60 protein-coding genes (2 of these 60 running past the window's edge) are annotated in these 53,468 nt (G+C 70.4%); 37 read left to right on the top strand and 23 right to left on the bottom strand.

Annotated elements, in window-relative coordinates:
• The 3 genes in view from G537_RS0135005 to G537_RS0134995 are tightly spaced (at most 2 nt apart) and all read right to left on the bottom strand, a layout consistent with a single transcriptional unit that may run on beyond the window.
• Nucleotides 1–495, bottom strand: the 5' portion of a protein-coding gene (locus tag G537_RS0135005) for an MlaD family protein (RefSeq protein ID WP_026873998.1). The gene continues 483 nt to the left of window position 1, outside the view; only the first 495 of its 978 coding nucleotides appear in the window; its start codon is at nt 493–495; its stop codon lies beyond the left edge, outside the window.
• 1 nt (nt 496) lies between these two features.
• Nucleotides 497–1,330 carry an ABC transporter ATP-binding protein gene (locus tag G537_RS41635; protein WP_051249506.1) on the bottom strand — a complete coding sequence of 278 codons (834 nt, stop codon included), beginning with the start codon at nt 1,328–1,330 and terminating at the stop codon, nt 497–499.
• Nucleotides 1,331–1,332: 2 nt separating this feature from the next.
• On the bottom strand, nt 1,333–2,478 hold the full coding sequence (locus G537_RS0134995; protein ID WP_026873997.1) for an ABC transporter permease: 1,146 nt from the start codon (nt 2,476–2,478) through the stop codon (nt 1,333–1,335).
• Between the two features lie 102 nt (nt 2,479–2,580).
• Between G537_RS0134995 and G537_RS0134990 the strand changes: the two genes are divergently transcribed.
• A complete protein-coding gene (locus tag G537_RS0134990; RefSeq protein WP_026873996.1) occupies nt 2,581–3,096 on the top strand; it encodes an adenine phosphoribosyltransferase in 516 nt (171 codons plus the stop codon).
• Nucleotides 3,097–3,119: 23 nt separating this feature from the next.
• Here the strand turns inward: G537_RS0134990 and G537_RS0134985 are convergent, their stop codons facing one another.
• Nucleotides 3,120–3,437 carry a hypothetical protein gene (locus tag G537_RS0134985; protein WP_026873995.1) on the bottom strand — a complete coding sequence of 106 codons (318 nt, stop codon included), beginning with the start codon at nt 3,435–3,437 and terminating at the stop codon, nt 3,120–3,122.
• A 250-nt stretch (nt 3,438–3,687) separates the two neighbouring features.
• Between G537_RS0134985 and hemP the strand changes: the two genes are divergently transcribed.
• The 10 genes from hemP (at nt 3,688) to G537_RS0134940 (ending at nt 10,447) form a co-directional block, all read left to right on the top strand.
• Complete coding sequence (gene hemP, locus G537_RS43340) at nt 3,688–3,858, top strand: hemin uptake protein HemP (RefSeq protein WP_245579215.1); 171 nt, start codon at nt 3,688–3,690, stop codon at nt 3,856–3,858.
• 193 nt (nt 3,859–4,051) lie between these two features.
• A complete protein-coding gene (locus G537_RS44850) occupies nt 4,052–4,558 on the top strand; it encodes a ChuX/HutX family heme-like substrate-binding protein (protein WP_211230621.1) in 507 nt (168 codons plus the stop codon).
• 12 nt (nt 4,559–4,570) lie between these two features.
• Complete coding sequence (locus G537_RS44845) at nt 4,571–5,113, top strand: ChuX/HutX family heme-like substrate-binding protein (protein WP_211230620.1); 543 nt, start codon at nt 4,571–4,573, stop codon at nt 5,111–5,113.
• Nucleotides 5,113–5,994, top strand: coding sequence for a heme/hemin ABC transporter substrate-binding protein (locus G537_RS41625; protein WP_064742263.1), 882 nt, complete (start codon nt 5,113–5,115; stop codon nt 5,992–5,994). Before G537_RS44845 ends, G537_RS41625 begins: the two co-directional genes overlap by 1 nt.
• 47 nt (nt 5,995–6,041) lie before the next feature.
• Complete coding sequence (locus G537_RS41620; RefSeq protein WP_211230619.1) at nt 6,042–7,199, top strand: FecCD family ABC transporter permease; 1,158 nt, start codon at nt 6,042–6,044, stop codon at nt 7,197–7,199.
• Nucleotides 7,196–7,969 (top strand): heme ABC transporter ATP-binding protein, encoded by a 774-nt coding sequence (locus G537_RS0134960; protein WP_026873993.1) that lies wholly within the window; start codon nt 7,196–7,198, stop codon nt 7,967–7,969. Before G537_RS41620 ends, G537_RS0134960 begins: the two co-directional genes overlap by 4 nt.
• A 7-nt stretch (nt 7,970–7,976) precedes the next feature.
• On the top strand, nt 7,977–8,411 hold the full coding sequence (locus tag G537_RS0134955; protein ID WP_026873992.1) for a hypothetical protein: 435 nt from the start codon (nt 7,977–7,979) through the stop codon (nt 8,409–8,411).
• 10 nt (nt 8,412–8,421) lie between these two features.
• Nucleotides 8,422–9,090: a MotA/TolQ/ExbB proton channel family protein gene (locus G537_RS0134950; RefSeq protein ID WP_034854030.1), complete on the top strand. Its 669-nt coding sequence runs from the start codon at nt 8,422–8,424 to the stop codon at nt 9,088–9,090.
• Nucleotides 9,090–9,575 (top strand): ExbD/TolR family protein, encoded by a 486-nt coding sequence (locus G537_RS0134945; protein WP_026873990.1) that lies wholly within the window; start codon nt 9,090–9,092, stop codon nt 9,573–9,575. Before G537_RS0134950 ends, G537_RS0134945 begins: the two co-directional genes overlap by 1 nt.
• Nucleotides 9,572–10,447: an energy transducer TonB family protein gene (locus G537_RS0134940; RefSeq protein ID WP_026873989.1), complete on the top strand. Its 876-nt coding sequence runs from the start codon at nt 9,572–9,574 to the stop codon at nt 10,445–10,447. The genes G537_RS0134945 and G537_RS0134940 overlap by 4 nt, the downstream gene beginning before the upstream one ends.
• Here G537_RS0134940 and G537_RS0134935 read toward each other — a convergent pair.
• From G537_RS0134935 to G537_RS0134925, 3 genes are read right to left on the bottom strand one after another with little or no spacing between them, the layout of a single operon-like run.
• The gene (locus G537_RS0134935; RefSeq protein ID WP_026873988.1) at nt 10,444–10,710 is read right to left on the bottom strand and encodes a CDGSH iron-sulfur domain-containing protein; all 267 of its coding nucleotides are present in this window, start codon (nt 10,708–10,710) and stop codon (nt 10,444–10,446) included. The genes G537_RS0134940 and G537_RS0134935 overlap by 4 nt on opposite strands.
• Nucleotides 10,707–11,339 (bottom strand): molybdenum cofactor guanylyltransferase MobA, encoded by a 633-nt coding sequence (gene mobA / locus G537_RS0134930; RefSeq protein ID WP_026873987.1) that lies wholly within the window; start codon nt 11,337–11,339, stop codon nt 10,707–10,709. The genes G537_RS0134935 and mobA overlap by 4 nt, the downstream gene beginning before the upstream one ends.
• Nucleotides 11,336–12,064: a hypothetical protein gene (locus G537_RS0134925; RefSeq protein ID WP_155888922.1), complete on the bottom strand. Its 729-nt coding sequence runs from the start codon at nt 12,062–12,064 to the stop codon at nt 11,336–11,338. Before G537_RS0134925 ends, mobA begins: the two co-directional genes overlap by 4 nt.
• A gap of 96 nt (nt 12,065–12,160) precedes the next feature.
• Here G537_RS0134925 and moaA point away from each other — a divergent pair, with 96 nt between their 5' ends.
• Nucleotides 12,161–13,210 (top strand): GTP 3',8-cyclase MoaA, encoded by a 1,050-nt coding sequence (gene moaA, locus G537_RS0134920; protein WP_051249504.1) that lies wholly within the window; start codon nt 12,161–12,163, stop codon nt 13,208–13,210.
• Here the strand turns inward: moaA and G537_RS45530 are convergent, their stop codons facing one another.
• Entirely contained in the window at nt 13,211–13,339 is a 129-nt protein-coding gene (locus G537_RS45530) for a hypothetical protein (RefSeq protein ID WP_281171524.1), read from the bottom strand.
• Nucleotides 13,340–13,472: 133 nt separating this feature from the next.
• On the opposite strand from G537_RS45530, the gene G537_RS0134910 reads away from it, so the two are divergent.
• The 3 genes from G537_RS0134910 (at nt 13,473) to G537_RS0134900 (ending at nt 15,835) form a co-directional block, all read left to right on the top strand.
• Nucleotides 13,473–14,261 (top strand): NAD kinase, encoded by a 789-nt coding sequence (locus G537_RS0134910; protein ID WP_211230618.1) that lies wholly within the window; start codon nt 13,473–13,475, stop codon nt 14,259–14,261.
• A 117-nt stretch (nt 14,262–14,378) separates the two neighbouring features.
• Nucleotides 14,379–15,395 carry an SPFH domain-containing protein gene (locus G537_RS41615; RefSeq protein WP_051249503.1) on the top strand — a complete coding sequence of 339 codons (1,017 nt, stop codon included), beginning with the start codon at nt 14,379–14,381 and terminating at the stop codon, nt 15,393–15,395.
• Nucleotides 15,392–15,835 carry an NfeD family protein gene (locus G537_RS0134900; protein ID WP_026873983.1) on the top strand — a complete coding sequence of 148 codons (444 nt, stop codon included), beginning with the start codon at nt 15,392–15,394 and terminating at the stop codon, nt 15,833–15,835. The genes G537_RS41615 and G537_RS0134900 overlap by 4 nt, the downstream gene beginning before the upstream one ends.
• 3 nt (nt 15,836–15,838) lie before the next feature.
• On the opposite strand, the gene G537_RS41610 is transcribed toward G537_RS0134900, so the two are convergent.
• Nucleotides 15,839–16,783, bottom strand: coding sequence for an alpha/beta hydrolase (locus tag G537_RS41610; protein WP_051249502.1), 945 nt, complete (start codon nt 16,781–16,783; stop codon nt 15,839–15,841).
• Nucleotides 16,784–16,833: 50 nt separating this feature from the next.
• Nucleotides 16,834–17,931 carry an EF-P lysine aminoacylase EpmA gene (gene epmA, locus G537_RS0134890; protein ID WP_051249501.1) on the bottom strand — a complete coding sequence of 366 codons (1,098 nt, stop codon included), beginning with the start codon at nt 17,929–17,931 and terminating at the stop codon, nt 16,834–16,836.
• 178 nt (nt 17,932–18,109) lie between these two features.
• Here epmA and efp point away from each other — a divergent pair, with 178 nt between their 5' ends.
• From efp to G537_RS0134860, 6 genes are all read left to right on the top strand, one after another.
• The gene (gene efp, locus G537_RS0134885) at nt 18,110–18,676 is read left to right on the top strand and encodes an elongation factor P (protein ID WP_026873981.1); all 567 of its coding nucleotides are present in this window, start codon (nt 18,110–18,112) and stop codon (nt 18,674–18,676) included.
• Nucleotides 18,677–18,685: 9 nt separating this feature from the next.
• Entirely contained in the window at nt 18,686–19,513 is an 828-nt protein-coding gene (locus tag G537_RS0134880) for an inositol monophosphatase family protein (protein ID WP_026873980.1), read from the top strand.
• A gap of 189 nt (nt 19,514–19,702) precedes the next feature.
• Nucleotides 19,703–20,401 carry an OmpA family protein gene (locus tag G537_RS0134875; RefSeq protein ID WP_026873979.1) on the top strand — a complete coding sequence of 233 codons (699 nt, stop codon included), beginning with the start codon at nt 19,703–19,705 and terminating at the stop codon, nt 20,399–20,401.
• Nucleotides 20,402–20,412: 11 nt separating this feature from the next.
• Complete coding sequence (locus tag G537_RS0134870) at nt 20,413–21,627, top strand: hypothetical protein (protein WP_026873978.1); 1,215 nt, start codon at nt 20,413–20,415, stop codon at nt 21,625–21,627.
• Nucleotides 21,628–21,637: 10 nt separating this feature from the next.
• Nucleotides 21,638–23,122, top strand: coding sequence for a peptidoglycan -binding protein (locus tag G537_RS41605; RefSeq protein ID WP_064742267.1), 1,485 nt, complete (start codon nt 21,638–21,640; stop codon nt 23,120–23,122).
• A gap of 91 nt (nt 23,123–23,213) precedes the next feature.
• Nucleotides 23,214–23,843 carry an acyloxyacyl hydrolase gene (locus tag G537_RS0134860; protein ID WP_026873977.1) on the top strand — a complete coding sequence of 210 codons (630 nt, stop codon included), beginning with the start codon at nt 23,214–23,216 and terminating at the stop codon, nt 23,841–23,843.
• Nucleotides 23,844–24,114: 271 nt separating this feature from the next.
• On the opposite strand, the gene G537_RS0134855 is transcribed toward G537_RS0134860, so the two are convergent.
• Entirely contained in the window at nt 24,115–24,819 is a 705-nt protein-coding gene (locus tag G537_RS0134855; protein ID WP_026873976.1) for a DNA-3-methyladenine glycosylase I, read from the bottom strand.
• Nucleotides 24,820–24,907: 88 nt separating this feature from the next.
• The gene (ettA, locus tag G537_RS0134850; RefSeq protein ID WP_026873975.1) at nt 24,908–26,581 is read right to left on the bottom strand and encodes an energy-dependent translational throttle protein EttA; all 1,674 of its coding nucleotides are present in this window, start codon (nt 26,579–26,581) and stop codon (nt 24,908–24,910) included.
• 293 nt (nt 26,582–26,874) lie between these two features.
• Here ettA and G537_RS0134845 point away from each other — a divergent pair, with 293 nt between their 5' ends.
• The 4 genes from G537_RS0134845 (at nt 26,875) to G537_RS0134830 (ending at nt 30,539) form a co-directional block, all read left to right on the top strand.
• Nucleotides 26,875–28,065: a UbiH/UbiF family hydroxylase gene (locus G537_RS0134845; protein ID WP_051249499.1), complete on the top strand. Its 1,191-nt coding sequence runs from the start codon at nt 26,875–26,877 to the stop codon at nt 28,063–28,065.
• A gap of 322 nt (nt 28,066–28,387) precedes the next feature.
• Nucleotides 28,388–28,729 carry a hypothetical protein gene (locus G537_RS0134840; RefSeq protein ID WP_026873973.1) on the top strand — a complete coding sequence of 114 codons (342 nt, stop codon included), beginning with the start codon at nt 28,388–28,390 and terminating at the stop codon, nt 28,727–28,729.
• 14 nt (nt 28,730–28,743) lie between these two features.
• Nucleotides 28,744–29,784, top strand: coding sequence for a C-terminal binding protein (locus G537_RS41600; RefSeq protein WP_034854027.1), 1,041 nt, complete (start codon nt 28,744–28,746; stop codon nt 29,782–29,784).
• A 5-nt stretch (nt 29,785–29,789) separates the two neighbouring features.
• Nucleotides 29,790–30,539, top strand: a complete 750-nt coding sequence (locus G537_RS0134830; protein ID WP_026873972.1) for a class I SAM-dependent methyltransferase — start codon at nt 29,790–29,792, stop codon at nt 30,537–30,539.
• 79 nt (nt 30,540–30,618) lie between these two features.
• On the opposite strand, the gene rpmE is transcribed toward G537_RS0134830, so the two are convergent.
• The 4 genes from rpmE to G537_RS0134810 form a co-directional block, all read right to left on the bottom strand.
• A complete protein-coding gene (gene rpmE / locus G537_RS0134825) occupies nt 30,619–30,846 on the bottom strand; it encodes a 50S ribosomal protein L31 (RefSeq protein WP_026873971.1) in 228 nt (75 codons plus the stop codon).
• A gap of 82 nt (nt 30,847–30,928) precedes the next feature.
• Entirely contained in the window at nt 30,929–31,360 is a 432-nt protein-coding gene (locus G537_RS0134820) for an HIT domain-containing protein (RefSeq protein WP_026873970.1), read from the bottom strand.
• Nucleotides 31,357–32,139, bottom strand: a complete 783-nt coding sequence (locus tag G537_RS0134815) for an SDR family NAD(P)-dependent oxidoreductase (RefSeq protein ID WP_034854069.1) — start codon at nt 32,137–32,139, stop codon at nt 31,357–31,359. Before G537_RS0134815 ends, G537_RS0134820 begins: the two co-directional genes overlap by 4 nt.
• 46 nt (nt 32,140–32,185) lie before the next feature.
• Nucleotides 32,186–32,755: an ATP-binding protein gene (locus tag G537_RS0134810; protein ID WP_026873968.1), complete on the bottom strand. Its 570-nt coding sequence runs from the start codon at nt 32,753–32,755 to the stop codon at nt 32,186–32,188.
• Nucleotides 32,756–32,851: 96 nt separating this feature from the next.
• Here G537_RS0134810 and G537_RS41595 point away from each other — a divergent pair, with 96 nt between their 5' ends.
• Nucleotides 32,852–33,601 carry an HAD family hydrolase gene (locus G537_RS41595; protein WP_064742262.1) on the top strand — a complete coding sequence of 250 codons (750 nt, stop codon included), beginning with the start codon at nt 32,852–32,854 and terminating at the stop codon, nt 33,599–33,601.
• On the opposite strand, the gene G537_RS41590 is transcribed toward G537_RS41595, so the two are convergent.
• Nucleotides 33,543–34,328 carry an inositol monophosphatase family protein gene (locus G537_RS41590; RefSeq protein WP_034854025.1) on the bottom strand — a complete coding sequence of 262 codons (786 nt, stop codon included), beginning with the start codon at nt 34,326–34,328 and terminating at the stop codon, nt 33,543–33,545. The two genes, G537_RS41595 and G537_RS41590, sit on opposite strands and share 59 nt — an antisense overlap.
• Before the next feature lie 94 nt (nt 34,329–34,422).
• The gene (locus G537_RS0134795) at nt 34,423–35,148 is read right to left on the bottom strand and encodes a GntR family transcriptional regulator (protein WP_051249498.1); all 726 of its coding nucleotides are present in this window, start codon (nt 35,146–35,148) and stop codon (nt 34,423–34,425) included.
• Nucleotides 35,149–35,327: 179 nt separating this feature from the next.
• Between G537_RS0134795 and manD the strand changes: the two genes are divergently transcribed.
• From manD to G537_RS0134775, 4 genes are read left to right on the top strand one after another with little or no spacing between them, the layout of a single operon-like run.
• Nucleotides 35,328–36,536: a D-mannonate dehydratase ManD gene (manD, locus tag G537_RS0134790; protein ID WP_026873966.1), complete on the top strand. Its 1,209-nt coding sequence runs from the start codon at nt 35,328–35,330 to the stop codon at nt 36,534–36,536.
• Nucleotides 36,537–36,587: 51 nt separating this feature from the next.
• Nucleotides 36,588–37,919, top strand: a complete 1,332-nt coding sequence (locus G537_RS41585; RefSeq protein WP_051249497.1) for an MFS transporter — start codon at nt 36,588–36,590, stop codon at nt 37,917–37,919.
• A 14-nt stretch (nt 37,920–37,933) separates the two neighbouring features.
• Nucleotides 37,934–38,971, top strand: coding sequence for an L-idonate 5-dehydrogenase (locus G537_RS0134780; protein WP_026873965.1), 1,038 nt, complete (start codon nt 37,934–37,936; stop codon nt 38,969–38,971).
• Between the two features lie 43 nt (nt 38,972–39,014).
• Nucleotides 39,015–40,304 (top strand): MFS transporter, encoded by a 1,290-nt coding sequence (locus tag G537_RS0134775; protein WP_026873964.1) that lies wholly within the window; start codon nt 39,015–39,017, stop codon nt 40,302–40,304.
• Nucleotides 40,305–40,321: 17 nt separating this feature from the next.
• Here G537_RS0134775 and G537_RS0134770 read toward each other — a convergent pair whose 3' ends face one another.
• Nucleotides 40,322–41,206 (bottom strand): LysR family transcriptional regulator, encoded by an 885-nt coding sequence (locus G537_RS0134770; protein ID WP_026873963.1) that lies wholly within the window; start codon nt 41,204–41,206, stop codon nt 40,322–40,324.
• Nucleotides 41,207–41,307: 101 nt separating this feature from the next.
• Here G537_RS0134770 and G537_RS0134765 point away from each other — a divergent pair, with 101 nt between their 5' ends.
• The 3 genes from G537_RS0134765 to G537_RS0134755 all read left to right on the top strand — a co-directional run bounded on the left by G537_RS0134765 (nt 41,308) and on the right by G537_RS0134755 (nt 44,269).
• Complete coding sequence (locus G537_RS0134765) at nt 41,308–42,297, top strand: zinc-dependent alcohol dehydrogenase family protein (RefSeq protein ID WP_026873962.1); 990 nt, start codon at nt 41,308–41,310, stop codon at nt 42,295–42,297.
• Nucleotides 42,298–42,544: 247 nt separating this feature from the next.
• Nucleotides 42,545–42,877, top strand: coding sequence for a hypothetical protein (locus G537_RS0134760; RefSeq protein ID WP_155888921.1), 333 nt, complete (start codon nt 42,545–42,547; stop codon nt 42,875–42,877).
• A gap of 165 nt (nt 42,878–43,042) precedes the next feature.
• Nucleotides 43,043–44,269 (top strand): SGNH/GDSL hydrolase family protein, encoded by a 1,227-nt coding sequence (locus G537_RS0134755; RefSeq protein ID WP_026873960.1) that lies wholly within the window; start codon nt 43,043–43,045, stop codon nt 44,267–44,269.
• A gap of 42 nt (nt 44,270–44,311) precedes the next feature.
• Here G537_RS0134755 and G537_RS41580 read toward each other — a convergent pair whose 3' ends face one another.
• Nucleotides 44,312–45,232, bottom strand: coding sequence for an SDR family NAD(P)-dependent oxidoreductase (locus G537_RS41580; RefSeq protein WP_034854023.1), 921 nt, complete (start codon nt 45,230–45,232; stop codon nt 44,312–44,314).
• 149 nt (nt 45,233–45,381) lie between these two features.
• Between G537_RS41580 and G537_RS0134745 the strand changes: the two genes are divergently transcribed.
• Nucleotides 45,382–46,020: a TetR/AcrR family transcriptional regulator gene (locus tag G537_RS0134745; RefSeq protein ID WP_026873959.1), complete on the top strand. Its 639-nt coding sequence runs from the start codon at nt 45,382–45,384 to the stop codon at nt 46,018–46,020.
• 21 nt (nt 46,021–46,041) lie between these two features.
• Nucleotides 46,042–46,383 (top strand): DUF1491 family protein, encoded by a 342-nt coding sequence (locus G537_RS0134740; RefSeq protein ID WP_026873958.1) that lies wholly within the window; start codon nt 46,042–46,044, stop codon nt 46,381–46,383.
• Between the two features lie 171 nt (nt 46,384–46,554).
• Here G537_RS0134740 and G537_RS0134735 read toward each other — a convergent pair whose 3' ends face one another.
• The gene (locus G537_RS0134735; RefSeq protein WP_026873957.1) at nt 46,555–48,276 is read right to left on the bottom strand and encodes a Na/Pi cotransporter family protein; all 1,722 of its coding nucleotides are present in this window, start codon (nt 48,274–48,276) and stop codon (nt 46,555–46,557) included.
• A 73-nt stretch (nt 48,277–48,349) separates the two neighbouring features.
• Nucleotides 48,350–49,576 (bottom strand): phosphate ABC transporter substrate-binding protein PstS, encoded by a 1,227-nt coding sequence (gene pstS, locus G537_RS41575; RefSeq protein WP_162146191.1) that lies wholly within the window; start codon nt 49,574–49,576, stop codon nt 48,350–48,352.
• A gap of 54 nt (nt 49,577–49,630) precedes the next feature.
• Between pstS and G537_RS0134725 the strand changes: the two genes are divergently transcribed.
• Nucleotides 49,631–51,679: a M3 family metallopeptidase gene (locus tag G537_RS0134725; protein WP_034854021.1), complete on the top strand. Its 2,049-nt coding sequence runs from the start codon at nt 49,631–49,633 to the stop codon at nt 51,677–51,679.
• A gap of 136 nt (nt 51,680–51,815) precedes the next feature.
• Nucleotides 51,816–53,408, top strand: coding sequence for a peptide chain release factor 3 (locus G537_RS0134720; RefSeq protein ID WP_026873955.1), 1,593 nt, complete (start codon nt 51,816–51,818; stop codon nt 53,406–53,408).
• Nucleotides 53,409–53,438: 30 nt separating this feature from the next.
• On the opposite strand, the gene G537_RS0134715 is transcribed toward G537_RS0134720, so the two are convergent.
• Nucleotides 53,439–53,468, bottom strand: partial view of a hypothetical protein gene (locus G537_RS0134715; protein ID WP_155888919.1) — the 3' end only. Its footprint extends 1,032 nt past the window's final position; 30 of the gene's 1,062 nt are visible here — the last part of the coding sequence; its start codon lies off the right edge, out of view; it ends in the stop codon at nt 53,439–53,441.

Below are 53,468 nucleotides of genomic sequence, written 5' to 3'. Positions count from 1 at the left end.
GATCCGCTGGACCTCGCGCGAGATCTCCGACAGCCGATCGAGCAGCTGCGGCACGGTGTCGACGATCGCCTGCAGCCCCGACTGGCGGGACGGGATGACGGCGTATTCATGGCCCTCCGTCTTCTCCAGCGGCGGCGCGCCCTGGACCCCGCCGCTGAGCAGGATGAAGGCGCCGCCGGTCAGGCCCTGGATCTCCAGCGAGGCCACCGTGCCCTTGACGATCGGCGTCTTCGGCCGGACCGCGATCAGGACCTGCACCTGCTCGACATTGGACGGATCGATCTGGACGTCCTCGACCGTGCCGACGGGGATGCCGCGGTAGCGGACTTGGCTGCCCTCCTGCAGCCCGGTGACGTTGCCGGAGAAATAGATCAGGTAGCGCTCGGCGTTCTCGCGCAACCCCGACCCGCCGAGCCAGACGGCGAACACCACCAGCCCGACCATCAGGATCAGGACGAAGCTGCCGACGGCGACATAGCTCGCACGCGTCTCCATCTCAGCTCTCCGCCCCCATCTGCGTACGCTCCAAAGCGGCGTGCTCGACCGCCGCCGCGCGGCCGCGCGGCCCGTGGAAATACTCCTGGATCCAGGGATGGTCGACCTTGAGCAGATTCTCGTAGGTGTCGACCAGGATCTTCTTGTCGATCAGCACGGCGATGCGGTCGCAGATCGTGACCAGGCTGTCGAGATCGTGGGTGACCATGAACACCGTCAGCTTGAGGCTGCGCTGCAGCTCCGAGATCAGCTGGTCGAAGGCGGCGGCGCCGATCGGATCCAGCCCCGCGGTCGGCTCGTCGAGGAAGATGATCTCCGGGTCCAGCGCCAGCGCCCGTGCCAGCGCCGCGCGCTTGCGCATGCCGCCGGACAGCTCCGACGGGTGCTTCACGGCCGCACTGCAGGCCAGGCCGGCCATGGCGATCTTCACCCGCGCCAGCTCGTCCATCATGTGGTGCGACAGGTGGGTGTACTCCTTCATCGGCACCTGGATGTTCTCGGCCACGGTCATCGAGCTGAACAGCGCGCCGTCCTGGAACATCACGCCCCAACGCCGCTGCACCGCCCGGCGTTCCGCTTCGTCCGCCTGGTCCATGTCGACGCCGAGCACCTCGATCGATCCGGCGGCGGGCCGGATCAGGCCGATGATCTCCTTCAGCAGCACCGATTTGCCGGTGCCGGAACCGCCGACCACGCCCAGCACCTCGCCGCGCCGGACGTCGAGATCCAGCCCGTCATGGATCACCTGGGTGCCGAACTGGGTCCTGAGCCCGCGCACGCGGATCACGGCATCCTCGTCCGGCGCCTGGCCCGGCGCCCGGGGATCCTCGCTCATCGTCAGACCCCCAGGGTGGCGAACAGGATGGAGAACAGCGCGTCGAGCACGATCACCAGGAAGATCGAGACGACGACGGATTGCGTGGTCAGCCGGCCGACGCTCTCGGCGCTACCGGAGACCTTCAGCCCCTCATAGCAGCCGACCATGGCGATGGTGAAGGCGAAGACCGGGGCTTTGACCATGCCGACCCAGAAGGTGTTGATGCCGATCGCCGCCTGGAACTGGTTCAGGAACTGCACGAAGCTGATGTTCAGAGCGAAATACGACATGAACGCGCCGCCTAAGATCGCCATCATGCTGGCATAGAAGCTCAAAAGTGGCAGGGTGATGGCGAGGGCGAAGACGCGGGGGATCACCAGCACCTCGATCGGGTCGAGGCCCAGCGTCTCCATCGCGTCGACCTCCTGGTTCACCTGCATGGTGCCGATCTGCGCAGTGAAGGCCGAGCCGGACCGGCCGGCGACGATGATCGCCGTCATCAGCACGCCGAGCTCGCGCAGCACCGAGACGCCGAGCAGGTTGACCACGAAGATCTGGGCGCCGAAGCGGCTGAGCTGGTCCGCCCCCTGATAGGCGAGCACCACGCCGATCAGGAAGGACAGCAGGCCGACGATCGGCAGGGCGTTGAGGCCCGTGGTCTCGATATTGTGCGCCAGCGCCGTGAAGCGGATCCGGCGCGGCCGCAGCAGCGTGGCGATGCTCTTGACCACCAGCATGCCGAGGAAGCTCAGCAGCGCCAGGGCCTCGTCGCGGAAATGGTAGGTCGCCTTGCCGGTGCGGAGCGCCAGCTCGTACAGGATGTTGCGGTCGGGATGCTTGATCGGCTCGTCACGCTCGACCCGTGACACCGCCTCGAGCAGGCCCTTCTGGTCATCCGACACGCCCTCGACCCGGACCGTGGCACCGGCCGCGGCGAGATCCTCCTGAGTGCGGTGCACCAGCCAGGCGCCGACAGTGTCGAGCCGGGTCACGCCGGACATGTCCAGCACCACCTCGCCCGACGGGCGCTTCTGGACCAGCGTCGCCAGCTCGTGGTCCAAGGGCGCCGCCGCCCGCGTCACCCAGGGGCCGGCCAAGCGCAGCCGGGTGATGCCGCGCTCGACGATGCTTTCGACGCTCGCCTCGGCGGCGGCCGCGGTGGTCACTGCGCAGCCTCCGCCGCTTCCGGCTCCCGCACCTGCGAATTGCCTTTCGGGCGACAGGGACTACGATGCATGGTCACTCCGGCCCGCAACCAAGGACGTCTCATGGATCTCAAGTCGCACATACGCGGTATCCCGGATTTTCCCAAGCCAGGCATCCTGTTCTACGACATCTCGCCGCTTCTGGCCCACCCGCAAGCGTGGCGGCATGCCGTCGACAGCTTGGCGACCGAGATCCGCGAGTGGCAACCGGACATCCTGGTCGGCATCGAATCTCGTGGGTTCCTGACGGCGGCACCACTATCCTATGTACTAGATTGCGGCTTCGTGATGTGCCGCAAGCGCGGCAAGCTGCCGGGCGAGACGATCGGCCATCTCTACCAGCTCGAATACGGCTCGGATGCGATCGAGATCCAGGCCGATGCGATCAAGCCGGGCATGCGCGTCGTGGTTCTCGACGACCTGCTGGCGACCGGCGGCACCATGGCGGCCGCGGTCCAGCTGCTGCGCCGGGTCGGTGCCGATGTCCGCGGCGCCGCCTGCCTGATCGAGCTGTCCTTTCTCGGCGGCCGGCAGAAGATCGATGCCCCCGTGATCTCGCTGCTGCAATACGACAGCTGAGACCATCGGACTGGATCCGCGGGTCAGCGTACCTCCTGCTCCGCGGTCCGATCGCCGCGGAGATCGTGCCAGGCGGTGCCGATCAGCGCCGCCGCCCCCAACGCCAGAAGCACCACGACCGCCACCGGCACCAGGCTCCGCAGGCTTGGCACGGTCGGCCGATACTCCGGCTCGTCAAACAGGCTGCGATTGAGCTTGCGCAGGAAGTCGGTGTCGCTGCGCGGCGCGGCGGGACGATCGAGAAAGCGCTCGACCACGCGGTCCTCACAGGCCAGGAGGCCGGTTGAGGGCCGGACCGGCCGCTCCGCCGGCCTGCGTTCGATCTCCTGCACTTCGATCATCGCACGGCCTCTTTATCCATCCGCACCCGCCCTCATCGGCTTCCGCTGATGCCCGCATTATATATGCGCGCCGAGGCAGCCGGCACCAAGCATCGCGTTTCGCAAGGTTTCCGTGCCCGTCTTCCATATCGATGCGAGGCGTTTTCGACAAATGCAATTAGGAATGACACGCATTTGCTTGACCGGCACGAATAGATGTGAGAATGACTCTCAACATCGTTCATCGATCAATCACCGTCGGATGGGGACCATGCTGGATCAACCCACAGCGCATGCCGTCGAGCCGCCGCAGCGGCCCGCCCCTGCCAATCTCGACACGCGTGAACTCTTCGGCACCCGCCGCGAGCTGACGATCCAACACGGCGACGACGTCTACCGCCTGCGGATCACCCGGAACAGCAAGCTCATCCTGACCAAGTAGCCCTTCCCTCGGCTCGCGCCCCCAGCCAGCCGGGCACCCGCCCGCCGCCAGGTTTGCGCGAGGACCCGTCGCCCGCACAGGTTCTCGTCATGCTTCGCATCCCTGGCGGCCCATGTTTCGGCCGCGTTTTCGCATGTCCTGTCGCAACCCGCCGGCCGCCGGCGCCCCTCGTTACCGGTGATCGGAGAGTATGATGCAGAGCCTCGATTCTGATCTCCCGGCCACGCCGACCGCCCTCGCCGCACGCTGGGCCGCGCTGCGCGCCGAGCAGCCGCAGCTCCGCGCCCGCGACGCCGCGGCGGCGCTGGGCGTCAGCGAGGGCGAGCTCGTCGCCTCCCAGGTTGGAACCGGCACCACGCGGATCGGCGGCGACTGGAGCACGATCCTGCAGGCGGTCGAAGCGCTCGGACCGGTCATGGCGCTGACCCGCAACGAAAGCGTGGTGCACGAGAAGACCGGCACCTATCAGAACGTCTCGGCCGGCAGCCATGTCGGCCTGGCGCTCGGCCCCGACATCGACCTGCGGCTGTTCTACACCCGCTGGGCGCACGGCTTCGCCGTCGGTGGCGCGGATCACCCCAAGCCGAGCCTGCAGTTCTTCGATGCTGCCGGCACCGCGATCCACAAGATCTTCCTGACCGAGGGCAGCGACCGCGCCGCCTTCGCCGCCCTGGTCGACCGCTTCCGCCAGGACGACTAGGCGCCGGCGCTGGTGCCGCAGGAGATCGCCCGCCCGGCGATCCTGGACGATGCCGAGATCGACGTCGCCGGCTTCCGCGCCGGCTGGGACGCAATGGAGGACACGCATCAGTTCTTCGGCCTGCTGAAGTCGCACCGTCTCGACCGGCTGCAGGCGATGCGCCTGGCCGAGCCGCAGCGGGCCGAACCGGTCGCCCGCGACGCGCTGCGCCGGGTGCTGACCGGCGCCGCCGAGAGCGGCGCCGCGATCATGGTCTTCGTCGGCAACCCCGGCTGCCTGCAGATCCACACCGGGCCGGTGCACAACCTGAAGGATGTCGGCCCCTGGCTGAACGTGCTGGACCCGGGCTTCAACCTGCATCTGCGCGAGGACCGGATCGACAGCGCCTGGGTGGTGCGCAAGCCGACCCGGGACGGCGTCGTCACCTCGCTCGAGCTGTTCGATATCGACGGCGCGCTGATGGCGATGCTGTTCGGCGCCCGCAAGCCGGGCCAGCCGGAGCGCGGCGACTGGCGCGAACTGGTGGGCCGCGTGAGCGTCCTGGGCGCCGCCTGATGCGTCCGCTTTTCGCCCTCGCCGCCGCGGCGCTGGTCGCGATCGCCCTGCCCGCCCGGGCGGAGCCGCCGCAGCGGATCGTCGTCGCCGGCGGCGACCTGACCGAGATCGTCTACGCCCTGCATGCCCAGGACCGCATCGCCGGGGTGGACACCACCAGCCTGTATCCCCCGGCGGCGCGGGAGCTGCCGGATGTCGGCTATCTGCGCCAGCTCTCGGCCGAAGGCATCCTGTCGCTGAGCCCGGACCTGGTGCTGACCACCGCATCGGCCGGCCCGCCGGCGGTGCTGGAGCAGATCCGCTCCGCCGGCACGCCGGTCGAGATCCTGCCCGAGGGCTTCACCGCCGAGGGCGTGGTCGCGAAGATCGAGGGCGTGGAGACGGCGCTGGGCCTGCCCGACCAGGGGTTGAGCCAAGCGGTCCGCGACGATTTCGCGACAGTGGCCGAGGCCGTGGCCAAGGCGCCCTCGAAGCCGCGGGTGCTGTTCGTGCTGTCGATCACCAACGGCACGCCGCTCGGCGGCGGCAGCGGCACCGCGGCGGACGGCATGATCCGCCTGGCGGGCGGCACCAACGCGGTCGGCGAGGCCGAGCGCTACAAGCCGCTGTCGCCCGAGGCGGTGGCCGCCGCGGCTCCGGATATCGTCGTGATCGCCAGCCACGCCGTCGAGCCCAATGGCGGCATGGACAAGATCGCGAAGCTGCCGGTCTTCGCCGAGACCCCGGCCGCAAAGACCGGCCGGATCATGTCGATGGATTCGCTCTATCTGCTCGGCTTCGGGCCGCGCACGCCGCAGGCGGTGCGCGACCTGGCGATCGCGATCCATCCCGGCTGGGCCCCGCCCGCCCTGCCGCAGCGCGCCTGGAGCACGGGCTCGTGACCGCCGTGGATCAGACCGAACGCTTGGTCCCCAAGCGTTCGGATAATTTGATCCACAACTCTATGGGTTGTGGTTCGATTTATCCGGACGGGCGGGCCTCGCCCGTCCGCGTCGAACCACGGACCGCCAGCGACGCAATCCCGGCCCCGGCGGAGCGGCGGCGGGCGCGGCGCCTGTCGTTCACCCTCACGGGGCTGGTGCTGCTGCTGACCGCGGCGGTGCTGGCCAGCATCAGCATCGGGCCAGCGGACATCCCGGTCGGCCATGTGCTGGCGATCCTCGGCCATCATCTCGGCCTCGGCAGCCTCGATGCGGTGACGACACGCGACGCCGCCATCGTCGACGCCATCCGGCTGCCGCGGACGCTGCTCGGCGCCATGATCGGCGCTGTCCTCGCCGTGTCCGGGGCGATGATGCAGGGCCTGTTCCGCAATCCGCTGGCCGATCCGGGCCTGATCGGGGTCAGCGGCGGTGCGGCCTTCGCCGGCGTGTCGGTGATCTCGCTCGGTCTGCCGGCGGCGCTGGCCGGCATCCCCCTCCTCCGCCTCTACGCCCTGCCGCTCGCGGCCTTTCTCGGCGGCCTCGTCGCCACCCTCGTGGTCTATCGCCTGTCGAAGCGCGACGGCCGGGTCTCGGTGACCATGATGCTGCTGACCGGCATCGCGGTGAACGCCCTCGTCGCCACCGGCACCGGCTATGTCGTGTTCAAGGCCGACGAGAACGCGATGCGCACCATCACCTTCTGGACCATGGGCAGCCTGAGCGGCGCGACCTGGACCTCGGTGCTCGCCGTGCTGCCCTTCGCCCTGGTCCTGCTCGCCGCCGTCGCGCTGGCCGCGCGGGCCCTGAACGGCATGCTGCTGGGCGAGGCGGTGGCGGTGCATCTGGGCTTCCCGGTCGAGAAGGTGACGCGCCTCCTGGTCGGCACGGTGGCGCTCGCGGTCGGCGCCGCGGTCGCGGTCAGCGGCATGATCGGCTTCGTCGGCCTCCTGGTGCCGCACACGCTTCGGCTGGTCATCGGCGCCGATCATCGCGGCCTGCTGCCGGCTTCGGCCCTGCTGGGCGCGGCGCTGCTGCTGGGCGCCGACCTGGCCGCCCGCGTCGCGGTCGCCCCGGCCGAGCTGCCGATCGGCATCGTCACTACCGGTCTCGGCGCCCCGGTGTTCCTGGCGCTGCTGCTGCGCCGGCGGAGGTCCGAGCCGTGATCCGCGCCGACTCCCTCGCCGTCCGCATCGGCCGGACCGTGCTGCTCGACGGCGTCGACCTCACCGTCGCCCCCGGCCGCTTCACCGCGGTGGTCGGCCCGAACGGCGCCGGCAAGTCGACGCTGCTGCGCTGCCTCGCCGGCGAGATCGCGCCGGCGGCCGGCCGAATCACCCTCGACGGCACGCCAATCGCCGGCTGGGACCTGGTCGCCCTGGCCCGCCGCCGCGCGGTGCTGCCGCAGCAGGTGACGCTGGACTTCCCGCTGACCGCCCGCGAGGTGGTGACGCTGGGGCGGGGGCCGCATCGCGGCGTCGCCGACGCCGCCGCCGACCGCCGCGCCGTCGAGGCGGCGCTGGAGACCGCCGACGCTGCGGCCCTGGCCGACCGCTCCTACCCGACCCTGTCCGGCGGCGAGCAGCAGCGCGTCCAGTTCGCCCGAACCCTGGCGCAGATCTCGGGCGCCGCGGCGCCGGCCTATCTGCTGCTGGACGAGCCCACTGCCAGCCTCGACCTGGCGCATCAATCCGCGGTGCTGCGCGTCGCCCGCCGGCTGGCCGATTCCGGCACCGGCGTGCTCGCGATCCTGCACGACCTGAACCAGGCCGCCCGCTACGCCGACGAGATCCTGCTGCTGCGCCGCGGCCGGGTCTTCGCCGCCGGCCCGCCGGCCGAAGTGCTCACCGCCACGACCGTGGAGGCCGTGTTCGGCTGCCCGGTCGAGATCATTTCCCACCCGCAATCCGACAGGCCCTTCCTTGTTCCGATCTGAGGACATCATGACCAGCCGACGCCAATCAGTGTCCGCGCTCTCCGCCCTGCTCCTCGCCTTCTCCGCGGCGCCGGCCCTGGCCGCCGATGCGGCCCCGAACGGCGTCAGCCTGGAGCTCAACACGCTCGAGCCGCGCGGCCAGAACTGCGCCGTGAACATGGTGTTCGGCACCGGCACCGACGCCTACCAGTCGTTCAAGCTCGACCTCGTCTTCTTCGGCACCGACGGCGCCATCCGCAAGCGCCTGGCGGTCGACGCGGCGCCGCTGCGCGCCCGCAAGACCAGCGTCAAGGCCTTCGAGATCCAGGGCCTGGCCTGCGACGCGATCGGCTCGGTCCTGGTCAACGACGTGCTCGACTGCCGGACCGAGGCCGGCGCGGTGGCCGACTGCATCGACCGGGTCGAGACCAAGTCGCGCCTGCCCGTCGCCTTGATGCGTTGAGGAGCCCCTGATGTCGCACGATCTCTCGATCATCGCCCTGGTGCAGCAGGCGGACGTCATCGTCCAGAGCGTGCTGGCGCTGCTGGTGCTGGCCTCGATCGGCTGCTGGGGCATCATCCTCGACAAGCTGTTCACCATCGGCCGGCTGCGCCGCGCCGCCGCCGCGCTGCGCCGGCGCATGGACACCGAGCACGAGGTCGACCTGATCCCGGCGGATCCGGCGAAGCCGATCGTCGAGGCCGGCCTGACCCAGTGGCGGTCGATCGATCCGGAGGAGAGCCGGGCGGAGTACCGCGACCGGATCGAGCGGGCGATGCGCCGCGCCGCCGGAGAGGTGGTGCGCCGGCGCGAGCTGGGCCTGCCCTTCCTCGCCACCATCGGCTCGGCCGCGCCCTTCGTCGGGCTGTTCGGCACGGTCTGGGGCATCATGAACAGCTTCACCTCGATCGCGAGCTCCCAGGACACCAGCCTGGCGGTCGTCGCCCCCGGCATCGCCGAGGCGCTGTTCGCCACCGCGATCGGCCTGGTCGCCGCGATCCCGGCGGTAATGGCCTACAACAAGTTCTCGACCGATCTGCGCCGGATCAACCAGACTTTCGTCACCGCGATCGGCCTGATGGCCGAGCACCTGTCCGGCGCGCGGCGCGCCGGCGCCGCCCGGCGCGAGGCCGCCGAGTAATGGCCGGCGCCCTGCTCGATTCCGGCGACGGCGAGGACTACGCGCCGCTGTCGGAGATCAACGTGACGCCGCTGGTCGACGTCATGCTGGTGCTGCTGATCATCTTCATGGTGGCGGCGCCGCTGATGATGGTGGGCGTGCCGGTCGACCTGCCGAAGACCAGCGCCGCCAAGATCGGCCAGCCGCAGACGCCGGTGATCCTGACCGTCGACAAGGCCGGCACCTGGTCGCTCGGCGACGGCCAGGTGCTGACGCCGGAGACAGCGCCCGCGGCGCTGCAGGCGGCGCACCAGGCCAATCCGGACGCTGTGGTCTATGTCCGCGGCGACCGCGAAGTGCCCTACGGCAAGGTGATGGAGGCGATGGGCGTGGTCGGCCAGGCCGGCTTCGCCAAGGTGTCGCTGATCGCCCAGGGGGCGGCGCCCCAGCCGGCGCCCGCCGGCGCGCCCGCGCCCGCTGCCGGCGCCGCGCCGACCGCGCCATGACCGGTCCGCGCCTGTCGGGACGCGGCATCGCCTATGCCGCGTCCGCGCTGATTCACGCCGGGGTGGTGGTGGCGCTGCTGCCCAGCCTGACCGGATCGGCGGCGCCGACACCGGCCGAGACGCCGATGGCGGTCGAGATGGCCGGCTTCGGCACGCCGGCGGAGCCCGTGGATATGGCAGAGCCGATCGACACGGCGCAGGCCGTGCCGACCGAGACTGTGCAGGCGGAGCCGGTCGAGACGGCCGAAGACGTGCCGGTCGAGACCGTGGTCGAGGAACCGCCCCCGCCCGCCGAGGCTCCGGTCACCGAGACGGCGGAGACCGAGCCGCCGGAGGCGGTGCCGGAGGAGCCTCCGCCGGAGGTCGTGACCACCACCGGCCAGACCGAGGCGGTCGTCGCCGCCGTGCCGGAGACCGTTCAGGCGAAGGAGCCGGAGATGGTGCAGCCGCCGCCGACCAGGCCGAAGCTCCGCGCCGAGCGGCGGCCCCGCCGTGAGCAGCCGCGCCGGGCCGAGCAGCCGGAGGCTGCCCCCACGCAGCAGGCGGCGCTTCCGCAGAAGCCTGTGGTTCAGCCTCCGGCCGCGTCATCGGCCAGTTCGGCACAGGCGGCGAGCTATCAGAACAGGCTGGTGAGCTACATCCAGCAGCGGCTGAACCGGGCCAATATCAGGGTCCGGCAAGACACCACCATTACCGTCCGCTTCACGCTCCAGCCGGACGGCAGCCTCGAAAACCCGTCTCTGGTCGTATCGTCGGAGAGCGGCAACGTCGACGACAACGTGCTGCGGGTTCTTCGGCGGTTGTCGGCACCGGAGCCCCCTGAGGGTTTTCCGAGGCAGATTACGGCGCCCTTCCTGATCCAAGCGCGTTAGCCGCGCTCCCTCTGCGGCGGCGCCATGAAGTTGTGGCGGCCGTCGCAGAGGGGCTGGCGGCCGCTGCGCTTGCAGGTGCAGAAGAAGTAGGTCTTGGCCCGGGCCGCCACGAAGGCGACCGGGCCGATGCCGCAGCCCTGGTGCGACCCGTCGCAGAAGGGCTGGGCGGCGCTGCGGCCGCAGGCGCACCAGCGCACCGCCTGGCCCTCGGCCAGATCGACCGGGATCGGCGCGTCGCCGGCGCAGACCGGTTCGGCCGTCATGCCAGCTCCGGATAGTGCGCCAGCAGCCGCTCCGCCTCCGCCAGATCCTCCGGCGTGTTGCCGTTGAGAAAGGGGTCGACCGGGTCGCAGGCGAAGTCGACCACCGCGGTCGGGTGACGCGCGGTCCAGCGCTCGACCTTGCGGATCCCCTCCTCGACCAGCGCCCGCCGCAATTCGCTGCGCAGCGCCACCGGCCACAACGCCACCACCGGATGGGTCCGCCCGGCCGAGGCGGCGACCGCGATCTCCGCCCCCTGCTCCCGCCGCGCCACCGCCAGCCGCGCCACCAGGTCGCGCGGGATGAAGGGCGCGTCGCAGGGAAAGCTGGCCACCAGGCCGATCTCCGGCCGCGTCGCCGCCGCCCGGTCCAGCGCCGCCAGGATGCCGGCCAGCGGCCCCGGCGCGCCCGGCACGTCGTCCGGCACCATCGGCAGGCCCCAGCGCGCGAAGCGGGACGGGTCGCCGTTGGCGTTGAGGCACAGCGCCGCCACCTGCGGCGCCGCCCGGGCGATCACCCGGTCGAGCAGCGTCGTGCCGCCGAGCGGCCGCAGCGCCTTGTCGCCGCCCCCCATGCGCCGGGCCAGCCCCCCGGCCAGGATCACGCCGAGTACCGGCGGGGTCGTGCTCATGTCCCGAAGATCAAGGTGGCGGCCAGGGCCAGAACCACGAGCACGAAGACCAGGATCGGGCCGGCGCCGCTGGGCCGTTCGATGGTGCGAGTGACGGCGGGGCCGCCCGCCCGCTGCACCGTGATCGGGCTGTCGCGCATGCGCTGGACCACGCTGCCGGAGACCGGACTCACCACGGGTGGCGAATCTGTCCTCTCCCGTGACACCGGCGCCGCCCTGGCATCCGCCCGCCGTGCCACCGCCTGGCGCAGCGCCGAGGCGATCGCTGCCGTGGCATCGCCGACCGCGGCCGAGGCATCGGCGGTCGCCGAGGCCGGCCGGCGCGATCGGGACCGCATCAGGCCCAACCCGACCAGCGCCAGCACCGCGCCGATGCCGCCGGCGAGAAGCTGATCGCCCCAGATCGCCAGCGGATGATCCAGCACGGCCCGGTCCTGCTGGCCGGGGTCGATCAGCACGGCCACCCGTTCGCCGGGCTGCGGCGCCGCGGCCAGGCCGGTGTCGACGGCGGCATAGATGGCGCGCAGCGTGCCCAGGCGCACCACGGTCTGCGCCGAGGCCAGCGCCGGCGTCAGCCTGCCCCCGCCCCCGGGCGGCAGCACCAGCCCCTGGGCCTCGACCGCGCTCTCGCGCCACTGCTCTCTGTCCCAGGCGGCCTCGCCGGCGCCGAATACCCGGAACGCGCCGACCACCAGCAGCAGCACGCCCACCAGTCTCCGGATCATCGATCCCCGCTGTCATCTCATAGCGTGGAAAAGCATACGCGTTCGCCGCGGAACGGCCTATCGCGTTCCCGGGGGGAGCGTCCTATATTGTCGTATATGACGCTCCAGACGCCGACCCCCAGGATCGATCCGTCACCCGCCTCCGCGGCACCGCTGGTGGACCCGTTCGGCCGCGCCATCCGCTATCTGCGGGTCTCGGTGACCGACCGCTGCGATTTCCGCTGCGTCTACTGCATGGCGGAGGAGATGACCTTCCTGCCGAAGGCGGAGCTGCTGACGCTGGAGGAGCTGGACCGGCTGTGCAGCGCCTTCATCCGCTTCGGCGTCGGCAAGCTGCGCCTGACCGGCGGCGAGCCCCTGGTCCGGCGCGACGTGATGACGCTGATCCGCAACCTGTCGCGGCATCTCGGCACCGGCGCCCTGGAGGAGCTGACGCTGACCACCAACGGCAGCCAGCTCGCCCGCCACGCCGGGGATCTCGCCGCCTGCGGCGTCCGGCGGATCAATGTCAGCCTCGACACGCTCGATCCCGCCAAGTTCCTCGCCATCACCCGCTGGGGCAAGTTCGACAAGGTGATGGAGGGCATCGCCGCGGCCAAGGCCGCCGGCATCCGGGTCAAGATCAACGCCGTGGCACTGAAGGGCGTCAACGACGACGAGTTCGACACCCTGATCCGCTGGTGCGGCGAGAACGGCCACGACCTGACGCTGATCGAGGTGATGCCGATGGGCGACATCGGCGGCGAGACCCGGCTGGACCAGTATCTGCCGCTGTCGCAGGTGCGGGCCGACCTGGCCCGGCGCTGGACTCTGACCGAGACCGACTACCGCACCGGCGGGCCGGCGCGCTATGTCCGGGTGGAGGAGACGGGCGGGCGGCTCGGCTTCATCACCCCGCTCACCCACAATTTCTGCGAAAGCTGCAACCGGGTGCGGCTGACCTGCACCGGCACCCTCTATATGTGCCTCGGCCAGGAGGACGCGGCGGATCTGCGGACCCCGCTGCGCACCGACCCGACCGACGCGGCTCTGGAAGCCGCCGTCCGGGAGGCCATCCTGCGCAAGCCGAAGGGGCACGACTTCATCATCGACCGCCGCCACATGCAGCCCGCCGTGGCGCGGCACATGAGCGTGACCGGCGGCTGATCACAGCGTCAGCATCAGGATGGTCCCCGACAGCACGGTGCCGGTGGTGACCATGGCGAAGTGCAGGCCGCAGCGTGACAGCAGCACGGCGACCGTCACGAATGCTGCCGCCAAAGCCGGGATCATCATTGTCCTTCCTCCCTCATGGCTTCATCGTGGCAACTTTCTGGCATCGGCCGTGAAGCCAACGTGAACGGCTCATTCACGGAAGGGCTCGGCCGGTGGTAGACCGCATACTCTCATCGACGACGGTCCCCCGCTTATGACCCAGGTCACCCCCGACGCGGCCCCGCCCCGAATGGCGATCCTCGCCGCCGATACCGCCGAGGCCCTGGCGGCCCAGGCGCGGCTCGTCGCCCGCTGGGGCCAGCATTCGCCGGATTCGGCCGACGTGATCGTCGCGCTGGGGGGCGACGGCTTCCTGCTGGAGACGCTGCATCGCTGCGTCGAGCGGCGCCGGCCGATCTACGGCATGAACTGCGGTTCGGTCGGCTTCCTGCTGAACGATTTCCAGGAGGAGGATCTGCCGCGCCGGGTGGCGGCGGCGCGCACCGTGATCCTGCACCCGCTGCGGATGCGGGCGACCACGGTCGACGGCACGGTGCACGAGGCGCTGGGCATCAACGACGTCTCGGTGCTGCGCCAGACCCGCCAGGCGGCGAAGCTGCAGATCACCGTCGACGGCGTCGTGCGCATGCCGGAGCTGATCTGCGACGGTGCGATCGTGTCGACTCCGGCCGGCAGCACCGCCTACAACCTGTCGGCGCACGGCCCGATCATCCCGCTCGGCGCCGGCATCCTGGCGCTGACGCCGATCAGCGCCTTCCGCCCCCGGCGCTGGCGCGGCGCCCTGCTGCCCCATCGGGCGGCGATCGTCCTCGACATCCTGGAGGTGGCGAAGCGCCCGGTCAGCGCCGTCGCCGATTCATACGAGGTGCGCGACGTGGCGCGGGTCGAGATCGCCGAGGACCGGTCGGTATCGCTGCTCCTGCTGTTCGACCCCGGCAAGACGCTGGAAGAAAGGATCCTGAAGGAACAGTTCGAGCCCTGATCCGCCCTCGCCGCTCCGCACCGCTGCGATTCCGCCACAAAGTTCGGAGAATAATCCGCCCGGCCCTGTGGCCGTTATGGCACACTGTGGCCGCGCCAAGAGGAGCGGAATTCCATCATGCCGATCTCGCCCTTTGCGATCATCGTCCTGGCCATCCTGGCCCTGGCGATCCTCATCATCTTCATGGGCGTCAAATCGGTGCCGCAGGGCCGCGAATGGACGGTGGAGCGGTTCGGCCGCTACACCCGCACCCTGCGCCCCGGCCTGAATCTGATCATCCCCTTCGTCGACCAGATCGGCGCCAAGCTGTCGATGATGGAGACGGTGCTGGACGTGCCCCAGCAGGAGGTCATCACCAAGGACAACGCCATGGTGACGGTCGACGGGGTGATCTTCTACCAGGTGCTGGACGCGGCGAAGGCGGCCTATGAGGTCGGCAACCTCGAATCGGCGATCGTCAACCTGACCATGACCAACATCCGCACGGTCATGGGCTCGATGGATCTCGACGAGCTGCTGTCGAACCGCGACGCCATCAACGCCCGGCTGATGCAGGTGGTGGACGACGCCACCGAGCCCTGGGGCGTGAAGGTCACCCGCATCGAGATCCGCGACATCACCCCGCCGCGCGACCTGGTCGACAGCATGGCCCGGCAGATGAAGGCCGAGCGCGACCGCCGCGCCACCATCCTCGAGGCCGAAGGCACACGGCAGGCGCAGATCCTGCGCGCCGAGGGCCTGAAGCAGGCGGCGATCCTGGAGGCCGAGGGCCGGCGCGAGGCGGCGTTCCGCGACGCCGAGGCGCGCGAGCGCGCGGCCGAGGCCGAGGCGAAGGCCACCGCCATGGTCAGCGAGGCGATCGCCGCCGGCAGCGTGCAGGCGATCAACTACTTCGTCGCCACCCGATACGTCGATTCGCTGAAGGCGATCGCCAGCGCGCCGAACCAGAAGGTGCTGTTCATGCCGGTCGAGGCGTCGAACGTGATCGGCGCCATCGGCGGCATCGCCGAGATCGCGCGCGAGGCTTTCGGCCGTGACGGTGGCGCACCGCCGCCGGCGACGCCGCCCCGGCGGCCGCCGTCCGATCCGGCCGCGCCGGCGTCCGAGGGCGGGCCGTGGGGGCCGAAGGCATGATCGTCGAGGGCCCGGAATTCTGGTGGTGGTGGATCGGCGGCGTGGTGCTGCTGATCCTCGAGGTGATGGTGCCCGGCACCTTCTTCCTCTGGCTCGCCATCTCCGCCGGGGTGGTCGGGCTGCTGTCCTGGCTGATCCCGCTCGGCTGGGAAGCGCAGGTGCTGATCTTCGCCCTGCTCTCGGTCGTCGCCGTCGTCGTCTGGCGCGTCTATCTGAAGCCGCGGGCCGAGGTCAGCGACCAGCCGACGCTGAACCGCCGCGGCGAGCAGTATATCGGCCGGGTGGTGACGCTGACGGAGCCGATCGTCAACGGCGTCGGCCGGGTCCGCATTGCCGACAACACCTGGAGCGTCGAGGGCCCGGACCTGCCCGCCGGCACCCGCATCCGCATCGCCGGCGTCGTCGGCACGCGGTTCAGCGTGGAGCGGGCGGCGGAGTAGCCCTCATACGCCCCGGAGCGCCTCGTCGATCGCGGCGATGTGCGGCAGGCCGCCGGGGATCAGGTGGGTCAGGGCGTTGAAGGCGTGGACCATGCCAGGCGCCATGACATAGGTCACCGGCACCTTCGCCTCCTTCAACATCCGGGCGTAGACCCGCGCCTCGTCGCGCAGCGGGTCGCATTCCGCGGCGAGCACGAAGGTCTTCGGCAGCCGCGGCGGCACCGGATGCAGGATCGGCGAGGCCAGCGGGTGATCGGGCGCCTCGTCCGGCCCGAGATAGCATTGCCGGAACCATTCGAGGTCGGCGCGGTCCAGGCCGTAACCCTCGCCGTAGTCCAGCACCGAATGCTGGCTCAGGGTCAGGTCGAGCCAGGGGCACAGGAGGTAGGTCAGGGCGATGCGCGGCCCGTTCTCGGTTGCCGCCAGCCGGCTGATCGCGGCGGCGAGGCCGCCGCCCGCGCTGGTGCCGCCGACCATCAGCCGGCGCGGGTCGCCGCCGAAGGAGGCGGCGTGGTGCGCCGCCCAGAGCAGCGCGTCATAGGCGTCGTCGATCGCCGCCGGGAACGGGTGGTCGGGCCCGAGGCGGTAGCTCGCCGAGATCACCAGCGCCGGGGTGTTGGCCGCGATGCGCCGCGCCTCGTCCTCGCTCTCCTCGATGCCGCCCAGCACATAGCCGCCCCGGTGGAAATAGAGCGCCACCGGCAGCGGCCGCGTCCCCGCCCCCTTCGGCCGCAGGATGCGCACCCGGCGCGGCCCGGCGCGGCCCTCGATCTCGTAATCCTCGACGAGATCCATCTCCGGCAGCTTCGGCATCCCCGACAGCTTGAGCTCGCTGAACACCGCCTTCGCCCGGTCCGCCCCGATATCGGCCCAGGACTGGATGCTCGTCTTCTCCCGCCACCGTTCCACCGCCTCCAGATACGCCTCGCAGTCGGGATGCAGGATCATCAAGAACTCCGGATCGACGGAACGGCCCCTCAGGTGCCCGGCCGAAACGCTCAGCGCGCGACCATCGTTCCGATGACGGGCGCCCAGAGCACGTCGTCGATATGGTCCGCCCCGGTCGCGAGCATCACCAGGCGATCGAACCCTAGCGCGATCCCGCTGCAATCGGGAAGGCCGCCGCCGCGGTCCGGATCGAGCGCCGCCAGGAAGTCCTCGTCGATCGGGTAGCGCACGCCGTAGAGCTGCTGCTTCAGCTCCATGTCGGTCTCGAACCGGGCGCGCTGGGCCTCGGCATCGGTCAGTTCGCCGAAGGCGTTGGCGAGCTCGAGCCCGGCGGCGTAGAGCTCGAATCGCTCGGCGGTGCGCGGATCGGCCGGGTTCGGCCGCGACAGCGCCGCCATCGACACCGGGTATTCGGTCAGGACGCAGGGGCTGCCGAGGCCGAGATGGGGTTCGATCCGCTCGAGGAACACGCGGAAGAACAGGTCGTCCCAGCGGTCGCCGTCGCGCGCCGGGATGCCGATCGCCGTGGTCGCCGCGTTCAGCAGGGCGAGGTCCGGGGTCAGCGGGTCCGGTGCGGTCGCCAGCAGGTCGATGCCGGTGAACTCCAGGAATGCCTGCTGCACCGTCAGCACCCGCCATTCGGCGAAGGGGTCGCAGGCCTTGCCGCGCCACTCCAGCCGGTCCCGCCCCGCCGCCCGCGCCGCCGCCTGGAACAGGGCGCGGCAGTCGTCGATCAGCGTCCGGTACCCCTCCCCCGCCCGGTACCATTCGATCATGGTGAATTCCGGGTGGTGGGTGGCCGAGCGCTCGGCGTTGCGGAACACGTGGCTCATCTGGAAGATCCGCTCCAGCCCGGCCGCGAGCAGCTTCTTCATCGCGAATTCGGGGCTGGTGTGCAGGTAGAGCCGCTGCGCGTCGTCCGGATGCGGCCCGCGCAGCTCGGTCGCGAAGGCGACCAGATGCGGCTCCAGCCCCGGCGAGACCTGCAGCGCCGGCGTGTCGACCTCGAGGAAGCCGCGCTCGGCGAAGACCTGCCGGACGGCGGCCGTGATCCGCGCCCGCGCCTCCAGATAGGGCCGCTTGCGGGCATAGACGCCCTTCTGCCACCAGCGGCCGCGCAGCCCGCGGATGCCCGGTTCCGTCGCCATGGTTCGATCCGATCCTGTCATGCGGCTTCGATAGCAGGTCGCACGGCCCGGCGCAGCCGACTCGGCATTTGCCCTTCATCGGACTTGCTGCTAGGGTCCGCGCCCATCGCGCCACCCTGTCGTGCCGCCCCGGGCGCGCCAGCGGGGCGCGAAACGCATTTATCGCAGAAGATCCGCCATGAAGGTCAACGCCATCACGATCCGGCCGGGCAATGTCCTCGAATACGAGGGCAAGCTGATGCTGGTGACCAAGATCGAGATCATTCAGCCGGGCAAGGGCAACGCCGTCATCCAGGTCGAGATGCGCGACGCCCGCACCGGCACCAAGACTCAGCAGCGGTTCCGCACCCAGGAGACGGTCGAGCGCGCCCGCCTGGACGAGCACGAGATGCAGTTCCTGTACCAGGAAGGCGACCACTACACCTTCATGGACAATGAGAGCTTCGAGCAGACCCAGGTCCCGGCCGACGTCGTCGGCGAGCCGGCGCGCTTCCTGCAGGAAGGCATGGTCTGCACCGTGACCATGTATGAGGGCTCGCCGCTGTCGGTCGAGCTGCCGCAGACCGTGACCATGACGATCACCGAGGCCGACCCGGTGGTGAAGGGGCAGACCGCCTCCTCCTCCTACAAGCCGGCGGTGCTGGAGAACGGCGTCCGCGTGATGGTGCCGCCGCACATCTCCTCGGGCACCCGGATCGTCATCAACACGGCCGACGGCACCTATCTCGAGCGCGCGAAGGACTGATCCTCCCCGATGGCCGGACGTTCCCCCCTCATCACCGTCATGATCCGCGCGGCCCAACGGGCCGGGCGCGGCCTCGTCCGCGATTTCGGCGAGGTCGAGAACCTGCAGGTCAGCCGCAAGGGGCCCGCCGACTTCGTCTCCGCCGCCGACCTCAAGGCCGAGGAGATCCTGCGCGAGGAGCTGACGCGCGCCCGCCCGCGCTTCGGCTGGCTGATGGAAGAAGGCGGCGTGATCGAGGGCGAGGACAAGGACCGGCGCTGGATCGTCGACCCGCTCGACGGCACCACCAACTTCCTGCACGGCATCCCGCATTTCGCGATCTCGATCGCGCTGGAGCAGGAGGGCGTGCCGGTGGCCGGGGTGATCTTCAACCCGGTGACCGACGAGCTGTACTGGGCCGAAAAAGGGGCCGGCGCCTTCCTCAACGACCGGCGCCTGCGCGTCTCCAGCCGCAAGAATCTGTCCGACGCGCTGATCGGCACCGGCATGCCGTTCAAGGGCCGCGGCGACGCCGTCGCCTATCAGCGCGAGCTGGCGATGATCATGCCACATGTCTCCGGCATCCGCCGCATGGGGGCGGCGTCGCTGGACCTCGCCTATGTCGCCGCCGGCCGCTTCGACGGCTTCTGGGAGACGGCGCTGAGCCCCTGGGACATCGCCGCCGGCATCGTCCTGGTGCAGGAGGCCGGGGGCTTCGTCACCGACATCGACGGCAAGGGCCCGGCCCTGACCGCCGACACGGTGGTCGCCGGCAATGCGCTGATCCACAAGACGCTGGCCATGGCGATCACCAAGACCCGCGCCCCGCGCCCCCCGAAGGCCGCGGCCGCGTCCTGACCGCGAGCCGGAGCGCCGTCTCTCACGAAAGCAGGAGAGGCGGCGTAAGGGCGTAAGGCTGCATTCCTTTGATCGATCACCCTGCCCTCATGCTGCTTGGCGATTGTTTCGCCCTCCTCCCCTGAGCTATGGTCCGCCCCGTCGCATGCGGGTGTATGATCCATGGTCCGTAGCGTGGAGAGGTTCGGCTTGCCCCATCGTCAGCAGACCGGCCGGCGGGCATGGCCCCGTGCGGCGGTCCTGGTCCTTCCCGCCGCCCTGATGCTGGCGGCGGCGACCGCATCGGCGGAGAATCCGCTCGCCTCCGGCGAGCTGCCGCTCGACACCCGCCTCCTGACCCGCGGCGACGCCGCCCCGACGGCGCCGCTGCCGGTGCCGATGTCGGCCGGGCCGGTCAACGGCCCGATCCCGTTCGTCAAACCGACCTGGGCCGAGATCCCGTCGCTGCCCAGCCTGGTCGACGAGCCGCCGCCGGCCTTCGACGCGGACGTCGTCGTCAAGGGCGCCGGCTTCGCCGACCCGAACGTCAAGGTCAAGGCGATGCCCGGAATGGGCCCTCAGGACACGGTCGGCATCGTCGTCGGCGACGGTTTCCGCATCCGCTTCGCCCCCGGCGCCGAGGAGATCGGCACCGAGGCCGGCGACCTGCTGTCCGGTCTGGTCGAGCGGCTGGCCGCCGACGGCGGCAGCAAGATCGAGATCCGGGCCTATGCCGGGGCCAAGCCGGATCCGGCCGGCGCCCGCCGCATCTCTCTCAGCCGCGCGCTCAACATCCGGTCCTTCCTGATCGACCGCGGCATCGACAGCCAGCGCATCGCCCTGCGCGCCCTCGGCAACACCTCGCCCCCGGACCAGCCCGCGGACCGCGTCGATCTCCGCATTCAGTAGCAAGGCCCCTGATGTCGATCACCGCCCTGGCATCCCGCCCGTCCTCGATGCGCCCGGCGATGTCCAGCCCGCGGCGGTACCTGGTCCGGATGACGGCCTTCGTCATCATCGTCGCCATCGTCGCGGCGGTGCTGGCACCCGGCGTCGCCTCCGCCTTCATGGCCAATCCGGCACTGAACGGCGTGATCCTGGCTGCCACTCTGTTCGGCATCGTCTTCTGCTTCCGGGCTGTGCTCAACCTCGAGCCCGACATCCGCTGGATCGAGGCCCATCTGGCGCAGCGCGCCCAGGGCGGCCGGATGGCGCCGGTGCAGCCGCGGCTGCTGGCCCCGGTCGCCCGGGTGATCGCGGAGCAGCAGGGCGAGCCGAGCCTGTCCCCCCTCGCCACCCGTTCGCTGCTCGACGCCGTCGGCGCCCGCCTCAGCGAGAGCCGGGAGATCTCGCGCTACCTGATCGGGCTGCTGATCTTCCTCGGCCTGCTCGGCACCTTCTGGGGCCTCCTGGAGACCGTGCGCTCGGCCAGCGGCGTGATCGCCGGGCTGGACATGGAAGCGGCGGATCCCGGCGCCGCCTTCGCCACCCTGAAGCACGGGCTGGAGGCGCCGCTGATGGGCATGGGCACCGCCTTCAGCGCCTCGCTCTTCGGCCTCGCCGGCTCGCTGGCCTTGGGATTCCTCGAGCTGCAGGCGGGCCAGGCGCAAAACCGCTTCTACAACGAGCTGGAGGACTGGCTCTCGGCCTATACCCGCCTGTCCGGCGGGCCGCAGCAGGGCGGTTTCGAGATCGAGGTCGCCGACCGGGTCCCGCCCGCCTATGTCGAATCGGTGGTGGCGCAGACCGCGGAGAACCTGGATGCGCTGCGCCGCCTGACCGCACAGGCCGAGGAGGAGCGCCGCGGCCAGGGCGGCTCGCTCACCGCTGTCGCCAACCAGCTGGCGGCGATCGACGACCATCTCCAGGGCCAGCAGGCGCTGATGGCCAAGCTGGCCGAGGGCCAGGCCGCGACCGCGGCGGTGCTGGGCCGCCTCGCCACCACGCTCGAATCCGACCGCTTCGGCATCGACGAGCCGACCCGGCAGCACATCCGCAGCCTGGACACCACGGTCCGCCGGATGATCGAGGAGATGTCGACCGGCCGGATCCAGCTGTCCGGCGAGATCCGCAGCGAGATCAAGCTGTTGGCCCGCACCATCGCCGCCCTGGCGGAAGGGTCCGAGGGGCGCTGAGCGGATGCCGATGCGCAGCCGCTTTTCCTCCAGCGAACGGCGCCAGGTCGATGTCTGGCCCGGCTGGGTGGACGCGCTGTCCTCGCTGCTGATGGTCGTCATCTTCCTGCTGATGGTGTTCCTGGCCTCGCAGTTCTACCTGTCGACCGTGGTCAGCGGCCGCGACGAGACCGTCGGCCGGCTGAACCGCCAGGTGAACGAGCTGACCGACCGGCTGGCGCTGGAGCAGGAGAGTGGGCGCGACCTCAGGGCCCGGGTCGACCGGCTGTCCGCCGACCTTGAGGGCAGCGCCCGCGAGCGCACCGATCTCGGCAACCGCCTGACCGCCGTGCAGCAGGACCGCGACGCGATCGACCGGCAGCTGCGCTCCGCCCTGGCCCAGATCGAGACCCTGACCGGCAGCACCGCCGACCGCGACGCGCAGCTGAAGGAAGCCGCGCGGGTGATCCAGGACAACCAGGCGACGATCGAACGGCAGCGGCGCGAGCTGGCGCAGCTGCAGTCCGACCTGGCGACGCTGCGCACCGGCACGCAGGACCGCGACCTGACCGTCGGCAATCTCTCGACCGCGCTCGACGCCGCCCGCAAGGAAGCCTCGGGTCTCGGCCAGGAGCTGGACCGCACCCGGGCGGAACGGGACCAGGCCCGGCAGGACGCCGATGCCGGTCAGGCGCGCGTCCAGGCGCTGGAGGCTCAGGCCGCCGCCTCGCAGAAGGACGTGCAGGACCTGACCGCCCGGGTCGAGCAGCTCAACGCCCGCATCGCCGAGCTCAGCGGCACGCTCGACCGCGCCACGGCGGCGCTGGCGACCGAGAAGTCGACCAGCGAGAGCGAGCGCAGCCGCGGCCGGCAGCTGGCGGAGGAAGCGGCGGCGCTGCGCCAGCAGCTGGCGCAGATCGAGTCCACCCTGCGCGACTCGGAGAAGACGGTCAGCGACAAGGACGTCGAGATCGCCAACCTGACCTCGCGGCTGAACCAGGCGCTGGTGCGTCGGGTCGACGAGCTCAACCGCTCGCGCTCGGTCTTCTTCGGCCGGCTGCGCGACGTGCTCGGCGACCGGCCGGATGTCCGCGTCGTCGGCGACCGCTTCGTCTTCCAGTCGGAGGTGCTGTTCCCGGTGGGATCGGCCGAGCTGCAGCCGGGCGGCCAGGAGCAGCTGGCCGCCTTCGCCGCGACGCTGAAGCGAATCGCCGCCCAGTTCCCGCCGGATGTCGACTGGCTGCTGCGCATCGACGGCCACACCGACCGGCAGCCGATCACCGGCGGCCCGTTCGCGAGCAATTGGCAGCTCTCGACCGCCCGGGCGCTGTCGGTTCTGAACTTCCTGGCGAGCCAGGGCATCCCGCCGCAGCGCATGGCCGCTGCGGGATTCGGCGAGTGGCAGCCGCTCGACGCCGGCAACACGCCCGACGCCTATCGCCGCAACCGCCGCATCGAGCTGCGCCTCGACCAGCGCGGCGACAGCGGACCCGAGGTCACCCCCACCGCCCAGTGAGCGGGCGGAAAAGCGTTGCGTCAGGTTTCGCGCGCCCGTAATCATCCCGGACCCCGGGGCCGCGGTCCCGGCAGGACATGAAGGGTGCAGAATGAAGAAGTTCCTGACCGGCGTCGCGGCGGCCGCCGTCGTGCTCGGATCCGTGCAGGCGGCGCAGGCCGCTTCGGTGCCCATCTGGATCGGGATCGGCTCGGCCGCGATCCTCGCCGCCGGCATCCTCGGCGAGAATTCGGAGATCGGCGACATCCGCGTCGGCAACGGCCCCACCGGTGCGCCGATGTCGCTGACGGTCGGTGCGGGTTACTACAACATCCTCAACGACAAGGGCGACAAGGACCACGAGGACCGCGACAAAGGCGGCGCCGGCATCGGCCGGGTGGAGCTGCGCTTCAACCAGGAATTCCTGCGCATCCGGCCCTTCATCGGCGTCGAAGGCACCACCGATTCGGCCGCCTACATCTACGGCGGCGGCATGTTCGACGTGCGCTTCGGCGAGCACTTCATCCTGTCGCCGAACGCCGCGGTCGGCGCCTATTTCGACGGCGATGGCCGCAAGATGGGCTCGACCCTCGAATTCCGCACCGGCATCGAAGCGGCGTGGGAGTTCGACAACAAGATGCGCCTGGGCGCCGCCTTCCACCACATCTCCAACGCCGGCATCGGCGATGTGAACCCGGGCGTCGAGACCTTGACGCTGAACCTCTCGATCCCGCTGAACTGAGGCCGACAGGCTCGGGACAAGGTAGCCACGCACCTCGACCATGCGGCGAACGAGCAGCCCTCTCCCCCGCAGGGCAGGAGAGCGGACGTCTGAGACGATGGTGTCGTCGTCGGGTTCGCGGCGGCGCTGAGCTGCCGTCAGCTTCTGGGCCGGGCTTCGGTGGCCGCGCCGCAGCGGGAGGGGCCGCCGCCTCCCAGGCCGGCGACGAATTGCCGGGAGGGTAGCGGCGCCGCCGCCGAGACGGCTGAGTGGCGAAGAGCCTGGTCCACCGTCACCGTCGGCCGGCGTGCCGGCCGCCGAGATCGCCGATGCTCATCGCCAGGATGCGGCTGATCTCGGTGAGGTCCCGCCCCGATTCCGCCGACCAGCGGTTGAACGCCTGTTGCATCGTCCTGAAATCGCCCTTGCCGCCCGGGGCCTTGGTCAGGACGCCTTCGCGGATCAGGGCGGCCACGACATCGTTCGTCGGGATGAAGGCCGGCTTGCCGATCGCGCGCAGGAAGCGCATGCCGGTGTCGCCGCCCAGACGGCTGCCGCGCTTCTTCAGGACCTCCAGCAGCCCGACATAGTCGGCGTCGGGCCAGTCCGCGAGGAACCGGGCGGCGCTGCCGTGCTCGGCAGCCAGGTCGAGCAGGAAACGGGCGTTGGCGACGACCGACTGGATCTTCGCCCCGTGCCGCACGATACGGCCGTCCTTCAGCAGCGCGTCGAAGCGCTCCTCCGACAGCGCGGCGCAGCGGGCGGGATCGAAGCCGTCGAACGCCGCCTCGAAGCCGTCCCATTTGGCGGAGATCACCTTGGAGGAGAAGCCGGCGTTGAAGACGCGGCGGGTCATCTCCGAGAGGATCCGGTCGTCCGGCGTCTGGGCGATCTCGGCCGGGGTGCGGGACCTGGTCTCGGCCAGCGCGCGCTCGAGCACGTCCATGCCGCCCCGGCGCTCCGCCGCCAGCGCGACAATCGTCGCGAAATCGCCCATGCCCCGCCTCCCCTCGGCTCCGTGCCGGCGGACAGGACGTCCTGTCCGCCGGCGTCGATCCAGAGGAAAGCGGGGCCGGCCCGTTCCGTCAACGAGTCAGCGGCTTGTACTTGATCCGGTGCGGCTGGTCCGCCTCGGTACCCAGGCGGCGGTGGCGGTCCTTCTCGTAATCCTCGTAGTTGCCCTCGAACCACACCACCTGGCTGTCGCCCTCGAAGGCCAGCATGTGGGTGGCCAGGCGGTCGAGGAAGAAGCGGTCGTGGCTGATCACGATGGCGCAGCCGGGGAAGGCCAGCAGCGCCTCTTCCAGCGCCCGCAGCGTCTCGACATCGAGGTCGTTGGTCGGTTCGTCGAGCAGGATGACGTTGGCGCCCGACTTCAGCATCTTCGCCAAGTGGACGCGGTTGCGCTCGCCGCCCGAGAGCTGGCCGACCTTCTTCTGCTGGTCGCCACCCTTGAAGTTGAAGGCGCCGACATAGGCGCGGCTGGGCATCTTGCGCTTGCCGAGGTCGATCTCGTCCAGCCCGCCGGAGATCTCCTCCCACACCGTCTTGTTCGGCGACAGGTCGTCGCGGCTCTGGTCGACATAGCCGAGCTTGACCGTCTCGCCGATCTTGAGGATGCCGCCGTCCGGCTGCTCCTGCCCGGTGATCATCTTGAACAGAGTCGACTTGCCGGCGCCGTTCGGCCCGATCACGCCGACGATGCCGCCGCGCGGCAGGCGGAAGCTGAGATCGTCGATCAGTAGCCGGTCGCCGAAGCCCTTCGACAGGTTCTGCGCCTCGATCACGTTGTCGCCCAGCCGCTCCGGCGTCGGGATCAGGATCTGGGCCTGGCCCGGGGCCTGCTCGCGGCTCTGCGCCAGCAGCTCCTCATAGGCGTGGATGCGCGCCTTCTGCTTGGCCTGACGGCCGCGGGCGCCCTGCCGGATCCACTCCAGCTCGCTGGCCAGGGTCTTCTGCCGGCTCGACTCCTCCTTGGCCTCCTGGGCCAGACGCTTCTCCTTGGCGTCGAGATAGGCCGAGTAGTTGCCCTCGTAGGGGATGCCGCGGCCGCGGTCGAGCTCGAGGATCCAGCCGGTGACGTTGTCGAGGAAGTAGCGGTCGTGGGTGACCATCACCACGGTGCCGGCATAGTCCTCCAGATGCCGCTCCAGCCAGGCCACGGATTCGGCGTCGAGATGGTTGGTCGGCTCGTCCAGCAGCAGCAGGTCGGGTTTGGACAGGAGCAGCTTGGCCAAGGCCACGCGGCGCTTCTCGCCACCCGACAGATTGGTCACCGGGCTGTCGCCGGGCGGGCAGCGCAGCGCGTCCATGGCGATTTCGACGGTGCGGTCGAGGTCCCAGGCATCGGCGGCGTCGATCTTCTCCTGCAGCTCGGCCTGCTCGGCGATCAGCGCGTCGAAATCGGCATCGGGCTCGCCCATCGCCTCGCTGACCGCGTTGAAGCGGTCGACCATCGCCTTGATCGGCGCCAGCCCTTCCATGACGTTCTCGGCCACGGTCTTGGCCGGGTCGAGCTGCGGCTCCTGCGGCAGATAGCCGACGGTGGCGCCCTGCGCCACCCAGGCCTCGCCGGTGAACTCCTTGTCGATGCCGGCCATAATCTTCATCAAGGTCGACTTGCCGGAGCCGTTCGGACCGAGCACGCCGATCTTCGCGCCGGGCAGGAAGGACAGCCAGATCTTCTCCAGCACGACCTTGCCGCCCGGATAGGCCTTGGTCATGTCCTTCATCACGAAGACGTACTGGTAGGAGGCCATCGAAGCCGCTCCGCGTATACCGGTCTGGGGAGGCCCGGGTTTTAGCCCATGGGGGCGCCGAAGACCAGGGTTGCTTCGGCCATGGGCGCACCTCTCCCGCTGCGGGACCGGCTCGAAGTTCCCAACACCGTCATTGCGAGCGTAGCGAAGCAATCCAGGGGCCGCTCGCATTGGCCCCTGGATTGCTTCGTCGGCTCCGCCTCCTCGAAATGACGGTGTGGGATGGACGTTCTGAATAGGGTTCCGCCACACGGGAAAGGCAACGCATACCCGTGGCCTGCTATGAACGGCGCATGACTCGTTCTCGCAAGACATCCGCCGCCGAGGCCGACGCGATCGTGGTCGGCGGCGGCCCGGCCGGGCTGCTGGCCGCGCTGCTGCTGGCGCAGGGCGGCGTCGAAACAGTGCTGGTCGCCCCGCGGGCGCCGGAGGACCACCGCACCACCGGGCTGCTGGCCGGATCGGTGCGGATCCTGGAGCGGGCCGGGGTCTGGCCGGCGCTGCGGCCGGTGGCGGCGCCGATGCGGGCGATCCGGCTGATCGACGACCGCGACCGCCGCATCCGGGCGCCGGAGGTGGTGTTCCGCGCCGCCGAGATCGGGCTGGAGGCCTTCGGCTTCAACATCGCCAACCGCGACCTGGTCGCCGCCCTGGCCGAGGCCGTCGCCGCGGCGCCGAATCTGCGCCGGGTGGCCGATGCGGCCGCGGAGATCCGCATCGGTGCCGGCGGCGCGACGGTCCGGCCCCGCGCCGGCGAGACGCTGCGCGGCCGGCTGGTGGTCGGCGCCGACGGCCGCAATTCCCCCGTCCGCGCGGCCGCCGGCATCGGCGTGCGGCGCTGGGGCTACGACCAGGCGGCGCTGGTGACCACGCTGCGCCACGCCCGCGGCCATGACGACACCTCGACCGAGATCCACACCACCGCCGGCCCCTTCACCCTGGTGCCGCTGGGCGAGCGGCGGTCGAGCCTGGTCTGGGTGACGCGCCCGGCCGAGGCCGAGGCGCTGGCGGCGCTCGACGATAATGCCCTGGCTCAGGCCATCGGCCGGCGGGCCGAGCCGATCCTCGGCGCGGTGACGGTGGACGGACCGCGCCAGGTCTTCCCGCTGTCCGGCCTGGCCGCGCGGCGGCTGGCGGTGCCACGGGTGGCGCTGGTCGGCGAGGCCGCCCATGCGCTGCCGCCGATCGGCGCCCAGGGCCTCAATCTCGGCTTCCGCGACGCCGCCGCGATCGCCGACGTCGCGGCCGCGGCCGTTCGCGCCGGCCAGGACCCGGGCGCCGCGGCGGCGATGGCGCGCTATGAGACCAAGCGGCGCAGCGACGTCGCCAGCCGCAGCGCCGGGGTCGATCTGCTGAACCGCTCGCTGCTGACCGACGCCGCCCCTGCCCTCGCCCTGCGCGCCCTGGCGCTGCAGGCGGTGAAGCGGATATCGCCGCTGCGCCGCCTGCTGATGCGGGAGGGCATCGCCCCGGGCGGCGTTTGAACGTTTCAGGACCGCCAAGCGTCTTCGCGTTGCCTCTCCCGCTTGGCGGGAGCTTTTCAAAGCTTTCCACCCCACACCCCTCATTGCGAGGAGGCGAAGCCGACGAAGCAATCCAGGGGCCGGCGCGCGTTGCCCTGGATTGCTTCGCTGCGCTCGCGATGACGGTGTCGGGAATTGCGAGAAGACCTCGCCTGACAGGAGGGGCAACGCTGGTATGCCGTATCATGCGGCTCCAACGTCCAGTGGCGGCCGGCGGCGGGCGCTGCTACCGTTCCGTGACGGGCCCTGGAGGCCCGCGATGCTTCACAACCGACGACGCCCGATGCCCGCCAAGAAGAACCCGCTCGGCCTCAATCCGCTGCAGCTCAAGACCCTGACCGTGCTGCAGCAGATGGCGCAGACGCCCCGCTTCGCGACGCCGCAGGAGGACGGCGCGGTGCTGGTCTCCAACTTCCCGCCGCCGCATGGCGACCATTACCATGTCGGCGACGCGGTGGTGATGGGCCGGGACATGACCGGGCTGCACAACATCGCGGTGTTCGCGGCGCTGGAGCGCAAGGGGCTGATCCGCTCCGGCTTCCCCGGCGCTGCGCTGATCACCGCCGACGGGCTGGCCTACGACACCGGGCTCGCAGGCACGATCCTGCACCGCGCCGACCACTGACCGGCCGGTCCGCGATGGCGCCCCGCTTCACCATCCTGACGCCCGACGCGCAATATGCCGACGACGCCGTGATCGAGCGGCAGGTCGGCGGCGCCGATATCGAGTTCGTGATCCGGCGCGAGCGCGAGCGCCGCAAGATCCCGGACGAGGTCTATGCCAGCTGCGACGCGCTGCTGACCTGGCACGAGCTGCGCATCGACCAGTCGGTGATCGACAAGCTGGCCCGCTGCCGCCTCATCGTCCGCGCCGGAGTCGGTTTCGATCATATCGACCTGGCCGCGGCCGGCGCCGCCGGCATCCCGGTGGCGAACACGCCCGATTACGGCACCAGCGAGGTGGCCGACCATGCGGTCGGGCTGATGCTGGCGCTGCTGCGCGGCATCCCGGCCTATGACCAGGCGCTGCAGACCGACCCGGCCGGCAACTACACGTTGGCGGCCGGTCGCCTGACCCGGCGCATCCGCGGCGGCCGCCTCGGCATCGTGGGGCTGGGCCGGATCGGCACCGCCACCGCGATGCGGGCCAGGGCCTTCGGGCTGCAGATCCTGGCTTACGACCCCTACATCCCGCGCGGCCAGGAGATCGCGCTGGGCATCACCCGGGTCGAGACCCTCTCCGATCTCCTTTCCGCCTCGGACATCGTGTCGATCCACGCGCCGCTGACGCCGGAGACCAGCCGGCTGTTCGGCGACGCCGCCTTCTCGGTGATGCGGCCGAACGCGGTGCTGATCAACACCGCCCGGGGCGCCATCGTCGACCTGGAGGCGCTGCACCGCGCGCTGCAGTCAGGGCGGATCGCCGGCGCCGCGCTGGACGTGCTGCCGGAGGAGCCGCCACCCGAGCCGCTGCCGGCGCTGCTGGCGGCCTATCGCGACCAGCCGGACTGGCTGCGCGGCCGGCTGATCCTGACCCCGCATGCGGCTTGGTCGAGCCCGGAGAGCCAGGCCGACGCCCGCCGCCTGTCGGCCGAGACCGCGGTCGCCTATCTGCGCAGCGGCGCCCTGCGCAACTGCGTCAACGAAGCGTTCCTGGATCGGAAGAAGCTGCGCCGGTGATTCCGATGGCCGCGGACCGACTCTACGACGACCCGGATCTGGCCAGCTTCTACGACGTCGACAACGGCTGGTCCTCGGACCGGGAGTATTGCCGGTCGTTGGCGGAGGGCTGCGCCTCCGTCCTCGATCTCGGCTGCGGCACCGGCTGGCTGGCGGCGGAGCTGGCGGGCGAGCCGGGACGCACGGTGTTCGGCGTGGACCCGGCGGAGGCCATGCTGGACATCGCCCGCGGCCGCCCGGGCGGCGACCGGGTGACCTGGGTCCGGGGCGACGGCCGCAGCGTCCGGCTGGGGTGGCGCTTCGACCTCATCGTGCTGACCGGCCATGCCTTCCAGGTGTTCCTGACGCCGGAGGACCAGCTGGCGGCGCTGCGGACCATCGCGGCGCATCTGGCGCCGGACGGCCGTTTCATCTTCGACAGCCGCAACCCGGCGCTGGAGGAGTGGCGGGAATGGACGCCCGCGGAGTCGGGCCGCCGGATCGAGCATCCCCGCTTCGGCGCCGTGGATGCCTGGAACGATGTCGAGCACGACCCGGCCACCGGCATCGTGACCTACGGCACCTTCTACCGGATCATCGCCGATGGTCGCGTCCTGTCCTCGCGCTCGCGCATCGCCTTCCCGCCACGCGACCAGCTCGAGCGGCTGATCGCCGAGGCCGGGCTGGCGGTCGATGCCTGGCTGGGCGACTGGACGACCGGCGCCCCCTGGACGCCGTCGTCGCGCGACTTCATCCCGCTGGGGCGATTGGGCTGAGAACGCGAAAAGCCGGCCTCCCATGCGGGGGCCGGCTCGCGGACCGGAATCGGCAGGCGCCCGGGCGAGCGCCACGCGATCAGGACTTCTTCAGGCCGAACGCCTCGAAGCGCTTGTTGAACTTCGCCACCTGGCCGCCGCGGTCGACCAGCTTCTGCACGCCGGTCCAGGCCGGGTGCGACTTCGGGTCGATGTCGAGACGGAGGGTGTCGCCCGCCTTGCCATAGGTGCTGCGAGTCTTGAACTCGGTCCCGTCGGTCATGACGACGGTGATCTCGTGGTAGTCAGGATGAATATCGGTCTTCATGGCCGGGGGCTCCGCACAAACGAGCGGGCCGTATAACGAAAGCGGCGGCGAAATGCAAGGTCGCCGCCGCGCATGGCCCGTATCAGGTGGTCTCGTCCAGCACCGTGCCCAGCTTCGCCAGCAGTGCCTCGGCCTCGCCCGGGCCGTAGGGCTCGGCGGCGCCGGCGCCCCAGACCGGGCCGGGCCAGGCGGGGTCGCCCGCCCGCCGCGCCAGGACATGGACGTGGAGCTGCGGCACGACATTGCCGAGCGCGCCGATGTTGATCTTCATCGCCGGGAACACCGCGGCCAGGGCGCAGGCCGCCAGCATCGTCTCCTGATGCAGCGCCGCCTGGTCCTCCGGCGCCAGCGTGTGCCATTCGACCGCCTTCGCCCGGCGCGGCACCAGCAGCAGCCAGGGGAAGCGGCGGTCGTTCATCAGCCGCACCTGCGACAGCGTCCAGTCGCGCCATTCCAGGGTCGAGGCCGCGATCCGCGGATCCAGCGCGAAGCCAGCCTCCTTCGCCCCGGTCATGACGGCAGCCCCGTGCGGCGGCGCAGCTCCGGGTCGCGGATGCTGAGCTCCTTGCCGACCAGATCCTGCGCCTCGGGGCCGCACAGCCAGGCGATGACGCGGGCCGGATGCTCCGGCGGCGCATGCGCCTCGCGCGGCATCCGGCTGACCGGGTTGATGCCGGAGGCGCGGATCTCGCCCTGCATCTCGGTGTCGACGGTGCCCGGGCGGAAGCCGAAGGCGCGGATGCCCTGGCCGCCATATTCCAGATGCAGCGACCGGGTCAGCATCGCCAGCCCGGCCTTGCCGGCGCAGTAGGCGCTCCAGCCCTCATAGACGTTCTCGGCGGCGCCGGAGCTGACATTGATCACCGTACCGCCGCCGCGCGCCACCATCCCGGGCAGCGCCGCCCGCAGCACGGCATAGGCGCCGAGCAGGTTGACCGTGACGTTGCGCGCCCAGCCGTCGGGGTCGCAGTCGAGAAGCCGGCCGATCGGTCCGACCATGCCGGCATTGTTGACCAGGATGGTCGGTGCGCCCAGCGCCTCCGCCGCCTGCCGCACCATCGTGCCGGCCCAGGCGACGTCGCCGATGTCGCCGGCGATGGCGACGGCCCGGCCGCCGGCGTCGCGCAGCTCACGGGCGATGCCGTCGATCGCCTCGGCCGAGCGGGCGGTCAGCGCCACCGCCGCACCCCGCGCCGCCAGCGCCCGCGCCGCGGCGGCGCCGATGCCGCGGCTGGCCCCGGTGACCAGGGCCACCTCCCCGTCCAGGCAAGGCAAGGCGTCAGGTTCGGTCATGGTCATGCATCCCCTTCTCGCGTCTCGTGCAGTCTACCCCAGCCGCTCATCCCCGCCACGCCCGGCCCTCGCGGATGCGAAAGGACAGCACTCGCCGCACCCGCTCCTCCACCGTGGTGTCGCCCTCGATGCGCAGCACCGGGCAGGGCAGCCGCGCCAGCCAGGCTTCGTGCGCCTCGCGGTTGCGGCCGACCCGGGTGCCGACATCGTAGGCCTCGGCCCAGTCGAGGAAGGCGTGGTGGATCGCATGCATCTTCCCGCCGGGGGCCAGCGCCGCGGCGCCGTAGCGCTCGACCTCGCGCGCCCGCAGCCGCGCCATCCGCAGCGCCGGCGGAATGGCGAGGAAGACCACCAGATCGAATCGCGGGATCAGCGGGTCGCCCCAGCTGATCAGCGAGCCGGTCAGCACCCAGCGATCGGCCTGGGCGAACGCCTGCTCCAACAGTGCCAGCCGCTCGGGGATCGGCCGCTTCTCGCGGAAGGGCGGATCGGTCGGCAGCCAGTAGAAGTCGTCCGTGTCCAGGTGCAGCGCGCCGGTCGCAGCCGCCAGCGCCCGGCCCAGCGTCGTGGTGCCGGAGCCGGATGCGCCGGTGATGTGGATGCGCCTGGGCGCCATGATCGCCTCGGTAGCCGCGGTCTGCCTTGCACATAGCGCAGCGGCATGGTGTTGTCGCCCCGCCTTTCCCCGCCGTGTTTCCTGCCCGGGCCTGCCATGCTGGTGATCTTCGACTGCGACGGTGTGCTGATCGATTCCGAAGTGATCTTCTGCGCCGTCGATTCCGAGGCCCTGGCCCGGCTCGGCCACACCGTGACGCCCAGCGAGATCGCCCGGCGCTTCTGCGGCACGCCGCATCACGTGGCCTGGAGCACGCTGGCGGCGGAGCTCGGCTTCACGGTCGAGGAGCGGATGATCGAGGACATCCGGGCGGAATGCGCCCGCCGCTTCGCCGACGAGTTGCGCCCGATCGCAGGCGCCGAGGATGCGATCACGGCGGCCGCCGGCCTGGGCCACCCGCCCTGCGTCGCCTCCTCCACCGGCCTGCCGAATCTGCGACGCAACCTCGAGACGGCCGGGCTGCTGCCGCGGCTGGACCCGCATGTCTTTTCGGCCAGCCAGGTGGCGCGCGGCAAGCCGGCGCCGGACGTCTTCCTCTACGCCGCCTCGCAGATGGGCGCCGACCCGGCCGACTGCCTCGTGATCGAGGATTCGATCCATGGCGTCACCGCCGCCCGCCGGGCCGGGATGAAGGTGGTCGGCTTCACCGGCGGCGGCCATGCCGATGCCGAGCTGGGGCAACGCCTGAGGGCGGCCGGCGCCGGCCGGACCTTCGCGACGATGCCCGAGATCGCGGACTGGCTGGCGGCCGGGGCGCCGCCGCCGCGCTACAACCTGGGCGAGGTGCTCAAACCAGCGCCCGGAGCTGCCGCGCCAGGTCCGCGACGCCCGGCGCCACGGCGGTGACCGGGCCGCTCTGCGCCCCGCTTTCCAGGAAATCGTCGGTGACGCCGCCCGCCTCGCGCACCAACACCAGCCCGGCCATCACGTCCCAGGCGTTGATGTGGGCGGCGGAGAAGCCGTCGATCCGGCCGTCGGCGGTATAGGCCAGCAGCAGGGCCGAGGAGCCGATCCGCCGGTATTCCGCGCCGTGCGACAGGAGGTGGTCGATCTGGCGGACATGCGCGTCGACCTTCCGGCCCGGCGCGTAGCCGACGCCGATCACCGCCGCCTCCGGCCGGGCGGCGGCATTGACCGCGATCAGCGCGCCGTTCCGGGTCGCCCCCTGCCCCGCCACGGCGCTGTACAGCTCGTCATGCACCGGGTCGTAGATCACGCCCAGCGCCGGCTTGCCGTCGACGGTGGCGCCGATCGAGACGCACCAGATCGGCCGGCCGCGCATGAAATTGGCGGTGCCGTCGATCGGGTCCAACCCCCAGACGATGCGGGCGCCCTGCCGGTCCAGCCCGAACTCCTCGCCCAGCACCGCGTGATCCGGAAAGGTCTCGCGCAGCCGCTCGCGGATCAGGGTCTCGACCGCCTTGTCGACCGCGGTGACGAAATCCTGCGGCCCCTTGGCCTCGACCGCGAGGTCACCGCGCTCGGCCAGCTGGGCCAGGGCCAGGCGGCCGCCGGCCCGGGCCAGCGCCTCGGCCACGATCCGCATCAGGGCCAGGGTCTGTCGATCGCTCACCGGTCTCTCCTGTCGCTTCCGAAGGCCGCGATCTTCCGGGAGCCGCCCCGTCCCGACAACCGCGGAATGCTGGCCCCTGCCCCGTCCCCTCGGCTCAGGCGTCGAGCTCGAACAGCTCCGGCCGGCGCCGGGCGATGGGCCCGAGCGACGACAGGATCTCACGCAGATGTCGGCGCATCGCCGCCTCGGCGGCGTCGGGGTCGTGCGCCCGAAGCCCCGCCACGATCTCCTCATGCTGCGAAATCAGCATCTCCAGCGGCGAGACGTCGGGCAGGCTGAGATAGCGCACCCGGTCCATCTGCGCCTTCATGTGCTCGATCGTGCCCCAGGCCGGCAGGCAGTCGATCGCCTCGATGATCAGGCGGTGGAAGGCCTCATCCAGCGCCAGGAAGCCGGCATGGTCGTGCCGGCGGGCCGCGTCGCGTTGCGCCTCCAGGTTGCGGTCCAGCCGCTGCAGTTCCGGCTCCCCGATCGTCTCGGCGGCGAGACGCACCACCGCCGCCTCCACCGCCTCGCGGATGAAGCGCCCCTGCTCGACCTGCCGCTTCGAGATCTTGCGCACCCGGGTGCCGCGCTGCGGCAGCACCTGCAGCAGCCCGGCCTCCACCAGCTTGATGAAGGCCTCGCGCACCGGCTGCCGCGACACGCCGAACATCTCCGACCCGTCCTTCTCGGACAAAGCGGTGCCGGGCGGCAGCAGGCCGGTGATGATCGCCTGGCGCAGCCCTTCATAGACTTGCCGGCCGATCGGCCCCTCGCCGCTCAGCGGGATGCTTTGCGGCAGGGTCTCAGCCTCCTGCGCCCTTCGTCGTCCGGCCATCGTTCCTCCCGTTTCGGCTCGTTGTGCCCCCAGCATACAGGGGATCGCCGGGTCCGGTAGATCATGACGCGGATACAATCGCCATACTTGTATGGTGATTCAAGATGCGCTAAGGGTCGTGTCGCTTCCCGCCGCGAGAAAGCGGCGATGGACAAGCCGCAGCCGGGAGAGAACGCGCCATGAAGATCGTCCGCGCCGATGTCATCGTCACCTGCCCCGCGCGCAACTTCGTCACGCTGAAGCTGGTTACCGACGAGGGCGTGCACGGCATCGGCGACGCCACGCTGAACGGGCGCGAGCTGGCGGTGGCCAGCTATCTCCGCGACCATGTCTGCCCCCTCCTGGTCGGGCGCGACCCGCACCGCATCGAGGATATCTGGCAGTATCTCTACAAGGGCGCCTATTGGCGCCGCGGCCCGGTGACGATGAGCGCGATCGGCGCCGTCGACATGGCGCTGTGGGACATCAAGGCGAAGGTCGCCGGCCTGCCTCTGTACCAGCTGCTGGGCGGCGCCTCGCGCGAGGGCGTGATGGTCTACAGCCACGCCACCGGCCGCGACATCCCCGAGGCGCTGGACCGCTACGCCGCCTATCTGGAGAAGGGCTACAAGGCGATCCGCGTCCAGTGCGGCGTGCCCGGCATGGCCTCGGTCTACGGCGTGGCCAAGGGCGGCGACGCCTATGAGCCGGCGACCAAGGGCTGGCCCGAGGAGCAGCCCTGGTCGACCGAGAAGTACCTGAACTTCGTGCCCAAGCTGTTCGAGGCGGTGCGCGAGAAGTTCGGCTTCGACACCCATCTGCTGCACGACATCCACCACCGGCTGACGCCGATCGAGGCGGCGCGGCTGGGCAAGGCGGTGGAACCCTACGCCCTGTTCTGGCTGGAGGACCCGACCCCGGCCGAGAACCAGGAGGGCTTCCGGCTGATCCGCCAGCACACCACCACCCCGATCGCGGTGGGCGAGGTGTTCAACAGCATCTGGGACTGCAAGCTGCTGATCGAGGAGCAGCTGATCGACTACATCCGGGCGACGCTGACCCATGCCGGCGGCATCACCCATCTGCGCCGGATCGCCGATTTCGCCGCCCTGCACCAGGTGCGCACCGGCTTCCACGGCCCGTCCGACCTGTCGCCCGTCTGCATGGGCGCGGCGCTGCATTTCGACCTGTGGGTGCCGAATTTCGGGGTGCAGGAATACATGGGCTACCCCGAGCCGGCGCTGGAGGTCTTCCCGCACGCCTGGTCCTTCCAGGACGGGTACATGCATCCGGGCGAGGCGCCGGGCCACGGCGTCGACATCGACGAAAAGCTGGCCGCCCGCTTCCCCTACGAGCCGGCCTATCTGCCGGTGGCCAGGCTCGAGGATGGCACGCTGACCAGCTGGTAACGCCGCGACCGAGATCGAAGAGGCCGAAGACGGCCCGGACGGGAGGAGAGGATGGAAGGACAGCAGAGCACCACATCGCCGGCGATGATGCGGCGGATCGCGATCGCGTCCTGCATCGGCACGACGGTCGAATGGTACGACTTCTTCATCTACGCCACCGCCTCGGCGCTGGTGTTCAACAAGCTGTTCTTCCCCAGCAGCGATCCGCTGGTGGGATCGCTGGTGGCGCTCGGCACCTATGCCGCCGGCTTCTTCGCCCGGCCGCTCGGCGGCCTCCTGTTCGGCGCCATCGGCGACCGCTACGGCCGCAAGCAGGCGCTGGTCACCACCCTCCTGATCGTCGGCATCGCCACCTTCGTCATCGGACTGATGCCGACCTATCAGGAGATCGGCATCTGGGCGCCGCTGGCCCTGCTGTTCATCCGCCTGCTGCACGGCTTCGGCATCGGCGGCGAGCAGGGCAACGCCATCCTGATCATGTGCGAGCACGCGCCGTCGCCGCGCCGCGGCTTCTTCGGATCCTGGGTGCAGATCGGCGCCCCCGCCGGCTTCGTGCTGCCGCTCGGCATCTTTGCGCTGCTGACCTCCACCCTGTCGGAGGAGGCGTTCCTGAGCTGGGGCTGGCGCATCCCCTTCCTGCTCAGCATCCTCCTGGTCGGCATCGGCCTCTACATCCGCCTGCAGCTGAGCGAGTCGCCGCTGTTCCTGGAGATGCGCCGGCGCCGGGCCGAAGACGCGCATCCGCTGGTCGAGGTGGTGCGCAGCCACCCGCGGTCCCTGGTGCTGGGCTGCGGCAGCAAGCTGGCCGAGAGCATCGCCTTCACCAGCTTCGCCGTGCTGCTGACCGCCTACGCCAGCAGCCGCGGCGTCGACCGGCCGACCATGACCACGGCGACGCTGATCGCGATCCTGCTGGAATTGGTGACCCTGCCGCTGTTCGGCGCCCTGTCGGACCGGATCGGCCGGCGGCCGGTCTATCTGTTCGGCGCCGCCGTCGTCCTCGCCGCGACCTTCCCGCTCTTCGGCCTCGTCTATGCCCGGATGGACGGGCTGATCTGGCTGGGGCTCGTTACCGCGCTCGCCCTCGGCCACAGCGCCATGTACGGGCCGCAGGCGGCCTTCTATTCCGAGCTGTTCCCGACCAGGGTGCGGGCCAGCGGCGTGTCCTTCGTGCAGCAGATCGGCGCCCTGATCGGGTCGGCCGGCACGCTGGCGGCCGGCTGGCTGCTGGAGATCAGCGGCGGCACGCCCTGGTATCTGTGCGCCTATATCGCGCTCGGCTGCGTTATCACCTTGGCCTGCGCCCGGGCATTGCCCGAGACGGCGCCCCGTGTGTCCCGCAGCGAGGACCTGATCGGCAGCCCCGCCGCCGCCCATTCCTGACCCAGGAGAAGCCCATGTTCGCCGCCGTTCTGCACCAAGCGAAGGATCTGCGGATCGAGGACCGGGAGCCGCCGACCCTCGCCCCCGGCGAGGTCAAGGTGCGGTTCCGCGCCGGCGGCATCTGCGGCTCCGACCTCGCCTACTACTCCAAGGGCAAGACCGGCGACTTCCATCTGCGCGAGCCGCTGATCCTCGGCCATGAGATGGCCGGCGAGGTCGCGAAGGTGGCGCCCGACGTCGAGGGGCTGTCGGTCGGCCAGCCGGTCGCGGTCAACCCCAGCCGGGCCTGCGGCCGCTGCGAGTACTGCATGGCCGGCCTCGAGAACCAGTGCCTGAACATGCGGTTCCTGGGCAGCGCCTCGATCTTCCCGCACATGCAGGGCGCCTTCCGCGAATACCTCACCGTGCCGGCGCGGCAATGCGTCCCGGTGCCGGAGCATGTCAGCTTCGCCGAGGCCTCGATGGCCGAGCCGCTGGCCGTGTCGCTGCACGCCGTCCGCCGCGCCGGACCGATCCTGGGCGAGGAGGTGCTGATCGTCGGCTGCGGCCCGATCGGCGCGCTGGTGCTGCTGGTCGCCCGCCAGGCCGGCGCGCGTCGCATCACCGTGGTCGACCTGGCCGAGAAGGCGCGCGAGACGGCGCTGGGCCTCGGCGCCGACGAGGCGGTCGACGCCAAGGACGAGGACCGCATCGCGGCGTGGAGCCGGAACCGCGGCCGCTTCGGCGTCGTGATCGAGGCCTCGGGCAGTCCGGCCGGTCTGGACACCGCCCTGCGCGCCGCCCGCGCCCGCGGCCGGGTGGTCCAGCTCGGCAACCTGCCGAGCGGCCAGTCGCCGGTCTCGGCAAATCTGGTGATGGCGAAGGAGCTGGAGTATCGCGGCTCCTTCCGCTTCGCCGAGGAATACGCGCTGGCGGTCGAGATGATCGCCGGCAAGCGGATCGACCTGAAGCCGCTGATGACCCATCGCTTCCCGATCCGCGACGCAGACCAGGCCTTCCAGGTCGCCCTCGACCGCAACCAGTCGATGAAGGTCCACCTGCTGGACCTCTGAGCGGCCTCCGGGCCGCCACCGCCCCCGCAAGCGGAAGGAAACCATGTTCAGAAGCGTTCGCTGGCTGATCGTCGGCCTGCTCTTCATCGCCGGCGTGATCAACTATCTCGATCGGTCGGCCCTCTCGATCGCCGCCCCGCTGATCCAGCAGGATCTCGGCCTGGACCACGCCCAGATGGGCGTGATCTTCAGCAGCTTCTTCGCCGGCTATGCCGTGTTCAACTTCATCGGCGGCTGGCTGTCGGACCGGATCGGGCCGAAGGCCGTGTTCAGCGGCGCCATGGGGTTGTGGTCGCTGTTCTGCGGCCTGACCGCGGCCGCCACCGGCTTCGTCTCGATGATCGTGCTGCGCGTGTTGTTCGGCGTCGGCGAAGGGCCGCTGAGCTCGACCATGAGCAAGACGGTCAGCAACTGGTTCCCGCGGCGCGAGGCGGCGACGGCGATCGGCATCGTCAATTCCGGCACGCCCCTGGGCGGCGCCGTGGCCGGCCCGATCGTCGGCTATCTGGCGCTGGCCTTCGGCTGGCGCCTGGCCTTCGTCATCATCATGCTGCTGGGCTTCGTCTGGCTGGTGTTCTGGCTGCGGATGTCGACCGACCGCCCCGACCAGCACCCGCGGATCAGCGACGCCGAGCGCCGCCTGATCGAGGAGGGCCAGACGCAGATCGACCCGGCCGCGCAGCTGCCGGCCCAGGGCCTGGGCTTCTACCTGCGGCAGCCGATCGTGCTGGCCACCGCCTTCGCCTTCTTCACCTACAACTACGTTCTGTTCTTCTTCCTGACCTGGTTCCCGAGCTACCTGACCGAGGTGCACAAGCTCAGCATCAAGGACATGAGCCTGGCCACGGTGATCCCTTGGGTGCTGGGCTTCCTCGGCCTGGCGCTGGGCGGCTTCGTCTCCGACCGCATCTTCCGCATGACCGGCCGGGCCCTCCTGTCGCGCAAGCTGGTGCTGATCGGCGGGCTCGGCGTCGCCGCCGTAGGCGTGGCCCTGGCCGGCGACGTGGCCGATGTCAGCAGCGCGGTGGCGCTGATGTCCGTGTCGATCTTCGGCCTCTATCTCACCGGCTCGATCTACTGGGCGGTGATCCAGGACGCGGTGCGCGGCGAGAATGTCGGCGGCGTCGGCGGCTTCATCCACTTCCTGGCCAATCTCGCCGGCATCATCGGCCCGGCCGTCACCGGCTTCATCGTCCAGGCCACGGGCGGCGTCTACACCAGCGCCTTCGTCCTGGCCGGCGGCCTCGCCGTGCTCGGCGCCCTGGCGGCTCTGGTCTTCATCCGCGAACCGCGCGGGCGGACCGCCGAGGTCGTGATGGAGGGGGCCGAATAGGCCCCGCTCTTCGTAGCCTACCCGAACGCCTCGACCACCGCGTCGATGAAGCTGCGCAGCTTCGGTGTCGGCCGGCGGTCGGGCGCGAACAGGATGTGCATCGGCCGCGACGGCGGTTCGTAGCCCGGCAGCACCCGCACCAGCCGTCCGGCGGCGATGTCGTCCCGCAGCAGCCCTTCCGGCTGCAGGATGATGCCTAGCCCCTCCAGCGCGGCGCTGCGCAGCGCCTGGCCGCTGTTGACCGAGAACCGGCCGCGGACGTGCACCGAATGCAGAGTTCCGTCCGGGCCGGTGAACTGCAGCAGGTCGCGTGGCATCCAATGGGCGAAGCCGAGGCATTCATGCGCCGCCAGATCCTCCGGCCGCTGCGGCGCGCCGCGTTCGGCGAGATAGGCGGGCGCCGCGCAGGCGACCAGACGATAGGGCCGCAGCCGGCGTGCGATCAGGCTGGAATCGGGCAAGGGCGCGATCCGGATCACCGCCTCGTATCCCTCCTCCACCAGATCGACGATGCGGTCGCTCAGCGTCACCTGGATGCTGACCTCCGGATTCGCCCGCAGGTAGCGCGCCACCATCGGCATCAGCTCATGCGCGCCGAAGGTGACCGGCGCGTTGACCCGCAGCCGGCCGCGCGGGACGGCGCGCAGATCCGCGGCCAGCGCCTCCGCCGCTTCCGCCTCGGCCAGCACGTTGCGGCAGCGCTCGTAGAAGGCACGGCCGATCTCGGTCAGGCTCTGCCGCCGCGTGGTGCGGGCCAGCAGCCTGGCGCCGAGACGGTCTTCGAGGAACCGCACATGCTTGCCGACCATCGGCGCGGAGATGCCCAGCGCCTCGGCCGCGGCGGCGAAGGAGCCGGTGTCGACCGCGCGGACGAACACCGCCATGCTGGTGAGCCGGTCCATGATTGGAAACCGTTGGTTTCGGGTATCGCGCCAAAGCCGATATTTATCGCATCCGGAGAGGCAATCATATCGAACGGACATCCCTTTCAGAGGAGTCCGTCATGCCCCGCATCGTCCGCATCCATGAGCTCGGCGGCCCCGAGGTGCTTCGCATCGACGAGGTCGAGGTGCCGCCGCCCGGCCCCGGCGAGATCCGCCTGCGCGTGAAAGCGCTGGGCCTCAACCGCGCCGAATCGATGTTCCGCACCGGCCACTATCCGGAATCGCCGGAGTTCCCGGCCCGGCTCGGCTACGAGGCCGCCGGGGTGGTCGAGGCGCTGGGCCAGGGCGTCACCGGCTTCGCCGTCGGCGACGCGGTCAGCATCGTGCCGCCGCTGTCGATCACCCGCTGGGGCACCTATGGCGAGGTCGCCAATGTCCCGGCCGAGGTGACGGTGAAGCATCCGCCGGCCCTGTCCTGGACCGAGGCCGCCGCGGTCTGGATGCAGTACGTCACCGCCTATGGCGCGCTGGTCGAGGTCGCCGGCTTGCGCAACGGCGACGCGGTGCTGATCACCGCCGCCTCCAGCAGCGTCGGCCTGGCCGCGATCCAGATCGCCAACCGGATCGGTGCCATCTCGATCGCCGCCACCCGCAGCGCCGCCAAGGCCGCGGCGCTGCGCGACGCCGGCGCCGCCCATGTCATCGTCACCGACGAGGAGGATCTGGCCGCCCGAGCCAAGGCCATCACCGGCGGCGCCGGCGTGCGGACAGTGTTCGATCCGGTGGGCGGCCCGTCCGTCAGCGTTCTGGCCGAGGCGCTGGGCCAGGGCGGCATCCTGGTCGAATACGGCGCGCTGAGCCCGGAGCCGACGCCCTTCCCGCTGTTCCCGGCCCTGGTCAAGGGCCTGACCGTCAGGGGCTACCAGTACAAGGAGATCGTCGGCGACCCGGCCCGCCTGGATCGCGCCAAGCGCTTCATCCTGGAGGGCCTGGCCGACGGCTCGCTGAAGCCGGTGATCGACCGCGTCTTCCCCTTCGACCGGATCGTCGAAGCCCATCGCTACCTCGAATCCAACCAGCAGATCGGGAAGATCGTCGTCACGGTCTGAAGGCGTGGCCAGTTGCTGGCTGCGCGGCCGCACCAGTTGGTGTCATCGCCGGGCTCGACCCGGCGATCCAGGGGCCACCCAGAGCGGCATCGACATTCCTGGATGCCCGGGTCAAGCCCGGGCATGACACTGGAGCTGGATCGGCAGTCTGATCACCGTGAACGGTCCAATCACGGTGAATTCACGCGCAAGGATCTACCGTCCCCACGATATCGACCGAAACCATCGATCAATTCGGGGACTGATCATGCGCAGTATCGAACAACCTCCGCCCACCCGGATGACCGCTGAATGGGCGCGTCGTTACCTGCAGCGCCTGAACCAGCCGCTCGACCCGTGGGAGGCCGACTACTTCCGCAGCGGCTGCAATTTCCTGGCCCGTGACTCGGCCACAGGCGCGATCGCCTGCTGGAAGTCGATGAACCTGCCGATCGATCGCCGGCGCGAGACCTATATGGGGCCAATGGGCATGACGCCCCTCACCCGGCAGGAGATGGACCGCCTCTACGGCCTGCTGGAGCGGCTGGCCGAGGGCGAGGACGCCTCGGCACAGGTGGCGGCGCTGCGTCGCTTCCGGTAGACGCCGAAATCCGGAGGGCCGATCGCCGGGCGTGGAGATTCTCCACGCCCGCTTTCGCTTCGGGCGGCGTTGCTCTCGCAGGCTTCTTTTCCTCATACTTCTGCCGCCGGCACGGGCCGGCGGGGGCGCCGGCATCCCGGCGACCGGAGCGGGAGGAGAAGCCGAATGATCCGACGCAACGCAACCGGGCGGTCCTGGCTGGCCGCCGCCTGCCTGCTGGCCGTCCTGGCCGGTCCCGGCGCCGCCGCCGCGCAGGACAGCTGGATCGGCAGCTGGGGCGCCAGCCCGGCCTTCCCGGTGGGGCCGGAGTTGAACAACGCCACCATCCGTCAGGTGGTGCGACTCAGCGCCGGCGGCAGCCAGGTTCGGGTGCGCTTCACCAACGAGACCGGCACTCAGCCGCTGGTGATCGGCGCCGCCACCATCGCCCGGCCCGGCAACGCCCCCGGCTCGATCGACCCGGCCAGCAGCAAGGCGCTGACCTTCGGCGGCGCCACCTCGATCACCATCCCGCCCGGCGCGCCGGCCGTCTCCGACCCGGTGGACCTCGCCGTCTCGCCGCTCGACACGCTGACCATCAGCCTGTTCGTGCCGCGCTGGACCGGCCCGTCGGTCGTGCATCCGCTCGGGGTGCAGACCGCGTGGATCTCGATCACAGGCGACAGCACCACGGCGCCGACCCTGCCGGATGCCACCGAATCGACCATGCGCTTCCTGCTGTCGCGGGTCGAGGTGGCGGCTGAGGGCGGCACCGTGGTGACGCTGGGCGATTCGATCACCGACGGCTACAGCTCCGGCACCGATGCCAACCGGCGCTGGCCGGACATTCTGGCCGAACGCCTGGCGAAGGCCGGCGGACCGGCGGTCGGCGTGGTCAATTCCGGGATCAGCGGCAATCGCATCCTGCACGACCTGCCGGAGCAGATGTTCGGCCCCAGCGCCCTGTCGCGCTTCGACCGCGACGTGCTGTCGGTGCCGGGCGCTCGCTGGGTGGTGATCATGGAGGGGATCAACGATATCGGGCATTCCGGCTCCGCCGGCCTGCCCGAGCAGGCGGTGTCGGCCGAGGAGATCATCGGCGGACTGCGGCAGCTGGTGGCGCGCGCCCACGGGGCCGGGCTGAAGGCCTATTGCGCCACGCTGACGCCCTATGAGGGCACGGTCTTCGCCAACTACTACAGCGCCGAGGGCGAGGCGAAGCGCCAGGCGGTGAACCAGTGGATCCGCACCGGCAAGGGCTGCGACGCGGTGATCGACTTCGACGCCGCAGTGCGCGACCCGGCGCAGCCGTCGAAGCTGAGGGCGGAGTTCGACGAAGGCGACCACCTGCACCCGAACGCCGCCGGCTACGAGGCCATGGCGAACGCGGTGGATCTGGGGCTGTTCAAATAGGCGGGCATCGGCGCGGAGGCCCCCTCCTCCGCGCCGCCCGTGTCAACCCCGCAGCGCCACGGGCCGGCCCGGCTTCGCCGTGGAGGATCTGAGCGCCCGCGTGATCCCGAGCGAGCCCATCAGCAGCCGGTCACGCAGCCGTGTCGGCAGGCGGCGCAGCATCGCCAGCTGTGACGCCCCCTTGCCCACCAGGATGCGCGGTTTCGGCCGCGGCTCTGTCAACGCCCGCATCACCGCCTCGACCACCACCTCCGGCCGGTCGGCGCCTGATTTCCGCATCGCCGCCCGCATCGCCTCGATCGCCGGCCGGTAGAAGGCCACCCTCTCCGCCGGTTCCTCCCGGAATCCCTCGCTCTGCAGTGCCGCGGAGGTCGCCAGGATGTCGGTCCGGATCGCGCCGGGCTCGACCAGGACGACCTCGACCCCGAGCGGCCCGAATTCCATGCGCATGGCGTCGCTGACCGAGGCGAGCGCCGCCTTCGAGGCCGAGATCGCGCCGAAGAACGGCACGGTGGTATGCGCCGTCGCCGCGCCGATGTTGACGATGTGCCCGCGGCCGGCCTGCAGCAGCGGCAGCAGCGCGCGGGTCAGCGCAAAGGGACCGACGACGTTGACCTCGAACTGGCGCCGGAAATTGGCGACCGGGATCAGCTCGAGCGGCCCTTCGACGATGATCCCGGCCATGTTGATCAGGCCGGCGAGGCCCCGGCCGCCGAGATCCTGCGCGAGACGCTGCGCCGCCGCCGCGATCGATTCCCCGTCGGTGATATCGAGGGCGATCGGCACGACCCGCGCGGCCGAGATGCTGGACGCCGCTTTCAGCCCGCTCTCGGAGCGGGCGCCGGCATAGACCGCGAATCCGGCGTCGGCGAGACGTTCCACCAACCGCCGGCCGATGCCGCCGGACGCGCCGGTGACAAGGACGGTGCCGCGGCCGTCCGCTCCGGAAATCTGAGATGTCATGTCTCGGCCTCGCGAGGTTGATACCAATAGAATTCAAATACCATTGGTATTTAGATTCGCATGGTTGTCAATGCCACGTCGGTTGAGGCTAGAGTTTCCATGGCGCTTCGCGCGCCGGGATCGAAACATGCGAGGGACGCGATATTGAGATGCCGCGGCTGAACCGGAGCGAGAGCCAGGCCCAGACGCGGGAGCGGCTGCTGGAGTCGGCCCGGCGCGCCTTCCTGAGCGACGGTTACGTCCGGGCCAGGGTCGACCGGATCGCCGAGGAGGCCGGCTATTCCAAGGGCGCGGTCTATTCGAATTTCGACGGCAAGGAAGCGCTGTTCCTGGAGCTGCTGCGCCGCAAATTCGCGACTGAGCTCGACGGGCTGCGGCAGCTCTTGGACCGGTTCCCGGAGCCGGACGGGCTGCTCGCCGCCCTCCGCGCGCATTACGAGCAGAACCAGGACGTGCTCGACTTCACCACGGTCTCGGCCGAGTTCCTGACCCAGGTCGGCCGCGGCTCAGCCTTCGCCGCGGAGCATGCCGCGCTCTACGCCGGCCAGCGCCGGGCGCTCGGCGAGCTGCTCACGGCCCTGTTCGAGCGGTCCGGCCTGCGCCTGCCGGTGCCGAGCGAGGAGCTGGCGGCCGCCCTCGTCGGCATGACTCTGGGCCTCGCCGTGCAGCGCGGCGCCGACCCCGCCTCGGCCACGCCCGCCCTCTGGGGCCGGGCGATCGAGCTGTTCCTGAAGGGCCTGCTCGGCCTGGCCGCCGCCGATCGGGAACGGCCGCAGCCCCTGCGCTAGCTTTCTGCTATATCCCGCCCCATGACCACCGACCGCCTTCCGACCGAGCTCTGGGTCCAGGCGCATCTGCGCCGGCTGGGCCAGGACGCCATCCCCGCCTATGTCGTCCGCAAGGGCGACCCGCGCGCCGGGCTGCTGATCCTCAAGCTCAACCTGGGCGCGCCGGGCTGCCGGGTGATGAGCCAGTCGCGCGACCTGGACGGCGCCCTCGCCTGGCTGCCCGCCAAGGGCGGCGAGCTGCTGCCGGAGGCCGACGCCGATGCCTATATTGCCCGCGCGGTCCAGCGCGATCCCGACCTGTGGGTGGTCGAGATCGAGGACCGCGAGGGCCGGCACCCGTTCGAGGGGCGCGTTCTGACTTAGGCGGCGAACCGTCTTATACCAGCGGCCCGAAATATTGACCCGTCATGGCGAGCCCCGAAGGGGCGTGGCCATCCAGGGCCGCTCGCGCCGACCTCCTGGATGGCCGCGGCGCTACGCGCCTCGCCATGACGACATAGGGGAGCTGGGAATCGATCTCAAAGGCCGCCGGTACTATTGCGCCGGAACCAGCCCCGGCTCCCCGGTGACGGGCCGGCCGCCGGCCCCGGACAGTGTCTCCATCCTCTCCAGGACCGCGGCCCGATCCACCGACCGGCGCTCCGCATCGATGCGCGCGATCAGCAGCTCCGCCCGCTCGACGCTGCCGAGGATCGCGAGGATCGCGCCGCGTTCGGCCGGGGTGATGCCGCCGGCCTTCAAGGTGCGCAGGCGCAGCTCCTCCACCGGCGGGCTCTGGATGTGGCCGGCCGGCAGCGTGGGCTCCAGAGGGCCGGTCGGCAGGATCGGGCGCAACGCCAGGTCGAGCTTGTCGAGCGCCGCGGTGACGATGGCCTGGGCCTCGGGCCCGAAGGTCTGCCGCCTGGTCCGGCGCGCGACCTGATGCAGCGCCTCGGCCAGGCTGGCAGTGAAGTCCGCCTCCTCGATCAGGCTCGCGACCAGGTCGAGCTGGTCATAGGACATGTCCGGCTTGAACAGGGAGGCGGTATAGGACCGGATATCGCGGTTCAGGATGTCGACCGCGACATAGTGCTCTCCGGGGTCCTCGGGTACCCCCTTCTTGCCGCGGGCGATGTCGAGGAAGAGCGCGCCGGCCTGGAGGTCCCGCAGCGTCTCCTTCTGCACCGCCGGCACGGCGCGGATCAGGTCGCCCGCGATCGACCGGTCGAGATATTTCGGGGTGGAATAATCCTCGATGTCCTCGGCCTCGGTGCGGCCGATGCGGGACAGGAACCGTTCGAACACACCGACGAAGGGAAACAGCAGCAGGGTGTTGAAGATGTTGAAGACGGTCGAATAGAGGCCGATCGCGACCGGCACCAGGGGATAGCTTTCCTTGCCGTCGACCATGACCGGCGTACCCGGATTGCCGCCGAACCAGCCCATCACATATTCCAGCAGCGGCATCGACAGGAAGAACAGCGGCAGCATCACCGCGACGCCGATGAAGTTGAAGGAGATGTGCGCGTAGGCGGCCCGCTTGGCGTTCTTCGAGAGGTTGAGCGAGGCCATCCAGGAGGTGATCGTGGTGCCGAGATCGGCGCCGAGCGAGAAGGCGACCGCGGTCTGCCAGTCGAGGATGCCGGACGCGCCGAGCCCCATGACGATGCCGATCGTGGCGGAGGAGGAGTGGATCAGCGCGGTGATCGCGGCCGCGATCAGCACGCAGGCGATCAGGCCGCCGAAGCTGTCAGCCCTCAGGCTCGAGATCACCTCCATGATCTCGGGCATGTTGCGCAGCGGCTTGAGGCCGCCCGTCATCAGGTTGAGGCCGTAGAAGATCAGGGCGAAGCCCATGCAGGCCAGCGCGATGTTGCGGGTCTTCTCGCTCTTCCCGAACACGTAGAACAAGGCCGCGATGCCCGCGCCGAGGAGGCCGAGCGGGCCGAGCGGCAGCGCGATCAGGCCGTTGCCCAGGGTGGTGCCGATATTGGCGCCCATGATCACGCTGATCGCCGGCCGCAGCGCCACCACCCCGGCGTTGACCAAGCCCACCACCATCACGGTCATCGCGGTGGAGGATTGCAGGATGCCGGTGATGACGGTCCCCGCCACGACGCCCTTGGACGGCGTGCCGGCGAACTTCGCCAGCAGATCGCGCATGCGGTTCACCGCCAGCGCCTGGATCCCGTTCGACATGAATTCGAGGCCGAGCAGGAAGACGCCCAGCCCACCGATGATGGGGACGATCATGTCCCGGAAATAGTCCACCTGCATGACATCCCCCGAAATCCAGAATGGTATCGAGATCGGACGGGCCCGCGCCGGCCGCCGGCGCTTCGCCCGGGCGCTAGAGGCCGGCGCCGCCCGGAAGGGAGGCGCGCCAGTAGTCCTTGACCCTGCCGGCTAGATCCTCGGGCAAGGGCACGTAGCCGAGCGCCGCCGCTTCCTTCGACCCTTTGTCGAGCGCGTAGGACAGGAAGTAGAGCGTCCGCAGCGTGCGCCCTTCGGACCGGTCGCGCTTGTGCATGAGGATGAAGGTCGCCGCCGTCAGCGGATAGGCGCCGGCCGCGTCGACCTCGCTGAGGTCGGCATAGAAATCCTGCCCTGCGTCCCAACGCACGGCCCGGGCGGTGGTCGCGAAGGCCTCCGGGCTCGGCGTCACGAAGGCGCCGGCGTGATTCTGGACCTGGGCGAAGGCGAGGCCGCTGCGGCGGATCTGCCCGAACTCGGCATAGCCGATCGCCCCCTTGGTCCGCTGCACGGCCTCGATCATGCCGGAGCTGCCCTTGGCCCCGGCGCCGCGCGGCCAGGCGACCAGGGTGTCGGCACCGACGGCCTGCCGCCATTCAGGGCTCGTGCGGGACAGGAACCGGGTCCACGACAGCGTCGATCCCGAACCGTCCGACCGATGGATCACGCTGATCGGCAGGTCGGGCAGCGCCAGGCCGGGGTTGAGCGCCTGGATCCCCGGATGATTCCAGCGCTCGATCTTGCCGAGATAGATGTCGGCGATGACGCTGCCGGTCAGCTTCAGCCGGGCCGGTTCGAGCCCGTCGAGATTGACCACGGGCGCGATGCCGCCGAGGACGATCGGGAACTGGGCCAGGCCGCGCTTGCTGGTCTCCGCGAACGGCAGCGGTGCGTCCGAGGCCGCGAAGTCGATCTCGGGCTGCCCGAGGCGCATGATCCCGCCGAGGGATCCGACCGGCTCGTAATCCACCCCGGCTTCGTTGTTCACGAAGTCGCCGCCGTCGGCCCGGTCGCGCAGAAACCCATCCGACCAGGCGGCGATGACGGGAAAGGCGAAGGTCGATCCCGAACCGCGGATGGGCTGCGCCTGGGTCGGCGCCGCGAGCATCGCCGCCGCCAGGGCGAGGAGTGCGGCGGCGACAAGCCGGCGGCACCGCGCCGGGCCGGCATGGGCCTCACGCCGGAGACGAAGGAATTTCGACACCAGAATCGCCCCGTCCCTGACCAAGTTTTTACTGAAATGCAGTCTAAACGGCGGAGGTGACCGTTTCGTTAAGGCGTCGCCGAGCGTGGGTGCGTTCCGCTGGCAGAGCTGGGTGCCCATCCCTATATTGCCCCTGCATCCCCGATCTTCCCCGTCACTGGACATCCCGGCCGCATGGACTCGCAATCCTCCGACAACCCGCTGATCGCGCCCTCGCCGCTGCAGGACCAGGCGGTGCCGTTCGACCGCATCGAGGTCGCGCACTACCTGCCGGCGCTGGACCATGCGATCGCCGAGGCCAAGGCCCGGATCGAGGAGATCCTGGCGAACCCGGCGGAGCCGGATTTCGAGAACACCATCGTGGCGCTGGAGCAGGCGGGCCAGGAGGTCGACCGCGTCTCCTCGGTCTTCTACAACCAGCTCTCGGCCAAGACCTCGGACGAGCTGCAGGCGCTGGCCGCCGATTTCGGGGCCAAGAGCGCCAACTTCTCCTCCGACGTCTCGCTCGACCCGCGCGTCTTCGCCCGGGTCAAGGCGGTGTGGGACGCGCGGGAGAAGCTCGATCTCAAGGGGGAGAAGGCGCGCCTTTTGGACGACACCTACAGCGGCTTCGTCCGCAACGGCGCCCTGCTGTCCGACAACGAGAAGGGCGAGCTGCGGTCGGTCGACGAGCGGCTGGCCAAGCTGACGCCCGACTTCCAGCACAACGTGCTGAAGGCGACCAACGCCTTCACCCTGTGGGTCGAGGACGAGGCCGATCTGTCGGGCCTGCCGGAGGGCGCGGTCAAGGCGGCGAAGCTGGCGGCGGAGGAGCGCGGCCGGCCGGAAGCCTGGGTGTTCACGCTCGACGCGCCGAGCTACGTCCCGTTCATGACCTATGCCGACCGCCGCGAGCTGCGCGAGCAGCTGTGGCGCGCCTTCAATTCCCGCGCCTTCGGCGGCGAGTTCGACAACCAGCCGCTGGTCAAGGAGATCGCGGCGCTGCGCTTCCAGCGCGCGAAGCTGCTGGGCTATCCGACCCATGCCGCCTTCGTGCTGGAGAAGCGGATGGCGGAAACGCCGGCCGCGGTGCACGCCTTCCTCGACCGGCTGCTGACCGCCTCCAGGCCTGCGGCCGAGCGCGACCTCGCCGACATCCAGGCCCATGCCAGGTCGCTCGGCGGGCCGGAGACGCTGCAGCCCTGGGACGTCGGCTACTACTCCGAGAAGCTGAAGCAGCACCGCTTCGCCTTCGACGAGGAGGCGCTGCGCCCCTATTTCCCGCTGCAGCAGGTGATCGACGGCGTGTTCGAGCACTGCCGGAGGCTGTACGGCCTGGTGTTCCGGCCGTCCGAGGCCTATCCGGTCTGGCACCCGGACGTGAAGGCCTATGAGGTCTATGACGAGGCCGAGGACCGCTATGTCGGCCTGTTCTACGCCGACTTCTTCCCGCGCGCGTCCAAGCGCAACGGCGCCTGGATGACGACCTATCGCGACCAGGGCCTGTATCGCGACGGGATCAAGCGGCCGCATGTCGCCATCGTCTGCAACTTCACCAAGCCGACGGCGGACCGGCCCTCGCTCCTCTCCTATGACGAGGTGCGGACCTTCTTCCACGAGATGGGCCACGCCCTGCACGGCCTGCTGTCGCGCTGCACCTACCGTTCGCTCGGCGGCACCAACGTGTACTGGGACTTCGTCGAGCTGCCGTCGCAGATCTTCGAGAACTGGGTGCAGGAGAAGGACGGGCTGGACCTCTTCGCCAGGCACTACCGCACCGGCGAGCCGATGCCGGCCGAGCTGGTGCAGAAGATCCGCGACAGCGCCCGCTTCATGGCCGGCTGGCAGTCGCTGCGCCAGACCTCCTTCGGCCTGCTCGACATGGCCTGGCACGACGGCGACCCGACCGCGATCGAGTCGGTGCCGGAGTTCGAGCGCGCCGCGACCGCCCGCGCCCAGGTGCTGCCGCCGATCCCGGAGGCCAACACCTCCTCCGGCTTCAGCCACATCTTCGGCGGCGGCTATTCCGCCGGCTACTACAGCTACAAATGGGCCGAGGTGCTGGACGCCGACGCCTTCGAGCTGTTCAAGGAGAAGGGCCTGTTCGACCCAGAGACCGCCCGCAGCTTCAAGGAGAATGTCCTGGAGCGCGGCGGCACCGAACACCCGATGGAGCTGTACAAGCGCTTCCGCGGCCGCGAACCGGACCCGGATGCGCTGCTGCGGCGGGACGGGCTGATGTAGCGCCTCGATTTAACTGAAAGCCCTTTTTTCCCAATCCTGTCATGCCCGGGCTCGACCCGGGCACCCAGAGTCTGTCGAGACCCTCTGGATTGCCGGGTCAAGCCCGGCAATGACAACAAAGAATGTCATTGCCTCCATGCCTTCGAACATCGACCCGATCGACCGCCGCCGCACCTTCGCCATCATCGCCCACCCCGACGCCGGCAAGACCACGCTGACCGAGAAGCTGCTGCTGTTCGGCGGCGCCATCCAGATGGCCGGCGCCGTGAAGGCCCGCGGCGAGCAGCGCCGCGCCCGGTCGGACTGGATGAAGGTGGAGCGCGAGCGCGGCATCTCCGTCACCGCCTCGGTGATGACCTACGACTATGGCGGCCGCACCTTCAACCTCCTGGACACGCCGGGCCACGAGGACTTCTCGGAGGACACCTATCGCACCCTCACGGCCGTCGACAGCGCGGTGATGGTGATCGACGCCGCCAAGGGCATCGAGGACCAGACCCGGAAGCTGTTCGAGGTCTGCCGCATGCGCGACGTCCCGATCACCACCTTCATCAACAAGATGGACCGGGAGAGCCGCGATCCCTTCGACCTGCTGGACCAGATCGAGCAGGAGCTGCAGTTGCACGTCACCCCGGCGACCTGGCCGATCGGCAGCGGCCGCGGTTTTCTGGGCTGCTACGACCTGTTCCACGACCGTCTGGTGCTGATGGAGAAGGGCGCCAAGGGCGCGCTGCCCGCGGAGGGCGAGACCTGCACCGGCCTCGACGACCCGAAGCTGGACCGGCTGCTGCCGGCCGACGCCGTGGCCACGCTGCGCGAGCAGGTGGAGATGGCGCGCGGCCTGTGCCCGGAATTCGACCTGCAGATGTTCCGCGAGGGCCATCTGACCCCGGTGTTCTTCGGTTCCGCGGTCAACAATTTCGGCGTGCGCGAGCTGCTGGACGGGCTCGGCGCCCTCGCCCCCTCGCCCCGGCCGCAGCCGACGGCGGGCCGGCTGGTGGAGCCGACCGAGGACAGCGTCTCGGCCTTCGTGTTCAAGATCCAGGCCAACATGGATCCGAAGCATCGCGACCGCATCGCCTTCGTCCGCCTCGCCTCCGGCCATTTCAAGCGCGGCATGAAGCTGAAGCATGTCCGCTCCGGCAAGGTGATGAACATGCACAACCCGGTGCTGTTCCTGGCCCAGGACCGCGAGCTGGCGGAGGAGGCCTGGGCCGGCGACATCGTCGGCATCCCGAACCACGGCAATCTGCGCATCGGCGACGCGCTGACCGAAGGCGAGGACCTGCGCTTCACCGGTATCCCCAGCTTCGCGCCCGAGCTGCTGCAGCGGGTTCGGCCGGACGACCCGATGAAGGCCAAGCATCTCGGCCGGGCGCTGGAGCAGCTGGCCGAGGAAGGCGCGGCCCGGGTGTTCAAGCCGCTGCTCGATGCCAACTGGATCGTCGGCGTGGTCGGCGCGCTGCAGTTCGAGGTTCTGGCCGACCGGATCCGCACCGAATACGGCATCCCGGTGCATTTCGAGCCGGCGCCCTACTATACCGCGCGCTGGGTGGAGTCGGACGATCCGGCCGCGCTCAAGTCGTTCCAGGACAGCGTGCGCAGCGCCATGGCCGAGGACCATGACGGCGCGCCCGTCTTCCTGGCGCGCAACGCCTGGCATCTCGAGACCGTGACCAAGGAGAACCCGGCGCTGCGCTTCCTGAAGACGAAGGAGCAGACGGCGTAAGGCCCGACTGCACCTTCTGTCTTCGGCGGCCTAGTCCGGAATCATGCCGTGGTTGCGCAT

Origin of the sequence: Inquilinus limosus DSM 16000 (genome assembly GCF_000423185.1) — a bacterium.
Lineage (GTDB): Bacteria > Pseudomonadota > Alphaproteobacteria > DSM-16000 > Inquilinaceae > Inquilinus > Inquilinus limosus.
Note: the sequence above shows the minus strand (reverse complement) of the source record. Positions and strands in the feature narration are given on the sequence as shown.

What these genes read in the sequence shown, in the direction of transcription:
- G537_RS41635 (WP_051249506.1), bottom strand. Translation starts at nt 1,330, where the DNA reads ATGAGCGAGGATCCCCGGGCGCCGGGCCAGGCGCCGGACGAGGATGCC.
- G537_RS0134990 (WP_026873996.1), top strand. Translation starts at nt 2,581, where the DNA reads ATGGATCTCAAGTCGCACATACGCGGTATCCCGGATTTTCCCAAGCCA.
- G537_RS0134985 (WP_026873995.1), bottom strand. Translation starts at nt 3,437, where the DNA reads ATGATCGAAGTGCAGGAGATCGAACGCAGGCCGGCGGAGCGGCCGGTC.
- hemP (WP_245579215.1), top strand. Translation starts at nt 3,688, where the DNA reads ATGCTGGATCAACCCACAGCGCATGCCGTCGAGCCGCCGCAGCGGCCC.
- G537_RS44850 (WP_211230621.1), top strand. Translation starts at nt 4,052, where the DNA reads ATGCAGAGCCTCGATTCTGATCTCCCGGCCACGCCGACCGCCCTCGCC.
- G537_RS41625 (WP_064742263.1), top strand. Translation starts at nt 5,113, where the DNA reads ATGCGTCCGCTTTTCGCCCTCGCCGCCGCGGCGCTGGTCGCGATCGCC.
- G537_RS0134955 (WP_026873992.1), top strand. Translation starts at nt 7,977, where the DNA reads ATGACCAGCCGACGCCAATCAGTGTCCGCGCTCTCCGCCCTGCTCCTC.
- G537_RS0134950 (WP_034854030.1), top strand. Translation starts at nt 8,422, where the DNA reads ATGTCGCACGATCTCTCGATCATCGCCCTGGTGCAGCAGGCGGACGTC.
- G537_RS0134945 (WP_026873990.1), top strand. Translation starts at nt 9,090, where the DNA reads ATGGCCGGCGCCCTGCTCGATTCCGGCGACGGCGAGGACTACGCGCCG.
- G537_RS0134940 (WP_026873989.1), top strand. Translation starts at nt 9,572, where the DNA reads ATGACCGGTCCGCGCCTGTCGGGACGCGGCATCGCCTATGCCGCGTCC.
- G537_RS0134935 (WP_026873988.1), bottom strand. Translation starts at nt 10,710, where the DNA reads ATGACGGCCGAACCGGTCTGCGCCGGCGACGCGCCGATCCCGGTCGAT.
- mobA (WP_026873987.1), bottom strand. Translation starts at nt 11,339, where the DNA reads ATGAGCACGACCCCGCCGGTACTCGGCGTGATCCTGGCCGGGGGGCTG.
- G537_RS0134925 (WP_155888922.1), bottom strand. Translation starts at nt 12,064, where the DNA reads ATGATCCGGAGACTGGTGGGCGTGCTGCTGCTGGTGGTCGGCGCGTTC.
- moaA (WP_051249504.1), top strand. Translation starts at nt 12,161, where the DNA reads ATGACGCTCCAGACGCCGACCCCCAGGATCGATCCGTCACCCGCCTCC.
- G537_RS45530 (WP_281171524.1), bottom strand. Translation starts at nt 13,339, where the DNA reads ATGATGATCCCGGCTTTGGCGGCAGCATTCGTGACGGTCGCCGTGCTG.
- G537_RS0134910 (WP_211230618.1), top strand. Translation starts at nt 13,473, where the DNA reads ATGACCCAGGTCACCCCCGACGCGGCCCCGCCCCGAATGGCGATCCTC.
- G537_RS41615 (WP_051249503.1), top strand. Translation starts at nt 14,379, where the DNA reads ATGCCGATCTCGCCCTTTGCGATCATCGTCCTGGCCATCCTGGCCCTG.
- G537_RS0134900 (WP_026873983.1), top strand. Translation starts at nt 15,392, where the DNA reads ATGATCGTCGAGGGCCCGGAATTCTGGTGGTGGTGGATCGGCGGCGTG.
- G537_RS41610 (WP_051249502.1), bottom strand. Translation starts at nt 16,783, where the DNA reads ATGATCCTGCATCCCGACTGCGAGGCGTATCTGGAGGCGGTGGAACGG.
- epmA (WP_051249501.1), bottom strand. Translation starts at nt 17,931, where the DNA reads ATGGCGACGGAACCGGGCATCCGCGGGCTGCGCGGCCGCTGGTGGCAG.
- efp (WP_026873981.1), top strand. Translation starts at nt 18,110, where the DNA reads ATGAAGGTCAACGCCATCACGATCCGGCCGGGCAATGTCCTCGAATAC.
- G537_RS0134880 (WP_026873980.1), top strand. Translation starts at nt 18,686, where the DNA reads ATGGCCGGACGTTCCCCCCTCATCACCGTCATGATCCGCGCGGCCCAA.
- G537_RS0134870 (WP_026873978.1), top strand. Translation starts at nt 20,413, where the DNA reads ATGTCGATCACCGCCCTGGCATCCCGCCCGTCCTCGATGCGCCCGGCG.
- G537_RS41605 (WP_064742267.1), top strand. Translation starts at nt 21,638, where the DNA reads ATGCGCAGCCGCTTTTCCTCCAGCGAACGGCGCCAGGTCGATGTCTGG.
- G537_RS0134860 (WP_026873977.1), top strand. Translation starts at nt 23,214, where the DNA reads ATGAAGAAGTTCCTGACCGGCGTCGCGGCGGCCGCCGTCGTGCTCGGA.
- G537_RS0134855 (WP_026873976.1), bottom strand. Translation starts at nt 24,819, where the DNA reads ATGGGCGATTTCGCGACGATTGTCGCGCTGGCGGCGGAGCGCCGGGGC.
- ettA (WP_026873975.1), bottom strand. Translation starts at nt 26,581, where the DNA reads ATGGCCTCCTACCAGTACGTCTTCGTGATGAAGGACATGACCAAGGCC.
- G537_RS0134845 (WP_051249499.1), top strand. Translation starts at nt 26,875, where the DNA reads ATGACTCGTTCTCGCAAGACATCCGCCGCCGAGGCCGACGCGATCGTG.
- G537_RS0134840 (WP_026873973.1), top strand. Translation starts at nt 28,388, where the DNA reads ATGCCCGCCAAGAAGAACCCGCTCGGCCTCAATCCGCTGCAGCTCAAG.
- G537_RS41600 (WP_034854027.1), top strand. Translation starts at nt 28,744, where the DNA reads ATGGCGCCCCGCTTCACCATCCTGACGCCCGACGCGCAATATGCCGAC.
- G537_RS0134830 (WP_026873972.1), top strand. Translation starts at nt 29,790, where the DNA reads ATGGCCGCGGACCGACTCTACGACGACCCGGATCTGGCCAGCTTCTAC.
- rpmE (WP_026873971.1), bottom strand. Translation starts at nt 30,846, where the DNA reads ATGAAGACCGATATTCATCCTGACTACCACGAGATCACCGTCGTCATG.
- G537_RS0134820 (WP_026873970.1), bottom strand. Translation starts at nt 31,360, where the DNA reads ATGACCGGGGCGAAGGAGGCTGGCTTCGCGCTGGATCCGCGGATCGCG.
- G537_RS0134815 (WP_034854069.1), bottom strand. Translation starts at nt 32,139, where the DNA reads ATGACCGAACCTGACGCCTTGCCTTGCCTGGACGGGGAGGTGGCCCTG.
- G537_RS0134810 (WP_026873968.1), bottom strand. Translation starts at nt 32,755, where the DNA reads ATGGCGCCCAGGCGCATCCACATCACCGGCGCATCCGGCTCCGGCACC.
- G537_RS41595 (WP_064742262.1), top strand. Translation starts at nt 32,852, where the DNA reads ATGCTGGTGATCTTCGACTGCGACGGTGTGCTGATCGATTCCGAAGTG.
- G537_RS0134795 (WP_051249498.1), bottom strand. Translation starts at nt 35,148, where the DNA reads ATGGCCGGACGACGAAGGGCGCAGGAGGCTGAGACCCTGCCGCAAAGC.
- manD (WP_026873966.1), top strand. Translation starts at nt 35,328, where the DNA reads ATGAAGATCGTCCGCGCCGATGTCATCGTCACCTGCCCCGCGCGCAAC.
- G537_RS41585 (WP_051249497.1), top strand. Translation starts at nt 36,588, where the DNA reads ATGGAAGGACAGCAGAGCACCACATCGCCGGCGATGATGCGGCGGATC.
- G537_RS0134780 (WP_026873965.1), top strand. Translation starts at nt 37,934, where the DNA reads ATGTTCGCCGCCGTTCTGCACCAAGCGAAGGATCTGCGGATCGAGGAC.
- G537_RS0134775 (WP_026873964.1), top strand. Translation starts at nt 39,015, where the DNA reads ATGTTCAGAAGCGTTCGCTGGCTGATCGTCGGCCTGCTCTTCATCGCC.
- G537_RS0134770 (WP_026873963.1), bottom strand. Translation starts at nt 41,206, where the DNA reads ATGGACCGGCTCACCAGCATGGCGGTGTTCGTCCGCGCGGTCGACACC.
- G537_RS0134765 (WP_026873962.1), top strand. Translation starts at nt 41,308, where the DNA reads ATGCCCCGCATCGTCCGCATCCATGAGCTCGGCGGCCCCGAGGTGCTT.
- G537_RS0134760 (WP_155888921.1), top strand. Translation starts at nt 42,545, where the DNA reads ATGCGCAGTATCGAACAACCTCCGCCCACCCGGATGACCGCTGAATGG.
- G537_RS0134755 (WP_026873960.1), top strand. Translation starts at nt 43,043, where the DNA reads ATGATCCGACGCAACGCAACCGGGCGGTCCTGGCTGGCCGCCGCCTGC.
- G537_RS41580 (WP_034854023.1), bottom strand. Translation starts at nt 45,232, where the DNA reads ATGACATCTCAGATTTCCGGAGCGGACGGCCGCGGCACCGTCCTTGTC.
- G537_RS0134745 (WP_026873959.1), top strand. Translation starts at nt 45,382, where the DNA reads ATGCCGCGGCTGAACCGGAGCGAGAGCCAGGCCCAGACGCGGGAGCGG.
- G537_RS0134740 (WP_026873958.1), top strand. Translation starts at nt 46,042, where the DNA reads ATGACCACCGACCGCCTTCCGACCGAGCTCTGGGTCCAGGCGCATCTG.
- G537_RS0134735 (WP_026873957.1), bottom strand. Translation starts at nt 48,276, where the DNA reads ATGCAGGTGGACTATTTCCGGGACATGATCGTCCCCATCATCGGTGGG.
- pstS (WP_162146191.1), bottom strand. Translation starts at nt 49,576, where the DNA reads ATGGGCACCCAGCTCTGCCAGCGGAACGCACCCACGCTCGGCGACGCC.
- G537_RS0134725 (WP_034854021.1), top strand. Translation starts at nt 49,631, where the DNA reads ATGGACTCGCAATCCTCCGACAACCCGCTGATCGCGCCCTCGCCGCTG.
- G537_RS0134720 (WP_026873955.1), top strand. Translation starts at nt 51,816, where the DNA reads ATGCCTTCGAACATCGACCCGATCGACCGCCGCCGCACCTTCGCCATC.